At 35.4% G+C, this 57,671-nt stretch carries 49 protein-coding genes, 3 tRNA genes and 2 pseudogenes (2 of these 54 running past the window's edge); 27 read left to right on the top strand and 27 right to left on the bottom strand.

All coding sequences use genetic code 11. The features are described 5' to 3' along the window. Positions 1 to 462, bottom strand: the 5' portion of a protein-coding gene (gene lexA, locus HNQ69_RS00780; RefSeq protein ID WP_183228211.1) for a transcriptional repressor LexA. The gene continues 252 nt to the left of window position 1, outside the view; the window shows 462 of its 714 coding nt (coding positions 1-462); its start codon is at positions 460 to 462; its stop codon lies beyond the left edge, outside the window. Positions 463 to 1,555: 1,093 nt separating this feature from the next. Between lexA and HNQ69_RS00775 the strand changes: the two genes are divergently transcribed. The 8 genes from HNQ69_RS00775 to HNQ69_RS00740 all read left to right on the top strand — a co-directional run bounded on the left by HNQ69_RS00775 (position 1,556) and on the right by HNQ69_RS00740 (position 9,392). Next, positions 1,556 to 1,631: transfer RNA gene (locus HNQ69_RS00775), tRNA-Lys, on the top strand. Positions 1,632 to 2,079: 448 nt separating this feature from the next. Further along, entirely contained in the window at positions 2,080 to 2,955 is an 876-nt protein-coding gene (locus tag HNQ69_RS00770; RefSeq protein WP_183228210.1) for a septal ring lytic transglycosylase RlpA family protein, read from the top strand. Between the two features lie 337 nt (positions 2,956 to 3,292). Further along, the gene (locus HNQ69_RS00765) at positions 3,293 to 4,456 is read left to right on the top strand and encodes a D-alanyl-D-alanine carboxypeptidase family protein (protein ID WP_183228209.1); all 1,164 of its coding nucleotides are present in this window, start codon (positions 3,293 to 3,295) and stop codon (positions 4,454 to 4,456) included. Positions 4,457 to 4,491: 35 nt separating this feature from the next. Then, on the top strand, positions 4,492 to 5,136 hold the full coding sequence (gene tmk, locus HNQ69_RS00760; RefSeq protein ID WP_183228208.1) for a dTMP kinase: 645 nt from the start codon (positions 4,492 to 4,494) through the stop codon (positions 5,134 to 5,136). Further along, positions 5,133 to 6,179 (top strand): DNA polymerase III subunit delta', encoded by a 1,047-nt coding sequence (locus HNQ69_RS00755; protein ID WP_183228207.1) that lies wholly within the window; start codon positions 5,133 to 5,135, stop codon positions 6,177 to 6,179. The genes tmk and HNQ69_RS00755 overlap by 4 nt, the downstream gene beginning before the upstream one ends. A 61-nt stretch (positions 6,180 to 6,240) precedes the next feature. Continuing rightward, positions 6,241 to 7,800 carry a methionine--tRNA ligase gene (metG, locus tag HNQ69_RS00750; protein ID WP_183228206.1) on the top strand — a complete coding sequence of 520 codons (1,560 nt, stop codon included), beginning with the start codon at positions 6,241 to 6,243 and terminating at the stop codon, positions 7,798 to 7,800. Continuing rightward, complete coding sequence (locus tag HNQ69_RS00745; RefSeq protein WP_183228205.1) at positions 7,790 to 8,563, top strand: TatD family hydrolase; 774 nt, start codon at positions 7,790 to 7,792, stop codon at positions 8,561 to 8,563. The genes metG and HNQ69_RS00745 overlap by 11 nt, the downstream gene beginning before the upstream one ends. Before the next feature lie 10 nt (positions 8,564 to 8,573). Continuing rightward, a complete protein-coding gene (locus tag HNQ69_RS00740) occupies positions 8,574 to 9,392 on the top strand; it encodes an MBL fold metallo-hydrolase (protein WP_183228204.1) in 819 nt (272 codons plus the stop codon). Positions 9,393 to 10,125: 733 nt separating this feature from the next. On the opposite strand, the gene HNQ69_RS00735 is transcribed toward HNQ69_RS00740, so the two are convergent. From HNQ69_RS00735 to pcsA, 3 genes are read right to left on the bottom strand one after another with little or no spacing between them, the layout of a single operon-like run. Next, complete coding sequence (locus HNQ69_RS00735; protein WP_183228203.1) at positions 10,126 to 10,539, bottom strand: DUF6163 family protein; 414 nt, start codon at positions 10,537 to 10,539, stop codon at positions 10,126 to 10,128. Beyond that, a complete protein-coding gene (locus tag HNQ69_RS00730) occupies positions 10,536 to 11,582 on the bottom strand; it encodes an enoyl-CoA hydratase/isomerase family protein (RefSeq protein WP_183228202.1) in 1,047 nt (348 codons plus the stop codon). Before HNQ69_RS00730 ends, HNQ69_RS00735 begins: the two co-directional genes overlap by 4 nt. A gap of 34 nt (positions 11,583 to 11,616) precedes the next feature. Continuing rightward, positions 11,617 to 12,417: a phosphatidylcholine synthase gene (gene pcsA, locus HNQ69_RS00725; RefSeq protein ID WP_183228201.1), complete on the bottom strand. Its 801-nt coding sequence runs from the start codon at positions 12,415 to 12,417 to the stop codon at positions 11,617 to 11,619. 150 nt (positions 12,418 to 12,567) lie between these two features. On the opposite strand from pcsA, the gene HNQ69_RS00720 reads away from it, so the two are divergent. From HNQ69_RS00720 to HNQ69_RS00690, 8 genes and pseudogenes are all read left to right on the top strand, one after another. Beyond that, positions 12,568 to 13,794 (top strand): UbiH/UbiF family hydroxylase, encoded by a 1,227-nt coding sequence (locus HNQ69_RS00720; RefSeq protein WP_183228200.1) that lies wholly within the window; start codon positions 12,568 to 12,570, stop codon positions 13,792 to 13,794. A 626-nt stretch (positions 13,795 to 14,420) separates the two neighbouring features. Further along, positions 14,421 to 14,765, top strand: a complete 345-nt coding sequence (locus HNQ69_RS07705; RefSeq protein WP_246348448.1) for a hypothetical protein — start codon at positions 14,421 to 14,423, stop codon at positions 14,763 to 14,765. After that, entirely contained in the window at positions 14,743 to 15,063 is a 321-nt protein-coding gene (locus tag HNQ69_RS00715; protein ID WP_183228199.1) for a hypothetical protein, read from the top strand. Before HNQ69_RS07705 ends, HNQ69_RS00715 begins: the two co-directional genes overlap by 23 nt. A gap of 399 nt (positions 15,064 to 15,462) precedes the next feature. Then, entirely contained in the window at positions 15,463 to 16,005 is a 543-nt protein-coding gene (gene sodC, locus HNQ69_RS00710; protein ID WP_183228198.1) for a superoxide dismutase family protein, read from the top strand. Positions 16,006 to 17,062: 1,057 nt separating this feature from the next. Then, positions 17,063 to 17,230 (top strand): 50S ribosomal protein L33, encoded by a 168-nt coding sequence (rpmG, locus tag HNQ69_RS00705; protein ID WP_004864083.1) that lies wholly within the window; start codon positions 17,063 to 17,065, stop codon positions 17,228 to 17,230. A 353-nt stretch (positions 17,231 to 17,583) separates the two neighbouring features. Beyond that, positions 17,584 to 18,144, top strand: coding sequence for a thermonuclease family protein (locus HNQ69_RS00700; protein WP_183228197.1), 561 nt, complete (start codon positions 17,584 to 17,586; stop codon positions 18,142 to 18,144). 30 nt (positions 18,145 to 18,174) lie between these two features. Then, the gene (locus HNQ69_RS00695; RefSeq protein WP_183228196.1) at positions 18,175 to 18,810 is read left to right on the top strand and encodes a uracil-DNA glycosylase family protein; all 636 of its coding nucleotides are present in this window, start codon (positions 18,175 to 18,177) and stop codon (positions 18,808 to 18,810) included. Between the two features lie 20 nt (positions 18,811 to 18,830). Beyond that, positions 18,831 to 19,325: pseudogene (locus HNQ69_RS00690) on the top strand (Lrp/AsnC family transcriptional regulator). A gap of 52 nt (positions 19,326 to 19,377) precedes the next feature. On the opposite strand, the gene cobT reads toward HNQ69_RS00690, so the two are convergent. The 3 genes from cobT to glpD all read right to left on the bottom strand — a co-directional run bounded on the left by cobT (position 19,378) and on the right by glpD (position 24,331). Next, positions 19,378 to 20,367 carry a nicotinate-nucleotide--dimethylbenzimidazole phosphoribosyltransferase gene (cobT, locus tag HNQ69_RS00685; RefSeq protein WP_183228195.1) on the bottom strand — a complete coding sequence of 330 codons (990 nt, stop codon included), beginning with the start codon at positions 20,365 to 20,367 and terminating at the stop codon, positions 19,378 to 19,380. 1,006 nt (positions 20,368 to 21,373) lie between these two features. Then, entirely contained in the window at positions 21,374 to 22,354 is a 981-nt protein-coding gene (gene dusA, locus HNQ69_RS00680; protein ID WP_183228194.1) for a tRNA dihydrouridine(20/20a) synthase DusA, read from the bottom strand. A 444-nt stretch (positions 22,355 to 22,798) separates the two neighbouring features. Beyond that, complete coding sequence (gene glpD / locus HNQ69_RS00675; RefSeq protein ID WP_183228193.1) at positions 22,799 to 24,331, bottom strand: glycerol-3-phosphate dehydrogenase; 1,533 nt, start codon at positions 24,329 to 24,331, stop codon at positions 22,799 to 22,801. Between the two features lie 353 nt (positions 24,332 to 24,684). Between glpD and HNQ69_RS00670 the strand changes: the two genes are divergently transcribed. From HNQ69_RS00670 to HNQ69_RS00655, 4 genes are all read left to right on the top strand, one after another. After that, on the top strand, positions 24,685 to 25,557 hold the full coding sequence (locus HNQ69_RS00670; protein ID WP_183228192.1) for a DsbA family protein: 873 nt from the start codon (positions 24,685 to 24,687) through the stop codon (positions 25,555 to 25,557). Positions 25,558 to 25,794: 237 nt separating this feature from the next. Next, complete coding sequence (gene accB, locus HNQ69_RS00665; protein ID WP_183228191.1) at positions 25,795 to 26,280, top strand: acetyl-CoA carboxylase biotin carboxyl carrier protein; 486 nt, start codon at positions 25,795 to 25,797, stop codon at positions 26,278 to 26,280. Between the two features lie 14 nt (positions 26,281 to 26,294). Beyond that, a complete protein-coding gene (gene accC / locus HNQ69_RS00660; RefSeq protein ID WP_183228190.1) occupies positions 26,295 to 27,653 on the top strand; it encodes an acetyl-CoA carboxylase biotin carboxylase subunit in 1,359 nt (452 codons plus the stop codon). A gap of 196 nt (positions 27,654 to 27,849) precedes the next feature. Then, positions 27,850 to 27,925 (top strand) — tRNA-Thr (locus tag HNQ69_RS00655). Between the two features lie 101 nt (positions 27,926 to 28,026). Here HNQ69_RS00655 and HNQ69_RS07700 read toward each other — a convergent pair. From HNQ69_RS07700 to folE, 5 genes and pseudogenes are all read right to left on the bottom strand, one after another. Further along, positions 28,027 to 28,399 (bottom strand): annotated as a pseudogene (locus HNQ69_RS07700) (XRE family transcriptional regulator). A gap of 835 nt (positions 28,400 to 29,234) precedes the next feature. Next, entirely contained in the window at positions 29,235 to 29,729 is a 495-nt protein-coding gene (locus HNQ69_RS00650; protein ID WP_183228409.1) for a hypothetical protein, read from the bottom strand. 139 nt (positions 29,730 to 29,868) lie between these two features. Further along, complete coding sequence (locus HNQ69_RS00645; protein WP_183228189.1) at positions 29,869 to 31,053, bottom strand: alpha/beta fold hydrolase; 1,185 nt, start codon at positions 31,051 to 31,053, stop codon at positions 29,869 to 29,871. 395 nt (positions 31,054 to 31,448) lie between these two features. Further along, positions 31,449 to 31,533 (bottom strand) — tRNA-Leu (locus tag HNQ69_RS00640). A gap of 134 nt (positions 31,534 to 31,667) precedes the next feature. Next, a complete protein-coding gene (gene folE / locus HNQ69_RS00635; protein WP_183228188.1) occupies positions 31,668 to 32,291 on the bottom strand; it encodes a GTP cyclohydrolase I FolE in 624 nt (207 codons plus the stop codon). A 123-nt stretch (positions 32,292 to 32,414) separates the two neighbouring features. Here folE and HNQ69_RS00630 point away from each other — a divergent pair, with 123 nt between their 5' ends. From HNQ69_RS00630 to thrS, 3 genes are all read left to right on the top strand, one after another. Continuing rightward, positions 32,415 to 32,843, top strand: a complete 429-nt coding sequence (locus HNQ69_RS00630) for an iron-sulfur cluster assembly scaffold protein (RefSeq protein WP_183228187.1) — start codon at positions 32,415 to 32,417, stop codon at positions 32,841 to 32,843. Then, positions 32,844 to 33,197 (top strand): membrane protein insertion efficiency factor YidD, encoded by a 354-nt coding sequence (yidD, locus tag HNQ69_RS00625; protein WP_183228186.1) that lies wholly within the window; start codon positions 32,844 to 32,846, stop codon positions 33,195 to 33,197. A 119-nt stretch (positions 33,198 to 33,316) separates the two neighbouring features. Beyond that, positions 33,317 to 35,293, top strand: coding sequence for a threonine--tRNA ligase (gene thrS / locus HNQ69_RS00620; protein ID WP_183228185.1), 1,977 nt, complete (start codon positions 33,317 to 33,319; stop codon positions 35,291 to 35,293). Between the two features lie 49 nt (positions 35,294 to 35,342). Here the strand turns inward: thrS and HNQ69_RS00615 are convergent, their stop codons facing one another. The 5 genes from HNQ69_RS00615 to HNQ69_RS00595 form a co-directional block, all read right to left on the bottom strand. Further along, positions 35,343 to 35,846 carry a MerR family transcriptional regulator gene (locus HNQ69_RS00615; protein ID WP_183228184.1) on the bottom strand — a complete coding sequence of 168 codons (504 nt, stop codon included), beginning with the start codon at positions 35,844 to 35,846 and terminating at the stop codon, positions 35,343 to 35,345. Positions 35,847 to 36,046: 200 nt separating this feature from the next. Further along, entirely contained in the window at positions 36,047 to 36,370 is a 324-nt protein-coding gene (locus HNQ69_RS00610) for an integration host factor subunit alpha (protein WP_183228183.1), read from the bottom strand. Positions 36,371 to 36,448: 78 nt separating this feature from the next. Then, a complete protein-coding gene (locus HNQ69_RS00605) occupies positions 36,449 to 37,423 on the bottom strand; it encodes a beta-ketoacyl-ACP synthase III (protein WP_183228182.1) in 975 nt (324 codons plus the stop codon). A 36-nt stretch (positions 37,424 to 37,459) separates the two neighbouring features. Beyond that, a complete protein-coding gene (gene plsX, locus HNQ69_RS00600; RefSeq protein WP_183228181.1) occupies positions 37,460 to 38,542 on the bottom strand; it encodes a phosphate acyltransferase PlsX in 1,083 nt (360 codons plus the stop codon). A 142-nt stretch (positions 38,543 to 38,684) separates the two neighbouring features. Continuing rightward, positions 38,685 to 39,248 carry a YceD family protein gene (locus HNQ69_RS00595; RefSeq protein ID WP_183228180.1) on the bottom strand — a complete coding sequence of 188 codons (564 nt, stop codon included), beginning with the start codon at positions 39,246 to 39,248 and terminating at the stop codon, positions 38,685 to 38,687. A 223-nt stretch (positions 39,249 to 39,471) separates the two neighbouring features. Here HNQ69_RS00595 and HNQ69_RS00590 point away from each other — a divergent pair, with 223 nt between their 5' ends. Next, complete coding sequence (locus HNQ69_RS00590; protein WP_183228408.1) at positions 39,472 to 39,951, top strand: outer membrane protein assembly factor BamE; 480 nt, start codon at positions 39,472 to 39,474, stop codon at positions 39,949 to 39,951. 67 nt (positions 39,952 to 40,018) lie between these two features. On the opposite strand, the gene nusB is transcribed toward HNQ69_RS00590, so the two are convergent. The 6 genes from nusB to glyA all read right to left on the bottom strand — a co-directional run bounded on the left by nusB (position 40,019) and on the right by glyA (position 44,558). After that, on the bottom strand, positions 40,019 to 40,489 hold the full coding sequence (gene nusB, locus HNQ69_RS00585; protein ID WP_183228179.1) for a transcription antitermination factor NusB: 471 nt from the start codon (positions 40,487 to 40,489) through the stop codon (positions 40,019 to 40,021). A 2-nt stretch (positions 40,490 to 40,491) separates the two neighbouring features. After that, positions 40,492 to 40,950 (bottom strand): 6,7-dimethyl-8-ribityllumazine synthase, encoded by a 459-nt coding sequence (locus HNQ69_RS00580; protein WP_183228178.1) that lies wholly within the window; start codon positions 40,948 to 40,950, stop codon positions 40,492 to 40,494. A gap of 80 nt (positions 40,951 to 41,030) precedes the next feature. Further along, a complete protein-coding gene (locus tag HNQ69_RS00575; protein WP_183228177.1) occupies positions 41,031 to 41,648 on the bottom strand; it encodes a riboflavin synthase in 618 nt (205 codons plus the stop codon). Beyond that, a complete protein-coding gene (ribD, locus tag HNQ69_RS00570) occupies positions 41,630 to 42,757 on the bottom strand; it encodes a bifunctional diaminohydroxyphosphoribosylaminopyrimidine deaminase/5-amino-6-(5-phosphoribosylamino)uracil reductase RibD (protein WP_183228176.1) in 1,128 nt (375 codons plus the stop codon). Before ribD ends, HNQ69_RS00575 begins: the two co-directional genes overlap by 19 nt. Beyond that, complete coding sequence (gene nrdR, locus HNQ69_RS00565; RefSeq protein ID WP_183228175.1) at positions 42,750 to 43,232, bottom strand: transcriptional regulator NrdR; 483 nt, start codon at positions 43,230 to 43,232, stop codon at positions 42,750 to 42,752. Before nrdR ends, ribD begins: the two co-directional genes overlap by 8 nt. Before the next feature lie 12 nt (positions 43,233 to 43,244). Then, a complete protein-coding gene (gene glyA / locus HNQ69_RS00560; protein ID WP_183228174.1) occupies positions 43,245 to 44,558 on the bottom strand; it encodes a serine hydroxymethyltransferase in 1,314 nt (437 codons plus the stop codon). A 287-nt stretch (positions 44,559 to 44,845) separates the two neighbouring features. On the opposite strand from glyA, the gene argC reads away from it, so the two are divergent. Then, positions 44,846 to 45,778, top strand: coding sequence for an N-acetyl-gamma-glutamyl-phosphate reductase (gene argC / locus HNQ69_RS00555; RefSeq protein WP_183228173.1), 933 nt, complete (start codon positions 44,846 to 44,848; stop codon positions 45,776 to 45,778). Between the two features lie 19 nt (positions 45,779 to 45,797). On the opposite strand, the gene HNQ69_RS00550 is transcribed toward argC, so the two are convergent. From HNQ69_RS00550 to hfq, 4 genes are all read right to left on the bottom strand, one after another. Continuing rightward, positions 45,798 to 46,889 carry a COX15/CtaA family protein gene (locus HNQ69_RS00550; protein ID WP_183228172.1) on the bottom strand — a complete coding sequence of 364 codons (1,092 nt, stop codon included), beginning with the start codon at positions 46,887 to 46,889 and terminating at the stop codon, positions 45,798 to 45,800. A 127-nt stretch (positions 46,890 to 47,016) separates the two neighbouring features. Next, entirely contained in the window at positions 47,017 to 48,780 is a 1,764-nt protein-coding gene (locus tag HNQ69_RS00545) for a hypothetical protein (protein ID WP_183228171.1), read from the bottom strand. A 142-nt stretch (positions 48,781 to 48,922) separates the two neighbouring features. Beyond that, positions 48,923 to 50,263 carry a GTPase HflX gene (gene hflX, locus HNQ69_RS00540; protein WP_183228170.1) on the bottom strand — a complete coding sequence of 447 codons (1,341 nt, stop codon included), beginning with the start codon at positions 50,261 to 50,263 and terminating at the stop codon, positions 48,923 to 48,925. 54 nt (positions 50,264 to 50,317) lie between these two features. Then, entirely contained in the window at positions 50,318 to 50,557 is a 240-nt protein-coding gene (gene hfq / locus HNQ69_RS00535) for an RNA chaperone Hfq (protein ID WP_011179303.1), read from the bottom strand. 785 nt (positions 50,558 to 51,342) lie between these two features. Between hfq and HNQ69_RS00530 the strand changes: the two genes are divergently transcribed. Further along, positions 51,343 to 55,905, top strand: a complete 4,563-nt coding sequence (locus tag HNQ69_RS00530) for a hypothetical protein (protein WP_183228169.1) — start codon at positions 51,343 to 51,345, stop codon at positions 55,903 to 55,905. Positions 55,906 to 56,806: 901 nt separating this feature from the next. After that, positions 56,807 to 57,671, top strand: partial view of an NADP-dependent malic enzyme gene (locus HNQ69_RS00525; protein ID WP_183228168.1) — the 5' portion only. The gene runs 1,460 nt beyond the window's last position; the window shows 865 of its 2,325 coding nt (coding positions 1-865); its start codon is at positions 56,807 to 56,809; its stop codon lies beyond the right edge, outside the window.

Raw genomic sequence — 57,671 nt, 5'->3', positions numbered from 1 at the left:
TACTTCTAAAGCATAATGCTCACCTGAGTTAACCATATCTTGCGGCAAAGAAAGCGTATTTGTTTGTTGCAATAGAGCGGAGATAGGTACACCCGTAGCGATGCGCCCCATAATGGGAATCGTGATATTTTTTTCCTCTTCCGCTTCACAGTTATCAAATTCACCAAAGCTTTTTGATATTTTTCTTTTATTTTTCTCTATCATACTAGGAGAAATTTTACGTGCTAAAGAAAGATTGAATGTTATTTTATCGGGAAGTCGAATTACCTCTACTGCACGGGCACGATTTGGCAAACGACGTATATAACCTCGTTGTTCTAAGGCTATTATGAGCTTATGAATACCGGACTTTGAAGAAAGCTCTAGTGCAATTTTCATTTCATCAAAGGAGGGGGGAACACCAGTTTCTCTCGTATGATTATGAATGAACAAGAGCAGCTCATATTGTTTACATGTTAGCATTTAGTGTTCCAATCAAAAGAATCAAAAACGAGGTAAATAGAAAATAAAATATAGCTATCTGTAAATATTCTATAGTTTTTTCGATATAAATTAAAATAATTTTCTTTATTTTTTATTTTAGGAGCAATTATAATTTAAAAATATTATTTGTTTATTCATATGAATGAAACAATATATTTTAATATATAATTTAAATTTATAATATATTAAGATATGTTATATACTTTATATAAATATTAAAGCATATAATTAATAAATTATTTTAAATATAATTTAATAAAAATAAATTTAATTATCTTAGTCTGAATTTTTCTGCATTCCTTTGAAAAGTATTATCTATCTTTTCTAAAAAGATATTAGGATAGATTGTGATTTTTACTATAAGTACCTCAATTGAACAGTATTCTATTAATTTAGGAAAGATTGTAGCTCAATTATGCATTTAAAATCATTCACGTATTATTTTTACGTTTTTATTTTCAATAAAATTTTTATAGCTAAAATATTGAAAAAAATCTTTTTATTTATTACATTAGTGTCATTTTTAAATTATCCTAGAATTCTTATTCTAGTCTGTTTTATTATCTGTATGCTAGTAGAAAATTTTTGGGGCATTGTGAATCACAGACGTTATGCCCATTAGAAAGTAGCGACGAAAACGTTTAAAGCTATAATTATAATAAAGGGACAGTCACGTTATATTTGATAATATTTTAATTTGTATATTATTAAATAAATATACTTTTTCTTGCTATATTTTTTAAACTCAACAACAACATGTACCGTTATTTTTATTTGTTTTTATTGTTTATTAAACCCTATTTCTGATCTTTATATATGTCTTCTGCTTCCTCGATAATTTTGAAACATTCACTATTTCATATTCTAGAAACTATAATTCATTTTTATGTATCCCTTTTATTCAAGCTTAAAAAGGAAAAAAGTTTTATATACAGTGACGAAAACAAGAAAAAAAACAGAAAAATATTGATAAGTAGAATAAATAATAACATTTTTTTTCAAAAGGTGTTGACCAAATGAAAAGTCAACCGTATGTTCCATTCACTTTCTGCAAGCGAGATAGCTTGTTTGAGAGCGCGTAGCTCAGCTGGTAGAGCAACTGACTTTTAATCAGTAGGTCCAGGGTTCGAATCCCTGCGCGCTCACCATCCCTAAATGAAATCAATCGGTAAAAGTTCAGGAATTTTTATTTCTTAAAGTGGTATTTCAAAATTCCACTAAAATCATGCTAATTATTGGGCTTCTCTATTAATTGACGATTTCTTTCTGCATTAATCAGAGTGTTTTGCTGTTCCTTATGCAGCATAAACCTATTTATTCACAATTTATATTATGAGATTATATTTTTATTAAGTTATTGATTTATTTAGATTTTATGCATTACAATGCCTATATCATAGTGCATTTTTCCTGCCACAGCCAATAAAATATTAATAATATATTAATTTTTTGGTAAAGAGTGAGATTTGAGGGTACCATAAGCGCGCGAGGGAAATCATTTGAAAATGTGAACTTCTCTTATGCACGCAGAGAGTGCGGCATGTTTTTTCTGGTAACTTAATTAAAATAGCGGTAAATATTTAGGTGAGCTGAAAAATGCTTTTAAACAGCAAAAAAAAATTTCTTTCCATTCTTAACTCAACATTTCAATTTGTTTCTGTAGTAGCTGTTTCTCAGCTGTTGGTATCTTGTTGTTCAACAAAAACATCACATTTTACGTTAAGGAACTCCTGTCATAATGAAAAAACTGACATAAAGACTAGTGTTATTCCTCAAAAGAAATCAAGTGGGAAAAAGCAATCAAAAGAAAAGAGCCGTGGGCGTGCCATTGTTGGTAAACCTTACCAAATAAAAGGAAAATGGTATTATCCTCAAAATGATCCAACCTATAAACGTGTTGGAGAAGCATCATGGTATGGCTCAGATTTTCATGGGCGTTTAACCGCAAACGGTGAAGTCTATGACATGCAGCTCCTTACTGCTGCTCATCCTACAATGCCTTTACCTAGTTATGCTCGTGTTACTAATCTGAAAAATGGATCTTCTATTATTGTTAGAGTGAATGATCGTGGTCCTTTTATGAAAGATAGAATCATTGATTTATCAAAACAGGCTGCTGAAATACTTGGTTATGTAAATGCGGGCGTGGCAAATGTTAAAGTAGAATATATTTCTGAAGCACCCGTTGGCTATTATGATGGTGCTTATCTCATGGCTTCTTATACGCCGGGGGACCATACTCCATCTTCATTAACATTGGCAGAGCTTCCAAAACAAAGAGAAGACGATTTAGGGAGATTTAGTAAAGTCAGTGAAAGACATTCCGTTAAAATTTCTGTTGAACAAAAGGAGCTTGATAAAACTGTTTTAATAAAATTACCGGAAATTGGTCCGATTCTGATTAATAAGCCGATATTATTTAATCAAATAGCTTTTATAAATAAGCTAAGCGAAAAGATAAGAGTCAATTAATTAGAAATGTTTTGAAAAAGAAAGTGTTCTCTTCTTAATCCTATGTATTTTTAAGACTACAAAGTGATTTATTGTAAGATTTTTAAACGTAAGAGATTATGTTGCATAAAGTGACACTTTAAAAACAACTGCTCCTGAGTTTTGCGCACATTTAAAGCGAATCCTAAGTAAGAAATCAAAAGGTAGAGTGTAGCATATCGATTTATGCTGAGGGCACTAAACAAAAATAGAACTGTTTTTTGAGTTTGTGATGATTCTTGCTCTTTAGAAATAAACAAATCTTTTCTTATATAAGAGGATTCTTTATGCTGATTCTTTAAACGTGGGAGAATCGGCTATGCGTACAGTATTAAGGGTTTTATTTACCTTATTTTGGATGTTAACATTAGACGGAAGAGGGAGGGCACAAGATTTTCAAACTTCTGCATCGCAATTACTTTTAGTAGATAATGATACAGATACAATACTTTTTGAAAAACAAAGTAATCTTACTTTTTTTCCTGCTTCATTAGCAAAATTGATGACGGCTGAAGTTATATTTCATCAATTAAAACAAGGATTGTTAAATAGTACAGAGAAATTTAAAGTAAGTGAAAATGCTTGGCGCAAAGGTGGAGCGCCTTCTGGTACAACCACTATGTTTGCAAAAGTAAAGTCAGAAATTAGTGTTTTTGATCTTTTACGCGGTTTAATTATTGTCAATGGAAATGATGCTGCTATTGTCCTTGCTGAAGGTGTTTCGGGAAGTGAGGCTGATTTTGCAAAACTGATGAATCAGCGGGCTAAAACACTTGGATTGTCCCATAGCCATTTTGTTAATGCTACAGGGCTTCCTGAAGAGGGGCAGTTTGTAACATTGCACGATATGATCATATTAGCACGCCATATCGCCCATGAATATCACGATTATTATGCGCTTTATCGTGAACCTCACTTTACTTGGAATAATATTTTTCAACGTAATAAAAATCCTCTTATCTCTAAGGATTTTGCTATAGAAGGATTTGTTTCCGGTTATAGTGAAGCAGAAGGTTTTTCAATGGTTGTTGCCATTTATAAAAACCATCGACGTCTTTTCTTGGCAATAAATGGTTTACAGGGTGGTAAAGAGTATACGAAAGAAGTAGAACGCATTCTTCAATGGGGTATGACAGCTTTTGATCTTAAAACGATTTTTACAAAAGGAGAAACTGTTGGCTATGCTTCTGTTTATGGTGGGATGCAAAATTCTGTTCCACTTATTGTGAAAAAAACGATAAATTTTATGCTTTCAAATGAAAAAAAAATGAATGTTAAAGCAAAAATTAAATATCATGGTCCGTTGAAAGCTCCTATTATTTTAGGGCAACAAGTTGGTGTTATTCAAATTTTAGAAGATAAAAAGGTTCTTCTCGAAAAGCCAGTTTTTGCTGGAAATAATGTCCCGGAAGGAAGCTTTTTTGCAAAAGCAAAAAATGCATTCTATGAAATAACAATTGGATGGTTACGGAAATATTTATAGTACGTACTCAATAAAAGCAAAGCTAAGGTTCATACGTGTCGGGTTATTTTATTACATTTGAAGGAGGGGAGGGAGCAGGAAAAACAACGCAAATTTCTTTGCTTGCTCAGTATCTCTCTAGCAAAAGCTATGATATCGTTACAACACGAGAGCCAGGAGGAACAGCAGGTGCAGAAGCAATCCGCCATGTTTTATTATCAGGTCAGGTACAACAGTATGGTCCTTTAGTTGAAGCACTTTTATTTACAGCAGCGCGCGCCGACCACGTTAGCGAAGTTATTATGCCTGCGCTGCAAAAAGGCAAAGTCGTTTTATGCGATCGCTTCATTGATTCTACACGCGTTTATCAAGGACTCAATGATAGGATCAGTTCCTCTATTCTTTCCATTTTAGAATGTATTGCCCTCAATGGGATAATGCCTCATTTAACGTTTTTGTTAGATATTCCCGCGGCATATGGTATGGAGCGTGCAAAGGTGCGAAGAAAGCAAGCAGAAATGATTGATTATTTTGAAAAAGATAATTTGGATATTCAAGAACAAAGACGTCAAACTTTCTTGCAATTAGCAAAACAAGAGCCCCATAGATTTCGCGTGATTGATGCCACAAGTTCAGTTGAAGTTATTGCACAGAAAATAAAAAATATTTGTCATCAAGTGTTTTTGGATCAACGTCTATGAGCGATGTAAATATTTTGCGTCAATATGACGATATCGACTCAGTTTTATCACCTTCGCAAAATAACATGATATTTGGTCATGAGGCTGCGCGTCATTTTTTTACGCAAATGCGTAAGGAGGAGCGTTTACATCATGCGTTATTATTTGAAGGAGAACATGGAATTGGAAAAGCCACATTGGCTTTTCACCTTGCTTGGAATGTGTTAAGCTCTCACAAGAACGATTTTCTACAACCAAAGCATAATTCCATTACATGGCACAAAATTTCACAAGGCTGTCATCCTGGTCTTTTGCACATTTCACGTCGCTTTGATTTAAAAACACAAAAGTTCAAAACAGGTATACTCATTGATGACATCCGTGATGTTATGCATTTTTTAAACCAAACATCACAAGATAATGGATGGCGTATTATTATCGTTGATCCTGCAGAGGATATGAATAGAAGTGCAGCGAATGCAATTCTCAAAATGCTTGAGGAACCTCCTGCAAAGACTTTATTAATTCTTATCACGCACTCTCCAGGAAAATTACTCCCAACAATTCGTTCACGGTGCCAACAGATTTCTTTGCGGCCATTGCGTGATGAGGAAATGAAAAAAGCTCTTACCCATATTTTTTCCAATCAGGATTTACCTGATGAAGAAACTGTTCAAATGATTATTCAAAGGTCCAAAGGAAGTCCTCGAAAAGCGGCTTTGCTTATTTGTCATAGCGGTTTTGAAATTATTAAAACCCTTAATACTCTTTTGGAACAACCTTTTTGTAATCCAGCTGTTGTGCACACTCTTGCACAAACACTTTCTTCAGATATCCAGTTTCAACAATTTTGTGATGAAATTCTTGATAAAATTCAAAAAAGATCTATCATGCTTGTTGAAAGGGGAGCGTTAGCTCTTTCAAAAAGATGCGCTCAAGCGTGGCAGGAGATTCATCAAGCAATAGGGGAAACACAGTCATTTAATCTCGATCAAAAGCAGTTTATTGTTAATCTGCTGTTTAGAGTTCATAAGATCATTCGTGAGACTGAGCTTTTTCCGTGACAATGTAATTAACAGACGTTATGTCAGTGTATCTTTTATTGCGTTTTATAACGAGTCTGACATGCATAACACATATTACATAACAACTCCAATTTTTTATCCTAACGGCACTCCACATATTGGGCATGCCTATAGTGCGATTGCAAGCGATGTTTTGGCCCGTTTTCAAAGATTAGATGGGAAAAATGTTTTTTTTCTTTCTGGTACGGATGAGCACGGTTTAAAGATGCAACAAACAGCAGAAGTCTTAGGTATGACGCCAAAAAAACTCGCAGACCATAATAGTGCTGGGTTTCAAAAAATGCTTGTAGTTTTAAATTGTTCTAACGATGATTTTATCCGTACAACAGAAGAGCGTCATTATCAAGCTTGTCAAAAAATTTGGAACATGATGGAAGCAAATGACGATATATATCTTAGCCGTTACGCTGGTTGGTATTCTGTTCGTCAAGAAGCTTATTATGAAGAAAAGGATACTGAAGTTGGAGAAGACAATATTCGTCGCGAAAAGGAGTTAGGTTCTCCAGTTGAATGGAACGAAGAAGAAAGTTATTTCTTTAGACTTTCCCGTTATGAAAAAGCTCTTCTTGAACATTATGAAAAATACCCTGATTTTATTGCTCCAATTGAGAGACGGAACGAAGTTATAAGTTTTGTTAAATCGGGTTTAAAAGACATTTCTATTTCACGGGCAAGTTTTAATTGGGGAGTGCCTGTTCCAAATAATCCAAGGCACGTGATGTATGTCTGGGTTGATGCACTTACAAATTACCTTTCAGCAATTGGCTTTTTCGATGAAAATTCGAAAAGACGTGATTTTTGGCCAGCAAGTACGCATATTATTGGTAAAGATATTCTTCGTTTTCATGCAGTCTATTGGCCAGCTTTTTTAATGTCTGCTGGAATTGAATTACCTAAGCATATTTTTGCTCATGGTTTTTTACTTAACCGCGGTGCAAAAATGTCAAAGTCCATTGGAAACGTCGTTGATCCTTTTGAAATGGTTAATCACTACGGTCTTGATCAGGTTCGTTATTTTCTTCTTCGTGAAATACCATTTGGACAAGATGGCAGTTATAGCCATGATAGTTTTGTAAATCGCATTAATGCGGATCTTGCTAATGATCTTGGTAATTTAGCACAGCGCTCTTTATCTATGATTGCCAAAAATTGCGATGCAAAAGTCCCTTTACCAGTTGCATTTTTAGTTCAAGACGAACAGCTATTAAAACAATCTCTTCAAACGCTTGAAATTGTACGCCAAGCCATGTCTTCTTATGGCATGCATTTAGCACTTTCAGCTATTTTTTCAGTCATTGCAGATGCTAATCGTTATTTTGCCAACGAACAACCTTGGAGTTTACGGAAAAATAATCCAGAAAGATTTTCTACGGTTCTTTACATAACTGTAGAAATTTTACGGCGAATAGGAATTATGTTGTTGCCTTTTATGCCACAATCAGCAGGCAAGCTTCTTGATAGTCTTGCAATTGCTGAAGACAATCGATTATTGCATCATATCAGCCATTCAAAAATTCAAGAAGGTCTTGATCTTCCACCACCAGAACCAATCTTTCCCCGTTATATACTTAAGAAAGACGAGACTCATCATGTTGATTGATACACATTGCCACCTTGATTTTGAAGATTTTTCACAAGATTTAGGTGGTGTTATTCAGAGGGCTTTAGATGCTGATGTTAAACGTATGATAACAATTTCAACACATGTTCACAAGTTAGATAAGCTTTTAGCAATTGCGCAAACCTATGATCAAGTATTTTGCTCCGTTGGGACACATCCCAATAATGCCCGTGAAGAACAAAATATCACAGCTGAAGAACTTATTAATCTCTCGAAGCATCCTAAAATTGTTGCGTTTGGGGAATCTGGTCTTGATTATCATTATGATTATTCTACACCAGAAGAGCAAAAGAAAGTTTTTCAAGAACATATTATCGCTTCGCAAGAAACACAGCTTCCTCTTGTCATCCATTCACGCAATGCGGATTCCGATCTGGAGAAAATATTACGCGAACAGATAAAAGAAAAAGCTTTTCCATTTATACTTCATTGTTATTCATCTGGGGAAAAACTTGCTCGTACTAGCATTGAACTTGGTGGTTATATCTCTTTTTCGGGTATTCTTACTTTTAAAAATGCGCTTGAACTCCGTGAAATAGCAAAAATTGTGCCCCATCAGCATTTATTGGTTGAAACAGATGCACCATTTTTAGCACCTGTTCCTTATCGAGGCAAAACGAATGAGCCATTTTTTGTACGTTATACCGCAGCTATTTTGGCTGAAACAATTGGTTTAAGTATAGAAGAGATAGCTCATATAACAACACAAAATGCTTTTCGGTTATTTAACAAAATGAAATAAGGTAAAAGGCATGTTTGATCGGTACCGATTTACAATATTAGGCTGTGGTTCCTCTCCAGGAGTTCCGCGTCCTAATGGTGATTGGGGAGCTTGTGATCCAAATAACCCAAAAAATAAACGCTACAGAAGTTCTTTATTAGTTGAACGCATTCATACATCAGGAAAAAAAACAACTGTCGTTATTGATACTGGTCCAGATTTTAGATCACAAATGATTGATGCGCGCGTGAATCATCTTGATGCTGCACTTTATACACATTCTCACGCAGATCATATTCACGGTATTGATGATTTACGCAGTTATGCACTTGCACAAAAATGTTTAATAGATATTTATGCAGATACGTTCACATTAAAGCATTTGAAAAATGCTTTTGGATATTGTTTTGAAACACCAAAAGGCTCACCTTATTCGCCCATTTTAAAAGCGCATCTTATCAATGAAGATAGTCAATTTATAATTCAGGGGCAGGGCGGAGCAATAACCATTAATGCGCATTTACAATATCATGGTAATATTCATTCTTTAGGTTTTCGTATTGGTAACGTTGCTTATTGTACAGATGTTAGTAAATTTCCTGAAAAAACGTTACCGAAATTAACGAATTTAGATGTTTTAATTATTGAGGCTCTACAATTTAAATCTCATCCAAGCCATTTTTCTGTTGATCAAGCATTAAAATGGATAAAATATTTACAGCCAAAACAAGCCATACTCACACATATGGACAGATCACTTGATTACAATGAGGTTGTAAATTATGTTCCAGTGCACGTTAAACCTGCATATCAAGGGCTTATTTTTGAAACAGATGTATCAATCTCGTAACAGAGAGGTATTTACTGTTATGAGTAAAATAATCGATAGAAAAATTAAAAAATAATATATATCTAAAAAAATAATCAACATAATCATCCATTTTATAGAATAGCAGTAAATATTTTAATAAAATTATATCTTAGCTAACTATAAGATAATTTAATATCATTCATAATAAAAAATATTATGAAATTATTTTAATTTTATAGAAAAACATAATATATAAAAAATAAAATTTAAATAATAATATTGTAAAATAATTATTTATGTATTTTTTATTAATTATAATATAATACGCTTTATTATGATAAATTACTTTATTTAAAAAAATATTGAAAAATTTTATATTATTATAAATTAATACAGTCATTTTATTATAGATTATATTATATGCTTTTTAATTTAATTAATATTGATTAAAATTAAAATTTTGATGATATATAAAGCAATTTATCAAATTTTTGCCATAATTTTGTTTTAAAAGAGAAATATGCGTCATAAATATGATTAACGTGTATAAAGTAGGATTTTTTTTAGAATTATTGAGCTTTTATTTTTTCTAGATCATATTATCGCATAATATATATTATGGAACTAAAATAAAGGGACTTATATCATGATGGTAGCAGCAATGTGGGGTACGTTATCAACATTAATATGGTTGTTTTCAATGCCTATAAAAAGTAATTGGGATTTTTGGTGGGTGCCATTTATGTAAACAAAAAATCAAGAAATGATGTCTCTATCTAAGTAAACTAGGTGGAGACATTAGCATCATGATAATTTGTAGTGTTATAAAAACTAAAAATAGGATTCCATGAAATAACGGTACAAGCGGTTGGTAAATGAAATCAGCATAATAAATTGTCATTGCGAATGCCTCGATAAATGCTGCAAGGCACCACAGAATAACTCCCCACAGTGAATACATCCAAAGTCCAGTTAAAGCGATCGGATAAACAATAGCCAATGTGGCTGATACAAATTGCCAATGCCATGGCATAAGATCAAAACGCCATAAGACGCTTGGAAATATGCCGACAAGACGTATCCAATAAAAAATACTTAAACCTAAGCAAATGAGTGCCAAAAATCGTAAATAATAATTATAAATTAAATTGATTTTCGAAATCTGTTTTTGAGGACTAGTGTTCAAAATAATAATTCTTTTTCAACAGGTTGGAAGTAATAATTTACCATTTCATCGGTTACATTTGAAAGTTTATTCGGCTGCCATTTAGGTGTTTTGTCCTTATCAATTAACATTGCACGTACCCCTTCACGGAAATCATGTGAATTAATCATATGATGTGCAATGCGGTTTTCAATTTTTATACAATCTTCGAAAGTTTGAGATAAATTTTGTTTCATTTGTTTCCAGATAACTTTTAGACTTGTCGGAGAACGTGCCTGCAAAATACCATAACACTCTTTGGCAAATAAAATGCCTTCATTGCTTTTTTTATGAAGTCCTTCAATACATTCTTCCAGCGTGTGTGTACCAAAGCAAGTGCTGATAAGACAGCGTATTTCATGCTTTGTTTCATAATCTTTTGTGATTGCTCGTTCATCTAAAGCTAATTTAGGATTTCCTTGTTCGATAATAGCTTTTCTAATGTATTTTAATTCAATTTCAGGAACAGCATGTGTTGCTAACCTTAAATTTAAGCAATCTCCCCATTTTATGTGTGCACCAGTCAATGCAAGATAAATTCCGAAGTGATCGGGAAGAAATGGTAAGAAAAAACTTGCACCAACATCTGGAAAAAAACCAATAGCGCTTTCTGGCATAGCAAAGAGTGTATTTTCTGTAACAATTCGATGTGAACCGTATATAGAAATACCTACCCCTCCTCCCATACAAATACCGTTCAAGAACGAAATATAAGGTTTTGGGAAACGTCTAATAGAAGCATTTAAACGATATTCATCGCTGAAATATTGATAAGAAGAGTCCTTTTTTCCCATATGGTAGATTTCCACAACATCTCCACCAGCACAGAAAGCACGTCCCTCCCCTTCAACTAAGACGCAAGAAATATCATCATCTTTTTCCCATATATTCAAAGCTTTTTTAAAAGCGGAAACCATTCGTTGATTAAGAGCATTTAATGCGGAAGGGCGTGTAAGCTTTATAATGCCAGCACGTCTTTCTTTTATAAAAGAAATGTCATCTCCTGCCCCAAAATCAATTTGCATCTTATAGCTTTCCTAAAGTATTTGTTTTGTCTTATTATTTTTTTGCTCCCAATTGAGGAAATAGTTGCATAATAGCACCAATACAATAGATATAAATGCCTGTTACTGAAATTCCTATCTTAACCCAAGAGGGAGCGCTCAGTTGGTAAAAAAAAGCGGCAACACCAAAGAAGCACCATAAAAGAAAAATTGGGAAATTGAGCCACCGTAAACGGATAACTCTTACTGGATGAATAAAATAAATTGGTAAAAAAGATATGATTGCCGATAAAACAATAATGATAAAAGAGAGCCATTCTCCTGGTCTTACTACAAAAAGCATGAAAACCATCATATTCCAAACTACAGGAAACCCTTTAAAAAAATTTTCTTTGGTTTTCATTCCAGTATCTGCATAGTAGATAGCTGATGAAATGACAATAATAGCACTCAATAAAAATGATAATCCTACCCCCATCAAACCACTTTGGTAAAGTGCAAAAGCCGGAATTAAGACGTAGGTTACGTAGTCAATGATATTATCCAAGAGTTCCCCAGACCATGTGGGCAGTACGTATTTAACATCAAGTTTGCGCGCAATTGGCCCGTCAATTCCATCAACAAGAAGTGCAAGCCCAAGCCAGCAAAACATAGCAGTCCACTCTTTTTGAGACGCCGATATAAGAGAAAGAAATGCTAAAAACGAACCAGAAGCTGTTAATAAGTGGACAGAAAAGGCCTTTGCTTGTGGCATTGTTACTTTTTTATGGCGCAATAGATCAGCATTCGTTTTGATTTTTTTTGTTAGCTTGCGTTTCAAAGTTTTCTTATCCTCGTTTCTAAAGTGTTTATCCATCTACAAGTACGCCATTCATATCCATGATATGATTCATCGTAAAAAAAAATCATAAAAAGGTTACTTTTTTATATCGCATTATTTTTAAATAATATAATAGAAAAACTTCTTATAATAACAAAGAGATATTTTATAAAGGCTCAAGTAGTTGTGACGTTTAAAACAAAACAGCATAAAGATATTGCTATTATTGGTGCAGGTCCAGTTGGTATGTTAGCAGCGCTTAGTCTTGCACATAAGAGTTACTCTGTCTTTCTTATTGGTCCACATGCTCATACAGATGAATTACGAACAACTGCTCTTATGATGCCAGCAATACGTACGCTTCAAAAACTCAACATTTGGAACATTCTCAAATGTCATGCAGCAGCTTTATCTTTTATTAGAATCATAGATATTACCTCTAGGATTGTGCGTGCTCCTACTGTGAATTTTTGTTCTGCTGAAATTGGTGAAGAGGCTTTTGGTTATAACATACCGAATGTAGACTTGAACAATGCTTTAATCGAATCCGTTACACAGACGCCCAATATTGTAAGACTTGTTTCTTCAGCAAAATCTTTTCATTATCAAGAAAACCATGTATGTATTACTCTTGTAGATGATCGAGTTATTCAAACTTCGCTTGTTGTTGCTGCTGATGGACGCCACTCTCTAACACGAGCAGCAGCGGGCATTGGTGTAAAACAGTGGAATTATCCACAAAAAGCACTTGTTCTCAATTTTTCTCATGATTTTTCTCATAAAAATACCTCAACTGAATTTCATACAGAACAGGGTCCTTTTACACAAGTTCCTCTACCAGGGAAAAGATCTAGTCTTGTATGGGTTGTTAGCCCTTCTCGCGCTGAAAAATTATTGAATATGGAAGCAAAAACAATTGCAAAAGTAATCGAAGATCAGATGCAATCAATGCTTGGAACATTAACATTAGAAACACCAATTCAAGTATGGCCACTTTCAGGACTTATTGCTCATCATTTTGCTGCCAATAGAACGATTTTAGTGGGGGAAGCAGCTCATGTGTTTCCTCCTATTGGAGCACAGGGATTGAATTTAGGATTCCGTGATGTTCAAGCTTTAATTGATATTCTACCAGGGAAAATATCCGATTTTAATTCTCAAATGATTGTCGCACATTATAATCGATGTCGCCAACCTGATATATGGATCCGGAGTGGAGCTGTTCATACGCTCAACTCTGTTTTACTTTCCAATATGCTGCCTGTCCATATCATGCGAAGCGTTGGGCTTGGATTATTACGTAATTGCTCGCCATTACGTAATTTATTTATGCGAAAAGGAATGTACCCCGATTACGGGTTTAAAGAAATTATGCAAATATTTCCAACCAAAACGCCTAAAAAATACCATTAATATAATAAAAAAGGCTGCTTGCAAGAAGATAAAATAATGAGCAACAATAAAAACAAGTACGCATCATGATATCTTATGATCAATGTTGATTAAAGCATTGTTTAACTCTACATAAAGCCAAATAAATAGAGATTTGTGCAAAGAGTGCCATTGTTATACAGCAGGTCTAATTTTCATCATTTTATTACACATTTAAGCTTTAACATTGTTTTAGTTTTAACACAATTTTGGCTTTTTTACAAAAATATATTAAGAAACACACATTTCCTTGAATTGGAATAATGATAATATTTATATAAAAAGGAGCTTATTACATAAAAAGCTCTTTTTAGAAGCACTGCTTATGAAAATTTTTTAAAATCTGGAATATAAGATGTCAAGGATACATTGCCTATAAGAGCCATACCAATTTTGACAAAATAAAACACTAGAACAGTGTGTCAAGAAATGATGACTGCGTCAATTTTTCTTATATAAGAAAACAGAGAAAAAAAACGATTTTAGTGAATCAATATAAATTTTTAAAAATTTGTTTCATTAAGTATAATACTAAAAATAAAATAGTCTTTGGAACCTGTGAACAATACAAAGGTTAATAGAGTATTGTTTCAACAGATGGTGACAAGATGAGACTAAGTAAGATTTTGAAATCAAGCGTTTTTTTTATGATACTTATGTGTCTCTCATCTGTCGTCACGTCTTCAATGGGTAATTTTTTTTATGCTCCCTATTGTCAAGCTTCTGTATATAGCTTCACCAAAGATATTAGTAAACCAGGCCAAAACTCATTTACTGCTTCGCAAATTAGAAAGTGTTTCATGCAAAACGGTTTCACGAATATTAAACGATTGCGTTTAGATGATAAAGGTATTTGGCGTGCGTTAGTAGAATTTAAAAAGTGTCATTTTTTCATATCAGTTGACTATTCTGGAACTGTTAGCATTCAAAATGAAAGAAAAAAGTGTGATTGATTTTAAAACTTATAGCAATGTTGCTTCTAATAGAAGTGAAAGAACTTTTTTAAAAAAAATCTGTCATTTTATTAAGGAGCCCACTCTTATTGGAATTTTAAATGGTGGTGTATCAGGAGCAATCGCAGCAATTCTTGCAACTTATGGTTATATTGCTCTACCAGGATTTGGCCCGATTATCGCAATGGGTATAAGTATAGCATTTTCTACTGGAACGATAATTGGTGCGATGATCGGATCAATAATGGGTATTTTGGTCGGTATATTTTGTGTTTTTATGAGAGATTTATATACATGACTCTAGTTAATCTCTCTTATAAATTTTATAATAAAGAAGAACTTGTATCGTTTAACTTTTCTCATGAAAAAGATAATCAATATATTCTGATTTTATAAAATTCCATGTACTCTTATGGATGAAGCACTGACTAAACTATCACAAAGTTTCTTCTTTAATATACTTCAAAAAAATCTGCTTTTTAGAAGTATTCCTTGAAAAGAGAGAGCCGAAACATAACTACATAAATATCACTCAAATAAAATCTGTCTTATTTTAAGAGAGAAGAGAACGTTTAGATACGCTGAGAGGGATATAAAGAGAGGCTTTTAGGAGTCTCTATAGAGTTGTTTCTATTAATAATACTCTCTCGGGAGAGTATTATTTACTAAATTTTAGGAAAAATATAAAAGGTGCTGTATGAATAAAATTTTCTTCCCCTTCTTGACTTCATTAATATTTTTAACTTGTGATGCTGCTGCATTAGCAAAATCTATGCAAGTAAAGGTTTATGAGCTAAAAAAGAACGGTGCAAACAAACCCATTGGCATAATTAAAATTGAAGAAAATACATATGGTTTGATTTTCGTGCCAAATTTGTCGAATTTACCAGAAGGCCTGCACGGTTTTCATGTGCATGAAAATCCTTCATGCGATATGAAAGATGGTGTAATTGGCGGTGCTGCAGGTGGGCACTATGATCCACACCATACCAATAAACATCTTGGACCTTATAATACTCATGGTCACTTGGGTGATTTACCTGCACTTTATGTTGATGATAAAGGAAAATCAACAATGAGCGTTCTTGCTCCGCGAATTAAAAAACTTTCAGAGATTAAAGGGCGCTCGTTAATAATTCACTTGGGAGGAGATAATCACTCAGATCAGCCATTATCGCTTGGCGGAGGTGGTGCGCGTTTAGCATGTGGTATTATTGGGAAGCCTATCAAAAGCTATTAAACTCTCTTGATATTTTTTTGTAAAAGATAAAGAGTCTCTTTTTTATTTTTCAGAATTCGTAATCAAAAGTTTTTTCTGATAACGACTACATCTAACATTGTGCAATTATAAAAGTGTTAAGTTTAAGCTGATAATCAATCAATACATTCTCTAATGTCCGCATCATAAGGCAAATAAAAGTAGAAAAGCGGCCATTAGAGATGAAGTTTTACAAAAAATAAATAGAGTATAATGGGCTCAACCTCTTTTACTGATAACAATAGTTGTCATGGATTGTCAGATCAATTTTTACATACATAGAACTGGTTCCTTGAATATCATTGCCTTCAATAATAGTTTTTATCGAGTGCATATTCTGAAAGCATGGCACATGTTATTCACGACGAATGATCTTCTGTTTCTATAAACCTTTTTGAAACAGTGAAGGTGCAAAAAAGTCACAATCATGGAATTCGCGAGTGCCTTGCCAGTTTATGCTTTTAGAAACACCATTTTGATCAGTCTCTTTCTTAATGATTGCTTGTTTCAAACGAAAATAATCTAAGGAGTAGCCAATTTCACCAAATTTAATCATAGTCTATTGACAGTCATTTTAGGGAAAAACACACACTTGATAATATTTTTCTCTTAATCCTTATTTATCAGCATTATAAGCGATTATGTTAAAGGACCTAAGTATTTACGAGCTCTGGTGTTTGCTCTCTTTCTTCTTGGTAGCGTATCTTCTGGCCTTTCTACAGTATGATACTTACACACTTATGCATATGCCTTAAAAGGCATATGCATAAGTTGCTTTTTTCTATGAAATCGATAATATGTTCATTGGGCTAACCATTGTTATGCAGGTCATAGATATCTTTAAACCATCTATTTTTTCAGCAGTAATAGTTGTTTTTTGGGCTTATATGTTATTTCAATATTTATGCAAATCATGAAAAATCAATCAACTCTTGACTTTTGTTAAAACATCCGTACTTTTGCCGAAAAATCTGATACATCGAAAATAAATTTTGATAGCAAGATGATATCGTTTTCAGTATAAATAGGATTTCTAATTATGGCTAAAGCAGCAACCATTAAGATCAAGCTTTTATCAACTGCAGATACTGGTTTTTTTTACGTAACAAAGAAAAACAGCCGTACGATGACAGACAAAATGAGCAAACGTAAATATGATCCAGTTGTAAAAAAACACGTTGAATTTAAAGAAACAAAAATTAAATAATGGAGTCGATTATTTAATTAATAGATTTTGCAACCGAAAGTACATACAGTTTTATCACTCTTCAAGTTTTTTGTGAGGAGTGTTTTTGTTTATTTTAAGTTTATAAAAATAGTGTATCCTTGATTTGTGTGCTTTGTACAGCCTTAGATGAGGTTAATTTATCTTTTGATTGCCTTTCTGCATCGTGTATCATAAATCCTATCAATATATTAATCTGATTTGTTTTGATATGTAGCTGAAATATAAGATTGCAATTAAATATAATAGCAGTTTCCTCATCATAGTGAGGTCAATTTTTTGCGAAGAGTATAAGAGCTTATCACTAAATTAAGCATATTATAGTAGCATTTTTTATGAAAAAAAAATCTTGTTCTAATATAAGTAGCTTTAACCTGAAGGTTATTGGTTTTAGTATTTTTATCGCTGCTGCTATTCTTATCGCTATAATAGTTTATTTTAATCAGACTCAAACATATCCTAAAAAGACAGCGGCTACTTCCAAAGTATCAATTAAAGGAAATGCATTTGTTATTGATGGCGATTCAATCATGATTTCTTCTATCACAATCCGGCTTTTAGGGATTGACGCTCCTGAGCTTCACCAATTTTGTGGTAAAAAGGATTCACGTTATCCATGTGGACTTGAGGCCAAAAAACATTTAAAACAACTCATAGCAAATCATCCTGTTACATGTCACTTGTATAAAAACGACCAATACCACCGCATCCTTGCAACATGTAAAACAAAAAAAGTCAGCAATATTAATGCAACGCTTGTACGCAATGGTTGGGCTGTCAGTTACTATGATTATCCTGAAGAAGAGAAAGAAGCCAGAAAGAAAAAAAAAGGAATATGGCAATCCTATTTCCAACGACCGAGAGAATGGCGAAGAGCACATTCTCAAACAGAATAAGAAAAATATCCTTTAATCTCCTATTTGCTAATGAAGAAACTACCCTGTAGCCCAATTATCGAACTTGAAAAGAAAATTTATTCCTGTCGTATTTGTATCCAACAACCACTTTATTTTCCTCCTCTTGCTCATGAACCAAAACCCGTCGTTTATTTATCCGATACGGCTTCGATTGCAATTGCAGGTCAAGCACCAGGATTACGTGTTCATGAAACTTCTATTCCTTTTAATGATCGTTCTGGAGAAAGATTGCGTTATTGGTTAAATGTCACAAAAGAAGAATTTTATAATAGATCCCTCTTTGCTATTGTTCCTATGGGATTTTGTTTTCCAGGGTATGACGAAAATAAATCTGATTTGCCACCAAGACGTGAATGTCGTGAAATATGGCATGAGAAAGTATTTCAAGCGATGCCACAAATAAAGCTTGTTCTTGCTGTTGGAAGTTATGCTCAAAAATGGCATATTACCGATTTAAAATATAAAACCGTTTCAGAAACCGTCAGCGATTGGAGAAATATTCTTTCAATACGTCAACCTCGAGGCTATAACGTTATGCCTTTGCCTCATCCATCGTGGCGAAATACTTCTTGGCTACAAAAAAATCCATGGTTTAGCGATGAGCTTATTGTGTATCTGCGTAATTTAGTACGTAAATTTTTATAAATTGAATATTGAGAAAAAACATGGATCGTCTTGATCGAAAAATTTTATATATTTTGCAAGAAATATGTGACACTCTCCGTCGCTGATATTGCTAAAAAAGTTGGACTTTCAACCACACCTTGCTGATGCAGAATTCAAAAACTTGAAGAAGATGGTGTTATTCAACGTCGTGTTGCGGTTCTTTCCCCAGAAAAAGTAAATGCACATGTCACTGTTTTTATTTCTATTCGTACGAATACACACAACCATGAATGTGGTTTAAACGTTTTTCAAATATTGTACGAAAATTCTCTGAAGTTATTGAATTTTATCGAATGAGTGGAGATATTGATTATTTATTGCGTATTGTCGTTCCCAATATTGAAGCTTACGATCTTTTTTATAAGAAATTAATTGCTAAAATTAATATCCACGACGTCTCCTCTTCTTTCGCAATCGAACAGATAAAATACACAACAGGACTTCCACTTAATTATATAAAGTTGCACGAAAAATCGGGTGAACAAAACTCTTAAAGGATTCTTTCAATCTTTTAATAGGCTATCACCTTTAGGTGATAAAAGCTTATTATTCGAAAATCGCCATTTGTGTGTGTGTTAAAATCGCAGCTTTGACAATACCAGCTGCTATAGCTGCTCCTGTCCCTTCACCAAGACGTATTCCCAGATCTAAAAGCGGTTCTTTCTCAATTTTTTCTAAAAGTTTACGATGTACCGATTCAGAAAAAACATGTCCAATAAGAGTATGATCAAGAGCTCTTGGATGCATCTTATAAAGTACCGCTGCTGCTGCTGTTGCTACAAAACCATCTAAAATAACCGGAATTTTTTCCATTCTCGCCGCTAAAATGGCACCAACCATAGCAGCAATTTCACGTCCTCCTAGACGACGCATGATTTCAAACGGATCATCAAAATGGTCCTTATGTAACGAAACCGCTGCCTTAATCGCTGCTATTTTACGCTGATAGAATTCCCCTTCAGATCCCACACCCCTTCCTGTCCATTCTTCAACTTTTCCACCAAACAATGCCAAACATAAAGCTGAAGCTATCGTTGTGTTGCCGATTCCCATTTCACCTATACACAAGAGATCTGTTCCACCAGCGATAGATTCCATTCCAAATGCCATCGTAGCAGCTGCACTACGCTCATCCATTGCCGCATCTTTGGTAATATTCATTGTGGGATATTCCAGTGCCAAATCAAATATTTTCAATCCAAGATCATAAGCTATACAAATTTGATTAATTGCAGCACAACCAGAAGCAAAATTTTGTACCATCTTTTGCGTCATCGATTGGGGAAAAGGTGTAATATTTTCATCTGTGATACCATGATTTCCAGAAAAAATGGCAACCAATGGCCGCTTTATGACAGGTTTTTCTACACCTCTCCACCCTGCATACCAAATTGCGATATCTCCCAATTTTCCTAATGCTCCTTGAGCTTTTGTTAATTTTATTTGCCGTTTTTTTGCCAAAGCTACAGAAAATTCATCAGCAACAGGTAAGTTCGTGAATAAAGCACGAAAATCATCAAATGGACTAACGGTCATAAAGATACCTTTTCAAATCTACAATATGTCATTAGAATCTGGTCATATACACAGGATATGAATAATTTGTTGGTTTTTTAAAAGCTGCATTTTAAAAAGATCAAAATATTTTTAGAAAAATTATTCATGCACTCTAATTATTTATAGCAAATGGCTATTTTAAGTTTTTATATATTATCATCAAAGTATTATAATATTTTATTATATTAATTTATTAGCATCTTTCTATATTAGGTAGTATTGACCAAAATACTATAGAGTACAAATCTCTTCTTCATGATAAAGGCGACAATTTTTTAAAGTTCAAAAGTGTAGAAAAAGAGTAAGCTGTGAAGGAAATTTATTATTGTCATTGCAACCTGAATGAGAATTCCGAACAGAGTGTAAGTAAGATTTTCTCATTTTAAGCTCTCTTATTCTTATAATGAATCTTCTTATAATGAATCAATAAGACGGTTAAGAAAGAAGTAAATATCTTTCTCATGAACCGTCGTCTATAAATGTAAGAATAGCCACAAACATTGGGGGATGGAAAATAGAACGATGGAGTCAGATTATACCATCATAAGTATAAATGATAGTGTTACACAATCGGTATTATATTATACCCTTCGATGCTACTGTAAATTTTGAGTAACAAGAAACATCTTTTTTTAAAAATAATGAATGTCCTGAAATAGCGTGCTATTTTTATAAGGGGTATACTCCCTTAAAAAACGCGATAAACAAAAACATGAACCCTATAACTTATCACCATAATAAAAAGATATTGCTGTAGATACTTTTAAAAGTTGTAAAACCGAATTCAAAGATGACGGAAAAGATAAAAGCTGGTTTTCTACCTTTCCACTTTTATGTTTTCCAAATTAGGTTATATGCTCATTTCAGAAAGAAATAAAATATATATGCGCACTATTTTTGCCCTAATGTGGTTTGCTGAAAGTCTTATGCAGAAATGAAATTTGGGAAAATCTCTTCAACATACATTAATCTGTAAAGCTTGTTGTTAAGTGAGAGCAGAAAAAGCTTCTTTCAAAACACGGACACTTGCATCTGTTTTTATTGCATCATTTGATAATATTTGTCTCCATCGACGTGCCCCACCCCGACTATGAAACAAACCAATCATGTGACGTGTTATATGAGCAAGACGCCCTCCTGATGCGATATGTTGAGCAGCATAATCACACATCGCTTCAATAAGATTACTATCGCTAAAATCACTCTGTTGCTCACCATATATTTCAGAATCAATATGCTTTAACAAAGCTGGATCATGATAAACCTGCCGACCAACCATAGCAGCATTACATAAAATCAAATGCTTTTTTATCTCATAAATAGATTTAATTCCACCATTTAATCCAATGAATTTATGAGGATATTTCTGTTTTAATTTATAAACCCTTTCATAATTAAGTGGAGGAATATCACGATTTTCTTTCGGGCTTAATCCTTGTAACCATGCTTTGCGTGCATGTACCCAAAGTGCATCACACCCAGCATTCCAAACTTGATCAGCTAAAAGATCTAAAGCTAATTCTTCATCCTGCTCGTCCACACCAACACGACATTTAACAGTTACAGGTACGCTAACGACTTGTTTCATCGCTTCTACAGCTTGTGCTACAATGTTGGGATGGAGCATCAAACAAGCACCGAAGACCCCGGCCTGAACACGACTTGATGGACAACCAACATTGAGATTTATTTCGTCATAACCAAAATCTTCAGCGATTCGCGCAGCCTCTGCCAATTTTTGGGGATCACTCCCCCCTAATTGCAATGCAATTGGATGCTCTTGATGATTCAAAGCTAACAGTTGTTCACGAACACCATAGATTACAGCATCGGCTACAATCATTTCGGTATAAAGTAGTGCCTTTTTTGTTAAAAGACGATAAAAAAACCTACAATGCCGATCTGTCCAGCCCAACATCGGTGCCACCGCAAATTTTACCGGTGATGGAAGACTATAAAATATCATAAGAGCATCACTTTCAGATCACCATGAAGCATATTCATACATACTAAAATCTCCACTTTTTTCTACTTCACAGAAAGTTTTATTCTCTTTACTATCACTGAAAGATATAAGAGACACATACTCTCGAGTTATCTTTTTCAAAAGACCTAAAGTTCTGTCAAAACTAATAAAGGAAAAACACTATAATACTGTTTATAACGGAACAACTTGCGGATATATAATCACGCAATTGGTTCTGTAAAAGATCAAATTGTAACATAAAAGTTTGTTTGAATCGTTTTTCTTACTGTTCTTCAAAGCTTATTTCTAAATTATTCAGCACAGTATTTAAGATATTTTTATTCCAATAAACAAATAAATGAAAGGGTTACACGATTCGTATTACTATGGCTGCTTTCCCTTCGGCATTTCTTCATTTGGCACGAATAGATTTTCTATAAAGTGCTACTGTAAAGCTGGTTTATCATGATTTTTTTTGATGCCTTTTTGGTTTTGCATATAAGTAGAAAGAGCATTAACCTCTTGCTTATCAAACAAAAGTCCAAGCTTTGAACGGCGCCATAACACATCTTCATATGTTTTAGCCCATTCTTTTTCCATTAACCATTTTACTTCTACTTCATAAAGTCCATGTCCAAAATCCTTTCCTCTATCTGCTTTACCATTTGCAAATATTATCAGTGCCTCGGAACCATAAGACCGTGCAAGCCTACGGGATGTAAAAACATCTAAATCTGGCATCAAAAGAGCGATCTTATTTTCAATTTTATTGAGCTTATTATATGCAAAGTCACCGCCAGGAAGTGCTGAGTTTTTTGTCCACGGCGCTCCCCTTACACCAAGGGCTTTTTCAACAAATTTCATCGCATCTTCTGCTAATTTGCGATAAGTTGTAATCTTACCACCATAAAGATTAAGAATCCGTGGCACACTTTCAATGCCCATTTCTTTCAGAACATAATCACGCGTAATTTCCTGTGCTTTTAAAGCTCCGTCATCATAAAGCGGGCGAACACCAGAGTAAGTCCAGACAATATTTTCCCGTAAGACCGGTTCTATAAAATACTCATTCGCTGCTTTGCAAATATAATCAATCTCTGCATCAGTAATACGAGCCTCAGCAGGATCACCCTGATAATCACAATCTGTTGTTCCTAGCAACGTAAACTCTTCTTGATACGGAATAGAAAATATAATACGTCCATCAGCATTTTGAAAAATATATGCGCGATCGTGGGTATAAAGCTTAGGAACCAGAATATGAGATCCCTTAACAAGTCGTACAGATGGAGGTTCTTTACAGTCTAATACGTTTTCCAGAATACGATTAATCCAAGGACCCGTCATATTTGCTACATAAGAAGCCGTGACGAAATATTCTTTATCACTTAATTTGTCTCGAAGAATCATAAGCCATTTCTTATCTTCTCTCTTTAAAGACAGAACTTCTGTCCTTACTTTTATATCAGCTCCCCGCTTTTCTGCATCACGAGCATTAGCAATTACCAAACGGACATCATCTACTATTGCATCAGAATATTCAAAACCTCTCTGATATTCATCTTTAAGTATAGAACAAAATTCTTTTGAAAAATTAACCGTTTTACTGCGCCACAATTTTTGATTCCAGTTCCCCAAATAATCATAAATGAAAAGTCCAAAACGCAACATCCAAGCAGGACGCAACGCTTTATGATAAGGAAGAAGAAAGCGCAAAGGACGTACAATATGTGGAGCCATACGCCAAATGATCTCGCGTTCTTTTAATGCTTCACGAACAAGCCTGAACTCATAGTGTTCAAGATAACGAAGACCACCATGAATAAGCTTTGTTGATGCATTTGATGTCCCCGAGGCAAGATCATTCATCTCCGCCAATCCTACTTTAAATCCGCGTCCAGCAGCATCTCTTGCTAGTCCACATCCGTTTATCCCTCCACCAATGATAAACAGGTCATAATGTATTGTGGTTTTCATAATATTACTTTTCATATTGTATTGAGTTTGTTTCACTGTACATAATAAAGCAACAGCAAGTTAATAAAAATGCTTTCAATTGGATATCAACGTTCTTTATATTTCACAATAAATATGCCTCAAAGGGCCTTTGATATCAGCATAAATAAAAAGAAGGCTTTATAAAACAAAGAAAAAATTTAACTATAAAAAACATAATCACTGCAAAATATCCATCATATAAAATTTTTGTAGAAAAAATGAATTTTTTCTACAATCAACTGAGATATGCTACTGTAAATGCTTTATTGCAAATGAGAAAAAGTTTTCATATAGTCTTACCAACATTACAGTGAAAATATGAATGCATATAAATGACCCATAAGTTTCAATATTCAAAAATAACGTTCATTGCAAAATTTTTAGCAACAATTATGTTGGGTGCTTTAATTTTTTCATCTTCTTTATCAAACGCAACATCAAATGAGAATACAAGAAATTCTTTAAGCTTAGAAAACCTTAAGACACAACTTCTGGAAGATCCTGCTTTTTTATCTAAGCTTAAAGAAAGGATCACACCACGGATCGATGATCACAATATTCAAAAAATTGTAAGAGATTATTTACTTACTCATCCAGAAATTATGATTGAAATGCAGCTTACCCTTCAAGAAAAGTTCGAAAAACAAATTGAACAAAAAGCCCAAAAACAAGCTTCAATCATTAATGCATTAAAAAAAGAAATTTTTCACTCTTCTCATGATGCTGTTTTGGGGAATCCAAATGGTAAAAAAGTCCTTGTTAATTTTTTTGATTACAATTGTGGATATTGTAAGGTGTCCTATTCATATATAGAAAATTTAATAAAAGAATTCCCAGACCTCCGGGTTATTATTAAAGATTTACCAATTTTAGGACATGATTCTGTGGCAGCGCATACTATTGCCACTGCTTTTCGAAAACAATTTCCAGAGAAATATCCTCGATTTCATAAAGCGCTTTTAAGTAATAAGAGTCGCGCTAATGAGGCTAAAGCTATAAAAATAGCAGTTTCATTGGGAGCAGATGAAAATAATCTGCGCAATGCAATAAAAAATGCTAGCCTCAAAAACTCCTTTAAAAAAAATATTCAAATTGCCTCTGAACTTGATATTACAGGCACACCTTCTTATATCATTGGTGATAAAGTGTTCATCGGAGTCGTAGACCAAGATATTTTAAAAAAAGCATTAAACAATATGCAATAAATATTTTTTTATGAAGAATAAGCGTAAATTAATTGATTTTATGCTTTCTCTTTTTTTATAAGCGGCTTATAAGTGCAATCTCGCGTAGTAGATATTAGTTTTAAATTGCAAAGTGTAATTCTCAAAAGTAAATAAGTTTTAATAGAATCCTCAAAAAAGATCATCCCGAGTCTAGAGATATTCAGTCAGAAGAATTAAATGATGACGATCTTTATTGATCAAGGAGTTAGAAATAAAATGGCAAGCAAAAAAATAGACGCGGAAAAGCTTACCGCAATTAATACAAAAATTATCCGCGACCTTGCTGAAATTTTGAATGATACCAATTTAACAAATATTGAACTTGAACAAGGTGGACTTCGTATTTGTGTATCACGTCAAAACACCTCAGTCACTCCCGAACAAACAATTTATGCACCTGTTTCTACTCCTACTGTTCTTCCTCCCTCAGCTCCAACAACTGAAGCTCCAGCACAGGAAGATAAATCAAAAAATACCATAACCTCTCCAATGGTTGGTACCGCATATCTTGCACCTTCACCAGGTGCAGAATCTTTTGTAGAAGTAGGAAAAAATGTTTCTGAAGGACAAACGTTGCTTATCATTGAAGCGATGAAAACGATGAATCAAATCCCATCGCCACGCTCAGGCACAGTAACTGCCATTCTTGTTCAAGATAGCCAGCCTGTTGAGTTTGGTGAACCACTTATTGTTGTTGAATAAAGCGAGGGGCAACTATGATTCGAAAAATCCTCATTGCTAATCGGGGAGAAATTGCTCTTCGCGTTCTACGAGCCTGCAAAGAGCTTGGGATAAAAACTGTAGCTGTCCACTCAACTGCTGACACTGATGCAATGCATGTTCGGCTTTCTGACGAAAGTGTCTGTATTGGCCCTCCTCCGGTACGTGATTCTTATTTGAGTGTTCAGCAAATTATTGCTGCATGCGAAATTACTGGAGCTGATGCTGTTCATCCAGGCTATGGCTTTCTTTCTGAAAATGCAAAGTTTGCAGATGTCCTAGAAGCGCATGATATTACATTCATAGGGCCAACGGCTGCACATATTCGAATTATGGGCGATAAAATCGAAGCAAAGAAAACCGCTAAAAAACTTGGAATTCCTGTAGTTCCTGGTTCAGATGGAGCTATCACTGAAGAAACAGAGGCTTTACGCAGTGCTCGTGAAATTGGTTACCCAGTTATCATTAAAGCTTCTGCTGGTGGTGGTGGACGCGGTATGAGAGTTGTTCATTCTGAGCAAGAACTTTCTATAGCTCTCAAAACCACCCGTTCAGAAGCAGGAGCAGCTTTTGGTGATGATTCAGTTTATATTGAAAAATATCTAGAAAAGCCCCGCCATATTGAAATTCAAGTTATTGGTGATGGAACAGGAAATGCTGTTCATCTAGGAGAACGTGATTGTTCACTTCAACGGCGTCATCAAAAAGTATGGGAAGAGGCGACGTCGCCTGCACTTAATGAAACTGAACGGAAAAAAATTGGTGATATTGTCGCAAATGCCTGTGCCCAACTTGGATATCGTGGAGCGGGTACCATCGAGTTTCTTTATGAAAATGGCGAATTTTATTTTATTGAGATGAATACGCGTTTACAAGTCGAACATCCTGTAACTGAAGCGATTACAGGGATAGATTTAGTTCATGAACAAATTCATATCGCATCAGGCTGCAAACTTTCAGTTACGCAAAATGATGTTTGCTTCTCTGGCCATGCCATTGAATGCCGTATTAATGCTGAAGATCCTCTTAACTTTACGCCATCACCAGGAACCATCACACATTTTCATACACCTGGAGGTTTAGGAATCCGTGTTGATTCAGCTGCTTATTCAGGCTATCGTATCCCTCCTTATTATGATAGCATGATTGGTAAGCTGATTGTTCATGGACGTAACCGTTTAGAGTGCATGATGCGTTTACAGCGTGCTTTAGATGAGTTTGTGATTGATGGAATAAAAACTACATTGCCTCTCTTTCGTAATCTTATTAACAATCAAGATGTTGCAGACGGTAATTATAATATTCACTGGCTAGAAAAATATCTTTCTAACCAATCAAGTTCTTCAAATTCTTGAATTGATAATAAAATAATGGCTATCTTAACCTTTTCTATGAAGAATTGTAGCACATCCAACGTTATTATAACGATGATAAGGCAATAAAGAAACTGATTATTTTCTAATTTGTAATATAAGTTTTTAAAAATATAGCTCAAACTCATAATTTTCTATTTTCCTTTTTACAAGTTTGTGCTACCTCCTACATGGTTATGCCCTTATAGCTCAGTTGGTAGAGCACCTGATTTGTAATCAGGGGGTCGGGAGTTCGAGTCTCTCTGGGGGCACCATCTAACTTTATAGTGCTATTAAGTTGTTGATTCTTCACATCTTTTTTAAGATGAGGGATGCGTAAATTAAAGTGAGGGAATAGGATATTTTAAATATACCTCTACAAAGCCCATTCTTTGCAAATTGCTTCTAGTAATATTTTGAAGCCTTCTAAGTCCTCTCGTGGCATACCGTTTAAGATTCTTATAAATCTGCTAACAACTTCATGCAGCAATGAGTCAGGAGGCTTGATTATGAAACTCTTGCGGCAATCATAAGCTTCCCTTCTTAAGAGAAAAGCTGTCTCTTGATCTAAAAGAGTTCAATGATCTTATCTTCCATGCCTACTGGAACAGGTTTTGTGCCTCTCTCTACAGAAGAGAGAAACGCTATCGACAAACCTAATTTCTCAGCCATATCGACACAAGGCGTTCAGAGTAATCAATGCGAAGTTTGCGTAAGGTTTTATAAAGAGTGTAAGCATTTAAAGAAATCCCACTAGAAGAATAATCATTTCATTACGGTTCTGATAGATTTTAAAATGCGCTTCTCAATTATTACGAATTAGTACTTCTTTTCGCGGTGTTTTTTGCAGCCATATCTTACACCCAATCGGTTCTCACCTCTAAAAAATCGAAATTATTAAAAATCCCTTACATTCTGTCACAATCATTCAGAAAAAGCAGCACAAACTTACCTTTTATGTCCTTGAGGATAGCAACTATTTTTACAAAGTCATTCTCAAACAAAATTAACGAAGTTATAATACTTTTTATTAATGAAATATGGAGAATCTAAATAAAATAAACTTTCTTGAATATCAAAAAAGATCAATAACACGCTCCCATCAAAGTTTAATATAGTATTATATCAAAAAAAGCTTTTGAATAATACCTCATCCTTATCAAAAGCTTGTCAGGATGAGATACCGTAGAGGTATTTTCCTTTTAATCTCTTAAGGTGGCATGTAGCATTTAATTTGATGTCCCCAATAACTTATTTATTTTTAAAAAATGCAGGATACGTAACTAAAGCTCGAAAAACAAGCATATTTTCAATATGCCCTTCACAGAGTATATCCTTTTTTGCCAGTTTTTTCTAAAAATTCTTTCAGTTATTCCAAACCCTGTTTGAAAAATACTTGAAAGTTTCAACGCACGAGCAAAAAGTTTCACGACGAAAAGAAATCAGAAGGTTATTGTGAAATAATTTACAACAAACAACAGCTTCTTTTCTTGAAAGCATGACACTATTTGATTACACTTTTTCTATAAAATTGAAAATATTTTTACCAAAGCGTTTTGATCAAAAAATCTTTTCTTATGAGCTTTAATATTCTTTTTCAAAAAGATGTGGACTTTCAACAATAAGCTTTTCCCGTGCTTTTTGTAACTGTTTAATGACTTCATCAATTTTTGATGAAGAATAAAAAGACTCTTGTCTATCCAATAAATATTGCTTCTCCCTTCTCTCATAAAAACACTGAATCTGAGATTGAAGCATTCTAATTTCTTGAAAAAAAAGACGTCCAGTTTCCTTAAAACCATTATTGAGTGAAAAAAGTTGATCGGAAATTGATAGAAGAATTTGCTTTAAAAAGCGCTCATTTTCTTGGCGTTTACGATACTCTAAAATAAGAGCATAACTTATCTCATCCAGTTGTTTTTTTGTGGAATCAATTTGATGCAATAAATTTGGTTTCTCCCCCATATGATCTTCTCTCACCTTCAAAAGCATAGTATGAATATGTAATAACTGAACTGCGGAATGAGATAAATAATCAACTAATATAGGGATATTGGAATAGCGCTTTCCTGCAACCATCATGAACTCACCTAATGACTGGTTTTTACATTCATCCCGCTATTCATTCTTTATTTTACAAAGCCATTCTAAAGAAAGTGCTAAAAAATGCTATTTGCAATTCATTTATATTTGATGAAAAGCCCCTACTCTTTTCACACTAATGTCGAGCGAGTGGAGATAACAAACGTACAGGTGTATAAAGAATAAGATGTGTTGTTTTCTCCAATACACTGCTGCTATCAGCAAGGAGCGCTTGACTGGGTGATAATTCTGTACCCTGCATAATTGTCGAAGCCAAAGAACCTTCTCGAGAAAGCGCCATCAATGTCGGAGAAGACGCAAAAACACTGTGCGCACCACCATCCACATCAGAAAAGTCGAGGACAGCTATTCCATTTCTATGCAGCATTTCAATATCTGTACCATCTCCCACACGATGATGTCCACCGGTAAGACGCCCTGAAACAGCGAGCGCTTTATCCGCACGAGATACCAAAATAGCTGTTGGTTGAGGCAATCTTTTAATATCATTAAGTTGATGCTCAAACACATCAACATCAATGTCTGGTGCTGCCATTAAAAAACTTGTAATACGGCGAATAGGTTTATATTTTCCCTGTAATGCTAAAGTTCTAAATGCCTCCATTATAACGAAATTGCCCATAGAATGTGCAATAACAGAAATACGATCGGCATTAGTTTCACTTATGACTGTCAAAAGCTCTATCAGTCCATCACGCGCAAAATGGGCGCTATCACGATCATAAATGTAAAGAGGTATTGATCCAGCAGAGGGCCACGAATAATGCACAGCAACAACATTTAAAGAATAATCGTAGGTAAACTGAGCTGTACGGAATGTGCCATCTGCAAAATTATTATTATAACCGTGAATAAAAAGAAAAATTTCTCTTTTTCCTTTTGGCTTTTTTGCTAAAGCGGCATTTAATTGCTGTTTAAACTGCTCCTTATTATCGTATTTTTGCAACGCCACTGCTGCAAAATACTTATCGTGAGTAGGTTTATACGCGTTTATTTCAACAAGGCCTTTCACATGTTTCTGAGGGATTCCTATATCAATGCGATTATAGTGAACTGTATTAGATCGTTCTGATCCATAAGGCTGAGAATAGTTATTTTGCATCATACGACTTGTTGCAACATACACAGGAATAATAGCTTTCGGCAGAATGAGCTTACCTTCAACTTCCCTTTGCACTGTAATCATAGATGCTGTTGCATTTACCCCATGCCAAAGAACCGCACGCGAGGTGCTACATGCTGTTAATAAAGAAATATAAATAAAAAACGCTAAATGCTTTAAAAATATTGTACTTCTCACTAGAATACCCCCAAATCCTATTAAAAGATTTGACATTCCCAATTATAGACAAGAACTAAAACTTCCGATGATTTGAAATAAAATCATCACTGGAATGCATTAACAAATAACACACAAAAAAAAATTCTGCTATAGTGAATTGAAATGGGGCGGTTTTGACTAAGTTATAAATTAGCTCCATCAGATTAAGACGGATAATCTATCACGCGTTCTTGTTTTTCTAATCACCTCTAAAACCACCTTTTGAATTGCGCTTTTGACATATTCATCTGGTATCAAAACCATATATAAAAAGACAATAAAGAATAAAGAAAGTAAAAAGCAATGAAAACAATATGTTATAAATAAAAAGAAATAAAAAACGCTATCAGGTGATACCCTAGATAATCTAGAGGTGGTGCGGTCGAGAAGAGTCGAACTTCCACGGGTTACCCCACAGCGACCTCAACGCTGCGCGTCTACCAATTCCGCCACGACCGCACGTCATAAAGAAAAACACTTTGATTTTCTGGCTTTAACAAATCACAAAGGAAGGTACAAGCTTATTTTTGCTTTCCTGTTATTTATTTTACTTTCATGAATTATAGTTCAATATAAATCATTAAAGATAGGTATTATGATGTTTTTTGAACCATACTCATAAAGTGAGCCTGTGCACTTTGATTTTTTTCATAATATCCGTGAAAACTTGTTGTAATCGTTGTAGTCCCCTGTTTTTGGATTCCTCTCATCGCCATGCACATATGTTCAGCCTCAATTAATACAGCAACACCATGAGGTTCCAGATGTGTTTTTAAAGCATTAGCTATTTGAGCTGTCATAGCCTCTTGTGTCTGTAAACGATGAGAGAAAATGTCTACAACACGTGCAACTTTTGAAAGACCAACAACCCTTTTATCAGGAAGATACACGATATGCGCTTTTCCAACAATTGGAATGATATGATGTTCACAATGTGAATAAAAAGGGATATTTTTTATTATTATTGATTCATTGTATCCTGAAACCTCTTCAAAAACTGTGCCTAAGACCTCTTCAACCGATTTGCTATAACCAGAAAAAAGCTCGCGATATGCCTTAGCTACACGCTTGGGAGTATCTACAAGTCCTTCTCTATTTGGATTTTCTCCCACCCATAAAAGCAATGTGCGAATCGCTGATTCCACTTCTTCAAAACTGGGACTTCCTTTCCCAGATAAAAATGGGTCTTTCGCACCTCCCTTAACAACATTACACATTTAAAAACTCCAAGTTTACCCTTGATAAAGCATTTGCTACATATCTATTTTATTTTGTATAATCTCTATATAAGAGAATTAAAAGCTGAAACAATCTAACTCTTGAAATTTCAAACCTAGCCCATGATTGACAAGATCTATAGCGATAAAATACTTGAATATGCCGCGCATATAAGTAGAATTGGGCGTCTTCAAAATCCTGATGCAACATCAAAAAAATGTGCACGCCTTTGTGGCTCAACGATCACTGTAGATTTAAGAGTGGAAAATAGCATCGTTACAGATTTCGCCCAGGAAGTGCATGCATGTGTACTAGGACAAGCTTCTGCTTCACTTTTAGCATCTCATATCATCGGACAAACAACACAGAATCTAAAAATGCTACGTGAAATTATTTATCATATGCTAACGAAAGACGGCCCCCCTCCTCCAGTTCCCTTTGAAGCATTTTCTTGCTTACAGCCTATTAAAGATTACAAGATACGTCATACATCAACAATGCTTCCCTTTGATGCCATTGTAGATTGTATTGAACAAATTGAAAAAAAATAAATGTTCAAATCAAAGCCTCAACAAAAAAAGAAACAAACTCGAAATTACATGGGCCCTTGGAAAAAAACACCTGGACGATTACTTGGCATTTTCTTGATACGTTTCTATCAAATAACACTTTCCAGTTTCATAGGAAATCAGTGTCGTCACGTACCAACCTGTTCAGAATATATTTATGAAGCAATCGCACGCCATGGGTTATGGGCTGGTGCATGGATGGGGGTTTTTCGTATTATACGTTGTGGTCCATTTGGAACATACGGATTCGATCCAGTCCCTAACTCTCTTGGAGATTTTTATTGTTTTTATAAACCTTGGCGTTACTGGAAAGTTTCTAAAAAACACAACAAATAGTTCTTTTCTTTTTTCATGCATATTGATAGAAAAATCAGTCTATAGGCTTTAATTAATGATTACTAAATTTTCGAAAACCATCCGCAATCGTTGGCGGAATTGGATTAAAGGAGTGTTTTATGTCTTGTGTTGTTTCTCTTTCTTTTCCTGATGGTTCAAAACGTGATTATCCCACCGAAATGACTGGTTTAGAATTGGCAGCGTCCATTTCTAAATCACTTGCAAAAAAAGCTGTCGCCTATAGCCTTAATGGAAGCCCTCGAGATCTATCAGATCCATTAAGAGAATCTGGTCAAATAGAAATTATTACCCGAGAAGATCCGCGTGCTCTTGAGCTTATACGTCATGATTGTGCACATGTTCTAGCCGAAGCAGTACAGGAACTCTTTCCTGAAACGCAGGTTACAATTGGCCCCGTTATTGAAAATGGTTTTTATTATGATTTCGCACGTCAACAACCTTTTACATTGGATGATCTTACCACTATTGAAAAAAAAATGCGTGAAATTATTCAACGCAATAAACCTTTTAGAAAAGAGATTTGGTCTCGTGAAAAAGCCAGAGAGATTTTTTCTAAAAAAGGAGAGCTTTATAAGGTTGAGCTTATCGATAGCATTCCGGAAAACCAAGACTTAAAAATCTATTATCAAGGTGATTGGTTTGATCTTTGCCGCGGTCCACATATGCAATCTACTGGACAAATTGGAAATGCCTTCAAATTGATGAAAGTCGCAGGAGCTTATTGGCGTGGTGATGCCACCAATCCGATGCTCACGAGAATTTATGGCACAGCATTTGCGAACGAAAATGACTTAAAAGCCTATTTACACATGTTAGAAGAAGCTGAAAAGCGTGATCATCGCCGCTTGGGACGTGAAATGGACTTATTTCATTTTCAAGAAGAGGGACCTGGGATGATTTTCTGGCATAAAAAAGGTTGGAAAATGTTTCAAAATTTGATCAGCTATATGCGTAGACGCCTTGATTATCATCAATATGCCGAAGTGAATGCACCACAAGTTCTCGATAGATCACTTTGGGAAGTATCTGGCCATTGGGGATGGTATAAGGAGAATATGTTCAAAGTAATTCCAGCAGCTGAGGATTGGGATCATGAAAATATTTACGCTCTTAAACCAATGAATTGTCCTGGTCATGTGCAGATTTTTAAACATGGGTTAAAATCTTACCGTGATTTGCCTATTAGACTTGCGGAATTTGGTCTTGTCCATCGTTATGAACCCTCAGGCTCTTTACACGGTCTTATGCGTGTGCGTAGCTTTACACAAGATGATGCACATATTTTTTGTACAGATGAACAATTAGCCGATGAATGCCTTAGTATTAATGACTTAATCTTATCAACTTATGCTGATTTCGGCTTTAAAGAAATCAGCCTTAAGCTTTCAACACGCCCAGAAAAACGTGTTGGGTCTGATGCATTATGGGATCATGCGGAAAGTATTATGAAATCCGTCCTTAAAACTATTGAAAAAAAATTTGCAGGACAAATCAAAACAAGTATCCTTCCAGGCGAAGGTGCATTTTATGGCCCAAAATTTGAATATACATTGAAGGATGCTATCGGACGTGAATGGCAGTGTGGAACAACACAAATAGACTTTAATCTCCCTGAACGTTTTCAGGCATTCTATATTGATAAAGATTCAGAAAAACATCAACCAGTCATGATTCATCGCGCAATTTTTGGATCAATGGAGCGTTTTCTTGGTATATTAATCGAAAATTTTGCTGGACATATGCCACTTTGGCTTGCGCCTCAACAAGTCATTGTAGCAACAATTACATCCGAAGCAAATGAATATGCAAAAAAAATAACAGCAAGGCTTAAAGCTGTTGGGCTTTCCGCAACATCAGATCTTCGTAATGAAAAGATTAACTATAAAATACGAGAACATTCTTTACAAAAGATTCCTGTCATTTTGGTATGCGGAAAACGGGAATCTGAGACAAATAGTGTGAACATGCGCCGCTTAGGAAGCACAAATCAAATCTTTTTATCTATAGAAGAAGCAATTAAGCAACTTACAGATGAAGCAACACCACCAGATTTGCATCGTTTAATGAATGCTTAAAGGTGTGCTAAAAGATAAAAGGAAAATAGTAAAGCAAAAGGAATCGTCTTTATCGCACTCTATCAAGTATGCGTTTACATTCAATGAGTTCAAACAGTATTTCTTGCAATAGTGCTTTATCGCTCTTGTCTTTGTAAACATTAACAGAACCAACGAATGATTCTTCCTCGCTTCTCATGAAGCTCAAAAGCCCAAAAGAAGGCTTTTTAGATTTACTACCTGTACTTTCAGGATTCTGTCCTGCATGTTTTTTTTCTATTATGACATTCATGGCATCAAGATTACCATTACCAAATACAGTAACAAAAGCAACACCATTCTCTTTTAAAAGGCGCTGCACGCCTTTTATTGTATAACCCTGATCATACAGTAACTGCTTAATACCCTTGAGCAAATCAACATCGCCTGGGCGATAATAGCGCCTTCCTCCGCCACGCTTCATTGGTTTAATCTGCCTAAAACGTGTTTCCCAAAATCTTAATACATGCTGAGGAAGCTCCAATAACTCGGCTACTTCGCTAATTGTGCGAAAAGCATCGGAGCTCTTATCCATTTTACAACACCTTATCTAAAAACTATACGAATAACCCCAAAACGATTCATTAATAAGAATCAACTTCTCAAAAAGATTGGTCAAAAATAGGACCATACTTGACTGCACTTAGACTAAAAAACTTTTTTCTTCAAACAGAATACAGGATTTCCATCATATACATTTTTTAAACAAATACCAAATATTATAGTAGCATTTATTTATGTGATATTATCTTCTTGCCTTGCACGATGCGAATCTAAAATTCTTTGTTTCAGTATATTTGCAGCTTTAAATGTCACCACACGTCGCGGCGGGATAGGTGCTTCAACCCCAGTTTTTGGATTGCGTCCAACGCGTTCATTTTTATTGCGAACTTGAAAAGTTGCAAAAGAAGAGAGTTTAACTGCTTCACCTCTCACCAGTGAATTGCAAATTTCATCCAAGACCAATTCAACCAAAGCTGCTGATTCAGTGTGTGACAAGCCCACCCTTTTACAAACTACGCTCGCTAAATCTGCACGCGTTACTGTCTTACTTGTCATTATAACCACCTATTCAAATATTAAAAAATTATAGAATGACTTATACGTTTTATTCAAATATCGTCAAGCAACTATAATTTACCAACGAATAAGAACTGCTCCCCATGTAAAACCACCTCCCATAGCTTCTAGCATGATGAGATCTCCTTTTTTAATTCTTCCATCGTCGATAGCCGTTGTTAAAGCCAATGGCACAGATGCTGCAGATGTATTACCATGTTGATCCACGGTAATCACAACTTTATCTATGGCAATTCCCAATTTTTTAGCGGATGCTTCAATGATACGCTTATTGGCCTGATGAGGGACAAACCAATCTAATTGTGAAGAATCAATACCAGCAGCTGCAAAACAGTCATCAACCACATCTGTTATCATACTAACTGCATATTTAAAAACTTCTCGTCCTTCCATGCGTAAATGGCCTGTAGTTTGCGTTGTTGAAGGACCACCATCAACATAGAGCTTATCCATGTAGGCACCGTTAGAGCGTAATTTAGTAGAGAGTATGCCACGATCAAAAGCAGGATTATCCTTGCTTTCCTGTGCTTCCAGAATAACAGCACCCGCACCATCACCAAATAACACACATGTCGTGCGATCTTTCCAATCTAAAATTCGAGAAAATGTATCAGACCCTATAACTAAAACTCTTTTGGCCATCCCGCAGCGTAAATAGGCATCTGCTGTTGTTAAAGCAAAAATAAAACCAGAGCAAACAGCTTGCATATCAAAAGCAAATCCCTTGGTCATTCCCAAAGCATGCTGAATTTCAACAGCAGAAGCAGGAAAAGTACGATTTGGGGTTGAGGTAGCTAAAATAATACAATCAATGTCTTTTATTGTTAAACCAGCCCTTATAAGTGCTTTTTGTGCAGCTTCAACACCTAAAGAAACGGTTGTTTCATTTTCATTGGCAATATAACGTTGGCGTATTCCTGTACGCTGAACAATCCATGAATTTGATGTTTCAACAAATTTCGCAATGTCATCATTTGATAAGCTTTTTTTGGGCAAGGCGCTCCCTACACTACGCATAATGGATCGAATCATTCGTTCCTACCCTTTTCTTCATACTTTCTACTTATATTACAAAAGCTTATCATAGTTTTCCCCATTTATTATCGTTTCATTTTCCTGATCAAAAAGCATTTCTTTATTCTCATGAAACCACCGTAAATCAGCAGTTATTTTTTTCAACAATCCATTATTAACCATCTCATATCCAACACGGATAGCGGAAGCAAAACCTTTAGCATTAGCACTACCATGACTTTTTATGACAACACCGTTTAAACCTAATAGCACTCCACCATTCACCCTATCGGGATCCATTTTGTGCTTCAGTGTACGAAAAGCGTCCCGCGATAAAAAATAGCCAAGAGATGTTAAAAAAGAGCTGTGCATAGCGGAATTTAAGATCTCTGCTATCTGCCGCGCAGTTCCCTCTGCAGTTTTGAGGGCAATATTACCAGAAAACCCTTCAGTTACAACAACATCTACTGTTCCCTTTCCAATGTCATTGCCTTCAACAAATCCCTTATATTCTAAACCTTCTAACTGCACTTCACGCAATATCATTCCAGCCTTTTTAATTTCATGAAGACCCTTAACTTCTTCAACGCCCACATTTAAAAGCCCAACACTTGGCTTTTCAGTGTGATATAAAGCACGAAACATCCCTGCCCCCATAACCGCCAAATCAACCAACTGACTAGCAGATGCACCAATCGTTGCTCCAATATCCAAAACGATACTCTCATTGCGAAGCGTTGGCCAAATACCTGCGATCCCAGGACGCTCAGCCTCTGCCATCATTTTTAAACAAAAATAAGACATTGCCATGAGTGCTCCAGTATTACCGGCAGAAATACAAGCATCAGCTTCGCCATTTTTCACCGCTTCAATTGCGTACCACATCGATGATTTACTGCGCCCATTGCGAAGTGCTTGGCTTGGTTTTTCATCCATACGGGTATAACTTTCTGTAGGACAGAAGCGTGAAACAGAACGCAAACAAGGGTATTTTTTTAGAACCGGCTCAACAACTTCCTCCACCCCATACAGCAAAAAATAAACATCTGACAAAGATTTTTGTACGATTGCTGCTCCTGCAATAGTCGCTTCTGGACCATAATCACCGCCCATTACATCCACAGAAATTCTAATCACGCTTGCATATCCCACATCTTTTCATTACCCATTTTAAATGCATCATCTTGTTACTGAACAATTACAAAGCATATTGTGCAAAAACAGCTCCGGAGAAAATACCGTTTTTATGATGCTATACAATAAATATTTTTTTATACTTTTATAATTGCTTCCAATTTTTCAAAACAGAAAATGGTGATAACTTTTGCTCAGCTTCTTCTGAACTTTTAACCACACGCATATTTACTCCCTCTTTACGCGGATAATGGTCAATTGATAGCTCAAAAAATTCTTCCATGACTGCACCGATATCAATTTTATCGCCGTTAAACACTTCTGGTGTATCAATCCCCTCTGCATCTAAAAACAACTCACCTGTATCCTCTAATATATTTGGCTTCACCAAACTTGAGCCTTCAGGAACAAAAATAACCTCAATATTTTCATGGAGAATATTGTCTAACGGCTCTAATGTGACAACACATAACTGTATTATACGTGCCTGTAATAAACCTTTTATGCGTACTCCACTCTTTTTCCACGGGAAAATATGAAATTTTCCCTCACAAGATTTTACTTCAACTAAATCATGATTCTTAGCTAAATGTGCACACTCTCGCTGATTTGGACAAATATGAACCCTTATACCTTTAGGAGGTAATGAACGTACTGAGATTGGGTAAGCCAAAGCAAATGTCATTTGAGAAACATTTTGAACATTCATTGGCAACTCCCGAATATGAAAAGATGCAATGTACTACACTTTTATCTAGCTAAAGTACATTTCATTCATTTTTTTCTTTGCTAAAGAAATCCTCTATGGCATAATTTACTTTATAACAAGGGAACTCGATGTAAGCTATGTCAGATTAAGCTAAAATAATAAAAAATTTGAGGTTACCTTCTTCTCATACATCTAAATATAAAGGGAGATATCATTGTTTCACATGCCACACATAGTGACCTTAATAAAACGTAAATTGTTAATTGGTCTGTCAATAACAAGCATGATAGCAATTACCGGTTGTAGTATTCTTGATTCTTCAGGTTCAAGTCAAGTATATCAGGAAGGTTACATCCTTGATAAAAATGCTCTTAATTCTATTTCTGTTGGGTCAAGCCAAAAACAAGTTCTTTTAAGTTTAGGAACTCCTTCGCTAAAAACAAAATATGATAACGAAGTCTTCTATTATATCTCACAAACCCGTTACCGTAGGATGCAATTTATGAAGACTAAAATTATTGACCGTAAAGTTCTAGCTATTTACTTCAATAAGAACGGTCAGGTTACTAAAATAGCTAATTATGGTCTACAAAATGGTCAAATATTTGATTTCATCGAGAAAACAACACCAACTGCTACAAAAGAACAGCCTTTTTTGATGCAGATTATTAAAGGAGCTGCGAATTTACCGACGCATCATTAGTTTATAAAAACCTGCTTACAATTCTGATAACATTCAGCCTGATACCATCGGAATTGTAGCAGTATTATTAGAGACGAATTTTTTTTGCCATACAGTCAAGAACTGCATTGACCAGTTTTGGTTCATCACCTTCAAAAAATGCCTTTGCTATATCCACATATTCATTCATAATAACAGCAACAGGAACATCTCGACGATTTACCAATTCCCATAGACCTGCACGCAAAATTGCGCGGAGTATAGAATCAAGACGTGAAAGTGACCACTCTGCAGAAAGTTGTTGATGAAGCATAGGATCAAGCTGTTTTTGGTCTTTTACCACGCCAGTAATAATAGATAAAAACCATTGAAAATCAGCATCAAGGTACTGGTCTCCATCAATATCTTTTCCTAAACGATAAGCCTCATATTCAGCTGCCGTTTCCATCACACCAGAACCGACTATATCCATTTGATAAAGTGCTTGAACCGCAGCGAGTCTTGCTGCTCCACGTTTATTGGCTGAACGCGGAGAATGTCTTCCTTTTATATCAGCCATCTTTAATGATTATCTCCTAATCTCTTTTTTAGAGCAATCATACATAAAGCAGCTTCAGCGGCAAAACCGCCCTTATTTTTTTCATCCTGTTTTGCACGTGCCCATGCTTGTTTTTCATCTTCAACAGTCAAAATACCATTTCCAATAGCCAAGTGCTTATGAATAGTTAAATCCATCAATGCACGACAAGAATCATTGGCAACAATTTCAAAATGATATGTTTCACCCCGAATAACGCAACCAAGTGCTACATAACCATCATAAGGTACCTTACTCTTTTTTTCAGCAAAAACTATCGCACCTGGTATTTCTAATGCTCCTGGAACTGTGACAATATCATAGCTTGCTTCAGCTTTTTGCAGAGCGTTCACGGCACCTGTAAGAAGCGCATCAGAAATCCCATCATAAAAACGTGCTTCAACAATCAACACATGCGGCTTTTTACATATCTCTTTTATCATAATGGGATCCCACAAAAATTTAACCAGAGAAGTTAGGGTTATAGAGCACAAAATCCTAAAAACTATAATAAATTTTCAGCTTATTCATCTTTCATTTTAAAGCCAGAAAATTTTGCAGCATAACGGGCAAGCTGGTCGATTTCTAAATTGACCTGATTACCCACTTTAGCTTTTCCCCAAGTCGTCACTTCAAGGGTATGGCGAATAATAAGAACGTCAAAAATACAATCTTCGATACAATTAACAGTCAAAGATGTCCCATTAAGCGCAATTGAACCTTTATTTACAATAAAGGGTACAAACCGTTTAGGAGCTCGTAGAAAAAAACGAACTGCATCCCCTTCCTTTTTTTTATCAATGATTTCAGCCAAACCATCAATATGACCAGAAACCAAATGTCCCCCCATTTCATCACCCAATCGAAGTGAGCGCTCTAAATTAATATAAGTCCCTTTTGTCCATTGTGCAAGATTCGTCAAACGCAATGCTTCTTCCCACGCTTCCACAGCAAACCAATTGGTATTTTCTTGTCGTACTCCCCGCCCAACAATTGTCAGACAAATTCCTGAACACGCAATTGATGCACCAATTTTTAGACTCTCCATAGCATAGCGTGTAGAAATATTTAAACGCACACCTTGTTGTAAAGATTGAATATCTTCAACACAACCAATATCCGTTATGATTCCTGTGAACATAGTGTCTTACGTCTCCATTTATAAAAACGGTCATTTCCAAACATTCTTGTCTCAACTTTATGAAATTGCGCAAGATAATTCTCAAAATGCGGAGCTTCAATACGGTCTTTTCCTAAAATAACGGGTGCATAAAAACATATTAAATGATCTACGCAACCAGCATTTAAAAACTTTTCGCCAGTTTTTACACCTCCTTCAAGTAAAACACTGTTGATTCCACATTGATAAAGCAGCTGCAAAATAGTAAGAGGCTGCATGTAACCATTGCTCACTTCTACTGAATACACAGACACACCAAGCTGTTCCAATGCACTTTTTTTATTTTTCTTTGAAAGATTCGCATCACAAATAACCCATGTAGGAATTTTTTTTGCCGTTTGAACAACCTTTGCTTCAAAGGGAATGCATAAATCTGTATCCAAAATAATACGTATAGGCGAACGCATTTCCATCCCTGGCAAACGGCAATTTAGTTGTGGGTCATCCGCGAGTATAGTGCCAATACCAACGAGAATGGCATTATTTTGAGCACGTAGAATATGAGTATGCGTGTGAGAAATCATTCCACTAATTTTTATTCCGCCCTGCCCTTTTTTTCCCACACCATTATCAGCAGAAACAGCCATTTTTAAAGTGACTGCACAACGTTGTAATTTCCTTATGCACCAATGCGTCCACAACGCTTCAAAAGCTTCTTCAGCCAGAACACCTTCAATAACCTCAATACCAGCTGCACGCAAAAGAGCAATACCACAACCATTAACCCGCTTGTCTAAATCAGTAAGAGCAATAACAACCCGCGAAATACCTGAATCAATGAGAGCATTGACACACGGCAAAGTCTTTCCATAATGCGAACAAGGCTCTAAAGTAACATAAGCAGTAGCACCACAGGCCAAGGGACCAGCCATATGGAGAGCTTGTACCTCAGCATGAGGCCGCCCATGAATAGCCGTTACACCATAGCCAACAATGGATGCAGTTGCACTGCCATAGTTTTGCACAATTAACGTACCAACCGAAGGATTTTCACCTGTAAGACCGACATGACGCTCCGCTAAACGGATAGCTGCAGCCATAAACCGCTCATCTTGCATTTTCTTATTCATCAAAACAAGATTCTGTACCCGTTATACTCTTTGATAATTCGTCTATAACACCATGAAAATCCCTTGCATTACGAAAGTTTCTATAGACGGAAGCAAACCGAATATAGGCAATATCATCAATACTTTTCAATGCTTCCATCACAAGATGCCCAATTTTTTCTGAAGAAACCTCTGGTTCCCCCGAATTCTCGAGTTGACGTACAATGCCAGAAATAGCTCGTTCAATATAGTCTGGATCAATATTGCGCTTACGCACAGCTATATCAACTGATCGCATTAACTTATCACGATCAAATAGCTCACATCGACCATTTTTTTTAGAAACTAAGAGCTCACGCAACTGAACACGTTCAAAAGTTGTAAAACGGCCACCACAAACGGAACACACACGCCTACGACGAATGACCGCCCCCTCCTCTGCGGGACGCGAGTCCTTCACCTGTGTATCCTCGTATTGGCAGTAAGGACAGCGCATCTCTTTTTATCCTTAACAGGCGCTAAGATAAGAGTAAAGAGGAAATCTATTCGTTATATCTTCCACCTTTTTCTTAACAGTCATTTCAACGACACTGTTTTCCTCATCGCTTTTTGCCACTTGAAGGCCTTCCAGAACTTCCGAAATCAGCTCCCCCACTTGAATAAACTCCTTTTCCGCAAAACCACGTGTCGTCGCAGCAGGTGATCCTAAACGAATTCCTGATGTTATAGATGGTATTTCAGGATCAAAAGGAATACCATTTTTATTACAGGTAATATTTGCACGCCCCAAAGCCAATTCTGCACGTTTTCCTGTCACATTTTTAGAACGCAAATCAACCAACAATAAATGATTATCTGTACCACCAGAGACAAGAGTAAAACCATTATTCTGTAAGGTTTTTGCTAAGGTTTTTGCATTGGCAACAACATGAGCACTGTAATTCTTGAAAGAAGGCTGCAAAGCCTCCGCAAATGCAACAGCCTTAGCGGCAATCACATGCATTAAAGGCCCTCCCTGAAGACCGGGAAAAATCGCTGAATTAATTTTTTTGGCTAAAGCTTCATCATTTGTTAATATCAAACCACCTCGAGGACCGCGCAACGATTTATGTGTCGTCGTCGTTACAATGTGTGCATGTGGAACAGGTGAAGGGTGAGCGCCACCAGCAACCAAACCTGCAATATGAGACATATCAGCGAGGAAATAAGCACCGATCTCATCTGCGATTTCACGGAACCGTTTCCAATCCCATAGTCGAGAATAAGACGAACCACCTGCTATAATAAGCTTAGGTTTACGTTCTTTTGCAAGGCGTTCAACTTCCTCCATATCAATAATCTGATCTTCTTGGCGCACCCCATAGGAAACAACATCAAACCATTTTCCAGACATATTGACAGATGAACCGTGCGTAAGATGCCCACCAGAATTTAAATCCAATCCCATAAATGTATCACCAGGCTTGAGTAAGGCTAAAAACACAGCTTGATTCATTTGACTACCAGAATGAGGCTGAACATTCGCAAAAGCAGCACCAAAAAGCTTTTTTGCTCGTTCAATTGCTAAATCTTCAACGACGTCAACAAACTGACATCCCCCATAATAGCGCTTTCCTGGATAACCCTCAGCATATTTATTGGTTAAAATCGACCCCTGTGTTTCAAGAACTGCTCTTGAAACAATATTTTCTGAAGCAATCAACTCAATTTCATGTTGTTGACGCCCAAACTCTTTGTTAATTGCCTCAAAAATCGCAACATCAACGGTTTGTAAATTATCATTAAAAAAGCGCTTCTGTGTATCATTTTCTTGCTGAGTCATAAAACACCGTTCCTAACATTAAAAATAAAGTCATTCGACGATAACACAGCAAACCGCGCAAACCAAATATTTTAGAGCACTCTCTACTTAAAAATGGTGCAAAATGGATATTAAATTTGCCCTCACGCATTCTTATTTTTCGTACTTTTTACAAAAATGGTATTTTTTATGAAATAAAAAAGCAATCTATAACCTTAAGAAACTTCATAATTTAAGTTAGTAATAGTTCAAAATAATTTATAATGTGACAAGCTAAATAGGGCAAAAAATAATTCAAGGCAAATAGGATGGCAACGAAAGTTTTTATTGATGGGGAACATGGAACAACTGGATTACAGATACAAAAACGATTAGCTGAGCGTTCAGATTTTCAATTACTCTCTCTTCCTCATATAGATCGACATAATATTGATATTCGGCGAGACTGTCTTAATCAAACTGACATTGCTATTTTATGTCTTCCAGATGATACAGCACGCGAAACAGTTAACTGGCTTAAAAATAATAAAAAAATTAGAATTATTGATAGCTCAACAGCCCACCGTATTGCTCCAAACTGGGTCTATGGCTTCCCTGAAATGACTGCAGGGCAAAAAAAACGTATTCAAACAGCACGCTACGTAACCAATCCTGGATGTTATCCTACCGGAGCAATTAGTTTGATTCGACCCCTGCGTGAAGCAGATCTATTAGACACTTATTATCCGATCTCAATTAATGCAGTATCCGGTTATACTGGAGGTGGGAAGCAATTGATTTCACAAATGGAAAACCAATCTCGAAAAAATGGTGTTTGGAAAAATTATTTTATCTATGCTCTCAACCTTGAACACAAACATGTGCCAGAAATTAAAATCTATGGACAAATCAACACACCTATTTTTGTACCAAGTGTTGGTCATTTTCCGCAAGGAATGATTATAAATATTCCACTCCATCGCCGTTTATTTACAAAATCAGCGAACTGTTCTGATCTGCGCGAAATTCTCGAGAACCATTACAAAGAACAAAACATCATATCAGTTGCATCACAAGAAGAAACAGATTCTCTCACGAGACTCAATCCAGAATGTCTAGCATATAAAGATGGAATGAAACTCTTCGTATTTGGCAATGACCGTGAAGGAATTTTCAATTTGTGTGCTATATTAGATAATTTGGGGAAAGGCGCATCAGCAGCAGCTGTTCAAAACCTTGATTTAATGCTTTCAGGAAGCTAAATTCTCTGAATTCAAGCCTTTATTCAACAGCATGATATGCTCCTTTTGTTGCTCGCCAATGTGCAACCGAAAAACACAATATCGCTAAAGCAACACTCTGATGCATAAGCCCCAAACTTATAGGAACTTCATATAACAAAGTGAGAATACCTAAGAGTGCCTGAATAATTATCATAACACATATAAAAAAGGCACGACGAGAATGCGTTGAGTATGGAACATTCTTTTGTAAATACAAAGCATGAATAACTGCTGCAATAAACAAAAAATAAGCAAAAAAACGGTGGACAAACTGGACCGTCAAAGGATTTTCGAAAAAATTAAGCCAAATAGGATTATGCTGCAACAATCCATAAGGAATAATTTGACCATCCATAAGTGGCCACGTATTATAGACTTTTCCAGCATGGAGTCCTGCAACCAGAGCACCCAAATAAATCTCAATCAAAATGAACACAACAAGCCAACCTGCAAAATATTGAACCCTTTGATTTGCTGGTTTTTCTGAATATTCTGTAAGCCCTCGAGATAAATAAGTAACAAAAACAATAACAAAACATGCTGTTATAAGATGAAATGCTAAACGATATTGGCTCACGCTTGTCAAATTACTTTGACCAATACCTGAAGCCACCATCCACCAACCAATCACCCCTTGAAATGCGATAAGAATTGGTACAACGATAAGCTGAAGCAAAATATTTTTTTTAATACTTTTTGTCACCCAAAACCAAATGAGGCCTAATAAAGCTAAAAGACCAACAAGACGACCTAAAATGCGATGCGCCCATTCCCACCAGAAAATCGTCTTAAACGCGCTTAATGTCATATCACGATTAAGCAGTTTATATTGCGCTATCTGTTGATACTTTAAAAACTCTTCTTGCCATTGCTCCGCACCAATCGGTGGAATAACACCATGAATTGGCTTCCATTCAGTTATGGACAACCCTGATCCAGTCAAGCGAGTAGCCCCCCCCACTAAAACAATAGCCAAACAAAGCAATAAAATAGAATAAAGCCACACTCGAATTTGTTTTAGATTTTTTTTCTGTAATGGCGTCAAAACGCTATCATCTAATTTCTTTACGGCTAACTCTGACTGCCCCACGTCTTTCTCCAACCAAAACTTATTTCAAAATTTAAACGTTATAAATCTTAGCTATTTTTAATATTTACTATAACTTTATCACAAAGCAAGGGTCATACTATAAGATGCGATGAGTATTCTACGATATTTATGATGCAATCACACGGTAAACAGTTTTCGGAAACCTACTCACCATTTGCATCATCCAATTTTGTTCTTTAAGAGCAGTACTACAAATATAATAATCTGTTAACCCTGCAAATTGGGCAAACCCATATTTAGGTTCACTCGCCATTTCTAAAATGATAAAATCGTAATCTTTTTGAAATTCTTGTAATATATGAGGGATATTATTTGAAAAATCTTGTGCGGCAAAAGCACTCGTTAAGCCCTGGGGAAGAATATCGACCCCCGTATCATAATCACGATAAATAACATCCTGCAACTGAGCATCCCCCGTTAAAATATCGCTTAAACCTCGATGTGGGCCAATAACTTTCTCTATTTGCTGACCAGAAATATCTACCAAGAGAATTGTTTTGTGCTCTTTTACAAGATGAAGAGAAAGTTTTGCTGCGGTCCGTGCAGACTCTGGTCCAATTATTGAAATAACTGTTGAAGTCCGGCACTTTAAAAAATTAGATAATCCCTCGATTGTAATAAAAGACTCAAGATTCTTTTTCTGAGATTCTAAAGTACTCTCACCATTTTTAAAACAGTCTCCTTCCGTTTTATTTTCTTTTCTAGCAGAGCATTGATGAAATAACAACATTCCTCCTAATAGGATGAGTAAACTTGTAAAGACACTAAAAATAATATTTTTTCCATAAAGGGTCATAAAAGAAACCTCTGCCAACGTTGTTGGCTTAACCAGATGAATCTTTATATTTTCTAAGAGAGACGTTCCCTTACTTATCTCTTCGTTTTGTATCTCTACCACTGCCCTTATTTTATTTTCTAGCTCATTAAACATTTCATTCAAAGATTGAGCCTGATCTTTTACGAAAAGACCAATTCTTTTTTTGAGCTGTTCTTCAAACTCTATTGCAATAACCTCATCTGAATGAACCTGATGGACGATCTGCAAAATTTTATTTTTTAATTGACGAGAGACCACCTCTAATTCAGCGGTCATTGCATTAATTTGAGGATGTTTCCACCCCAACTGTGCAACCATATGTGCTCTTTGCGTTTCCAAAAGGTTACGTTTAGATTCTAGCGCAGCAATCGCTGAATTGCTTGCAATAAACGATAGAGATAGTAAAGACTGTCCATTTTTACGCATCGCGTTAATTGTAGAGTTCAAACTCGTTAAATGAATACGTTTCAACGTTGCTTCCGTTAATTGCACAGAAAGATCATTAAGCTCTATTTGTTTTACATTGTGGTAAATAAAAGAATCAACAGATGAACGAAACTCCTGCACTATATCGAATATCTTAGCCTTATCATAAGGTTGATGCCTTTTCTGTTCCGTTAACAGTAATTTTTGTTTCTGTTTTACAATTGTTTTTGAAAAAGCCGAAAACCAGGTCTCTAATCCATGTTGAGCAGCTTCAAGTGTTTCTGCTTCAAAAATGAGATCAATGGAATTCCCATTGCGTGATAAACGAAGACTCTCACGAAAATTTCTTTTTTGGGAATCATCTAAAGAAAAAAACTGCAAGTTTGAATCGTTTAACAATATGGGCCGCGACATTAGAAAAGCAACAACATCATTTTGTTTATCAATTGGCAAAGGCTTTCCTACAGAATCAGATAAAGAAAACGTTAAGGTTGCCTGATAAACTCGTGGATGAATAAAGTAATATAAGAAAATCAAAAATGCACACAGCACTGCTAATAGCAAAACAACAAAAAAGTTTTGCTGTACTTTGCATATTAATAGTTTTCTATCGCAGTTAAGACTCATCTTTATTTATTTTTAAAAAAAGTACTTCATATTTATTGTTTAAGAGAAAGTAGTAACTATCCTCTTAACTTAAATTCATATTATTTCGAGGTAAGGAAAACGTAAAATTTAAGAAAAATATTTAGCAATATTTCAAAAAAAATTAATTCATATTTTGTTTGATATGATCTAGTCGTTTTTTTGCTTCAGAGGTAAGTACTGCTCGAATGGTAACAGAACCATCATCATGTCCTTCCTGCATTATTTCACCAGAGTTTTCATAAAACCAATCAATAAGTGACATTTCATAAGGCCTTAAGAGGCACTCAACGTTTTGCATTTTTCCAAAAATTCGCTTTTCAATTGCTGTTAATAATTGATCTAACCCATTGCTTATGAGTGCTGACACCATTATCGCAGGATTTAACCGTGTTTTTGCACTTGTTTGCAAGACATTTAATGCCTGCTCATCCAATAGATCAATCTTATTCCAAACTTCCATGATATGCTCTGTGTCATCAACATTAATACCAAGACTTGAAAGCACTTCTAAAACATCTTGGGCATGCGCACGATGATCAAGATCTGACATATCTCGCACATGAAGAATAAGGTCAGCTTCAACAACCTCTTCAAGAGTTGCTCTAAAAGCTGCAATCAAATGAGTTGGTAAGTTAGAGATAAAACCGACAGTATCAGATAAAAGAATAGTTTTTCCATGGGGAAGAATAACTTTGCGTAAAGTTGGATCAAGCGTTGCAAACAACATGTCTTTTGCTAATACATCCGCACCGCTTAAACGGTTAAAAAGAGTTGATTTTCCTGTATTGGTATATCCTACCAGAGCAACCACAGGATGGGATGTTTTCTTTCTTTTAGCTCTATGAAGAGCACGTGTTTTAATAACCGTTTCCAATTCGCGACGAATACGAATAATTTTCTCTTGCAAAAGACGTTTATCCGCTTCAATCTGCGTTTCACCAGGACCACCTAAAAAACCACGGCCACCACGTTGCCTTTCCAAATGTGTCCAACTACGCACAAGTCTGCTTTTTTGATAAGATAAATGGGCCAGTTTAACTTGCAAAACCCCTTCTTTTGTTCGCGCGCGATCTCCAAAAATTTCAAGAATCAAAGCCGTTCTATCAATAACCTTGCAATTCCATAATTTTTCTAAATTACGCTGCTGTATTGGTGTTAAGAAATAATCTATAACCGCAAGTTCAATAAAATGTTCACTTATATAATGAGCAAGTGCATTCACTTTGCCCTTTCCAAACAAAGTTGCAGGGCGAGGTGCAGCAATATTAATCGTTTCATAATGGACAACGTTCAGCCTTATAGCACGTGCGAGCCCTAACACCTCTTTAACTCGAGAAGATATTGAACCTCCAAAAGCACTTTCACTTTTATTTTCTTGACAAATCGGTACAAAAACAACAGTACGCACCTGTTTTACAGCCTCTGAAGAAAATCCCCCAACTCTCTCATTTTCATTTATCATGGCAATCTAAGCGCTTTATAAAATGGGATAAGAGGTCTAGAGTGAGTGACTTGTTTATTCAGAACTTTCACCTTCAAACATCTGCACAGGTTGCCCAGGCATAATTGTAGAAATAGCATGCTTATAAACCAATTGCGCATGTCCATCACGACGCAAAAGAACACAAAAATTATCAAATGAAGTTACGATACCCGTTAGCTTAACGCCATTTACAAGAAAAATTGTAAGAGAAATTTTTTGCTTGCGTACCGTATTTAAAAATACATCTTGCAGGTGTTGTGATCGTTCTGCCATTATTCTTACACCTTCATATAGAATTGCATAAAATACTCGTGCACGCATATCGACTGAAAAATATTCAATTGTCAACGTAGGAACTTTAAAATTTAGCAAAAGATAACTTAAATATCGAGAAAAAAATACTCTTTAAAAATAATGAACATCACAACCTATGAAAACCAATTACCCAATACGCAATTTTATGCACATTCACTTTATGAGTTACTGTAAAGATAGCTTTATTTTGCATCCCAAGACATTATGATGCGTACCATATTTTCATATTATATCCACTTAAAGGGAGTGTAATGGTTATTTTTCTTGTTTAGAATCGATAAAATGAGCTCCGTAGAACATAATTCATCCTTAACAAAAACTTGTTTCAATTTTCCTTGCAATCGCCCCACTCATAATTCCTCTCAAACGTGATTCTCGCTCTCCCCTCAAGAGCACTATGATCACGTCTACATAAATGCATTTGCAGACCCCAAATTTCTTTAAAACACTGCGCGCATAACAGTCATTAAATAACGCTTAACTCAAATACAACAAGCTCCAAACTCTACCAATAAGTGAGAATTGTAAACAGTATTATTATTTTTATTATAATCAAATAATATATTGTTTTTATTATATTTTATATCATTTTTGAACAAGTTAAAGGAACCGCGTTAACTTTATCTTGATAAGTTTTTAAAATTTTGCCCTGAACATATTCCTTTCTAAATAATTAACGGTTAGTATAGGTATATCTGGAGGAGGACGTATCCCTTTTCCGTCTGTAAGAGTACGAGGCGAGTATGGCACGCAGAACCAAGTTACAAACATTTGAAATTGAAGTTGAAGAAGCCCTCTCAAAAGCTATGAACTTTGATTTTGATGACACAGCGATTGAAACGATATCATCCAATAATTCTGAAAATGTTATTAATGTAGATGAGTTAATTCAAAAGATTGCAATGGCAGAAGAAGAAGCTTTCGCTGAAAATGGTACTTCAACTCTTGTCTCAGATATTCATGATAACGCTGTTATTGATGAATCCGTTGTTGAACAGCTTTTTTCTCAAAAATCTAGATCTGAACTTTCAGGTGGAACTGTTAATAATACCTTGTTATCTAAGGAACTTCTTCCTGCAAATGATGATATAACAACGCCTTCAAATTTTACGTTATTAAAGCAACGTTCTACCTCTCGAATCTATTGGTATACAACAGCTCTCAATGCTTTATGGGCAACAGGAGGTGCTTTTGTTGCTCATAAGCTCGCGCCTACTGACCTCAATTCCTTGTCGAATATCACCAGCTTTGTTACATCCCCAACAGGGCTAGCTGTAACAGCTGGAACAGTAATCCCTATCCTTATATCTTGGGGATTTGCCCAATTAACAAAACGTTCAAATGAGTTGCATAATATTGCTCTTCTTATGACAAATGCTGCACAACGTCTTAGTGAACCACAACATATATCTGAAAAACAAGCTATCGCTATAGGACAGACCATTCGTGAAGAAGTAGCGGCAATGAATGAGGGGATAGAGCGCACCCTTGGACGTGCTGTTGAACTTGAAGCTATCATACAAGGGGAAGTTCATAATCTAGAACAAGCCTATGCTGAAAATGAATCGCGTATACATACGTTAATCAAAGAGTTGAATAATGAACGCATAGCCATCTTGAATCATGCTGACCGGGTACAGTCAACAATTAAAGGAACACAAGAACAACTGAGTGATGAATTTGGCTTGGTTACCTCTAAAATTGTAACCAATGTTGAAAAGCTCACACAAACTCTTTCTCAAACTCTACAAAAACAAGGGGAAGATCTTGTTGAAAAACTTTCCTATGCAGGCGATGGCATAACAAATCAGCTCGTTAAAAAATTTAATGAAACCACAGCGCAAATTCAGAAAAAAAACACAGAGTTTTTCCACGAATTAGGGAAGAATTTTGATGGTTTCTCCAAGCGTTTTGATAATAATGAAAAACAAATAGAGAAAACCTTTAATGAAACAGCTACTAAAGCTGAAATGCATATTGCTAAAATTGCAACACATATACACGAAACAACAAATCAAGTTCTGCACAATGTTGATGAAAAGTTTAAAGCACTGGATCAAACCATTATTGATCTTAACAACCAGTCTCTACAGAATTTCGATGAAAAAATTATGCAGCTCGACGAGCAAGCATACAGGCTTTCTTCTAAATTTGATAATGTAACTTCAGAAGCGATTGAAACTTTTGAAAACCGTTTAGCGAGTGTTGATCTTTCTCTTAAACAACGCAGCGATTCTATAATTGAATCCTTCATTGCTCGCAGTCAAGCCCTAGAAAACAGTACCGAAAAGCTTGGTGATTTCCTAGAAGATCATATCTTGCGGATTACTACAAATCTCCAAGAAAGGACAACTGATATTACCGAGGCGTTTACAAATGGACATAAAACTATTCTTTCTGCAATCGACAAAAGTAAAGAACGGCTAAGGCAGGAGGTTCAACGTGTCGATAGTGCTATTGTTGATATAATACAAGAGCGTTCACAAGATTTTAAATTACAACTTTCTGATCAAAGAGCTCTGATGGCAGACATGTTCGATAACGAAAAGAACAAATTTGCAGATACATTAAAGAATCATATTGATACTTTTTCTCAAAATACTTCAAATATTGAAAGAGTTTTGATTGATAATATCCAAACTGTTGATCGGACTGCTGAAAATCATGTTGCTAATATAGTTCAATACACAGAGAAACTACAAGAAGTTATTACACAAAGCTGCAATACAACGAAAGATGCATTAGAAGCGCAAGCTAGAAATATTGATATACGTGCTGATGCTTTGCGTGACTCTTTAGCTATTAATAGTTTTTCTCTTAACGAGGTTCTTGCAGATCAAGCGCGCACACTCGAACAACGGATGGAAATAATCCATAATCTTATCACCAAAAGTGATATACATGTTGATGCCGCGCTAAAGCAGCAAATAGACTTAGTTGAGAGCGCAATTGTTGCCAATAACAAGAACATTACTGAAACTGTGCAAGGCCATATAAAAAATCTCGAAAGCCATGCCGAAATTCTCAAGAATACCCTTTCACAATCGAACAGCAGATTTTTTGACACTCTTGAAACACGCATAGAATCGTTCGACACGAATCTGGAAGTTTGTGCACACAAGATTTTTGAACGTGCAACCACCCTAGAGGAAACATTATCCGAAAAACTTGGCCAGGTATGTGAAACCATCGAGATGCAAACATCTGCTTTTGAGGAACATTCTGACACATTAAAAACATCTATCATGCTTAATAATGAACAAAGTCAGATGACTCAACAAGCTCTTGAAACAAGCATTGATAAAATGCGTATTACATTAGAAGATTCTGTTAACATAGTGACAGAAAGCTTGCGTAATAAAGTTGTAGAAGCCTCCGATATTCTTTCTTCTACGGGTGAAGAGATACTCTTATCTATTACAAATGTTGCTGAGAAAGCAGAAAATATTTTTTCAGAGTCTGGCAATCGCATTGTATCAAATGTTAAACAAGCAGTTTATGATACCAGTGAAAAAGTTCTGTCTGTTCTCTCTGAACAAACAGCTTATACTGTTGAATCTTTCACAACGGCCAGTTACAATGCACAAGCATTGTTAAATGAAACAATTCATACTTCAACGACAGCAATTGAAGAAGTCCTTAACGAACGCTACAATGTTCTTAATCACTCCATGCAGAATCTTAAAGATAATTTAGAATATCAGCTTTCTAATGTCAGCAGCCGTTTAGAAGAAGCGAAAAGTCAAACAGCGATTCAAATTTCAGAACATGTTGGAAAAATCACAGAGCTCACCAACCATTTAAATCAAGCTGCACAAAATACAACGGAATCAATTGGTCATTTAACACAACATATCAGTGAACAACTCTCCCTCTCAACACAAGATGCAGAACAAAAGATTTATGCACATAATGAATCTTTAGTAAATAGCTTGACACAAACCAACTCTGAAACACTTCAAACAGTAACTGCTATAAAGGAAAACCTTGTCAATAGCATTTCATCTATTATTGCACAATTGAATCAATCAATTTATAACTTCCACGAAAATAGTAATATTTTATTATCAGCAGTTCAAAACATTGATGGTCAATTTAGCGAGACTGCAAATAGTTTTTTCCGCAACACAAACCAACTAGCAGAGCATTTTTCAGCCTCGAATCAAGCGCTCAATAACAATATTGAGGTTCTGCAAGGACTATCAAAAAACACATTTGAGCAGATTAGTCATATAACAGATAGTTTTGGTAAACACGCTAAAACACTTTCTGAAGCTATTCACGTTCTTGAACAGTCTGAAAATTCATTCAGTGCAACACTTGATGAGAAACATAGCATGCTCTCCACATTAAGCGATGCTCTTGTTTCAAAATCTCATGAAATCAATCAACTGATTGAACATTATGAAAATGCTCTCAACTTAGCTCTTGAACGCACTGATAAAAATGCGCGTAATTCTACACATTTTCTCCAAGAATCACTTAATAAGCTTATTAATGAAGCCTCAGCTCGTTTTTCAGGAGCAGCAGAGAATATACGTCGCTCAGCTGATGAAGTTCGTTTGGAGCTTTCAAAAATTAATAACGATATTGATGAGAATGTCCAAAAACTGCCAGAAAAAACAAAAGAAACAACGCAAACAATTCGTACGGCTCTAAATGAACAAATTACGGCATTAAAGGACTTGATAAGCATTATGCAAAAAAGTGATCAAAAAAATGCAAAGGAGCCGCTAATACCAGCAGTTTCTAAAGCATTTATACTTACTAGGAATGACAGTACTTCCCCTGAAGTTATCAAGAAGATAGTGCCACCTAAACCTGTTTTGCATCAAGACCAAAGCAAAAAAAGGCAAAATAAATGGGTATCGAATCTCCTAGAAAGAGCTTCGCGTGAAGAAACCTTGTATGATGGGATACCTGATGATGCTGTTTTTGCACCAGTACAGACAAAACCGCGTCCTGCGAATGGGTCTCTTAATTCATTAGCAGCAGGCATAGTACAAGCCATGAACCACAATGCTGTCGTTGAGTTGTGGGATCATTATAGGCGTGAACAAAAAAACATCGTGCCAGAACGCCTGTATACTTTAAATGGAAAAACGATGTTTGAAATGATTAAGAAAAAATATATGAACGATATTGATTTTAAACGTTCCGTTAATCAATATATTGCAGACTTTGAAAAACTACTCCGTAATATATCACGCAGTGCTGGTTCTTCCAATTCAGTTCAGAAATATCTGATATCGGATACTGGGAAGGTTTACACTATGCTTGCTCATGCAAGTGGCCGTATACAATAGACAATAATAAAAGTGGAAAAAGATGTTTTTTCCACTTTTTCCTTTTCCAGTTTTATTAACCGCTCATCATAATGTAACTACCGATTATAAATGTCGTGTTGTGCATAAAACAGTAGATGGATGATTGGCATTCGATTTTTTTTTAAATATTCTAAGCAAGCCCCTTATTTTAAATAGCATAATCAATCGCTAAATAACCACGACTCTCATAGAATAAGTATAATTCTCCTCCAACTTCCCTTGTCAGCGCCCTTCACCACCACTTTACTTCTCATATACAGGCTATGAAAAAACAAATTTTATGTATAAACTGCTCGAATGTATTTTTCTAACTAAACTTTTATTTATTGAAATAGATATATTTATCTACATACGTATATGGCTCATTTTATCAGTATCAAATTCCGTTTTGTTCGCACATTTACAGCATCGCGCATAACTTCAGCCGTAAAGAAGTTTCTTTTACCTTTATTTAACAGGGAACAGTTTAAGATTTACAAATAGAGTCTATAAATCTGGACTCACTTATAAAATTGTAATTAAAGCATATCCTTATGATGATCGGATTAAATGAATAAACAACTCTCTTCGGTTGTTTCCTTTCTCATCAGCATTGAAAAAAAAACAACTGCTTGGTAATGTATCGTTAGAAGTATTCTATTTTTAAAACTGACTAGCTTCTGCAAATTTTTGTTAAGGAGAAAAGACTAATTGTGCTAATATCGACGAAAAGATTTATTAGTGCAAATAAAATGAAATATTGAACTGGTTAAACGATCCAGAAAAATTTGCTCGTACTCATGCATTTTTGTATTCAGAGAAATTAGGATCTATCAGTGAAGAAAACTTTATCGTAGATGGAACACCCATATAAACTTACACCAACCTGGATATCATAAGAATGTCTACAAAACGAAACAGTAATTTCAGTTCACAAAAAACTGAAATTGATAGTGCCGCACTTTTTTATCATCAACACCCCAAACCCGGAAAACTAGAAATACAAGCAACAACACCGCTTGATAATCAACGTGATCTAGCTCTTGCTTATTCTCCAGGTGTCGCCGCACCATGCCTTGCAATTCATAAAAATCCAAATCTTGCTGCTCAATATACTTCCCGTTCTAATTTAGTCGCCGTTATATCAAATGGAACTGCTGTTCTTGGATTGGGAAATATTGGTCCACTCGCCTCAAAACCGGTTATGGAGGGAAAAGCCGTTTTATTTAAAAAATTTGCGAATATTGATGTTTTTGATATTGAAATTGATGCACCTAATATTGAACAAATGGTAGAAGTTGTATCTGCCTTAGAGCCTACATTTGGTGGCATTAATCTTGAAGATATCAAAGCTCCTGAATGTTTCGAAATCGAAGAAAAACTTCGCTCTCAAATGAATATTCCAGTTTTTCATGATGACCAACATGGAACAGCCATTATTGTTTCTGCGGCCGTATTAAATGCATTAAGTCTTGCAGAAAAAAAAATTGAAAATGCAAAAATAGTGGTCTCAGGTGCAGGCGCTGCAGCTCTAGCTTGTCTTAATCTTTTGGTTCGCCTTGGAGCAAAAGTTAAAAATATTTGGCTTAGCGATTTAGAAGGGGTTGTTTATGAAGGTCGTAAGACACTTATGGATCGTTGGAAAGCCACCTATTCACAAAAAACTAATGCACGAACTTTATCTGAGATTATTGATAATGCGGACATTTTTCTAGGTGTTTCAGCGGGTGGTGTTTTAAAATCCGAATATCTCAAAAAAATGGCTC

This window comes from Bartonella callosciuri, assembly GCF_014203215.1.
Classification (GTDB): Bacteria; Pseudomonadota; Alphaproteobacteria; order Rhizobiales; family Rhizobiaceae; genus Bartonella; species Bartonella callosciuri.
The sequence above is the reverse complement of the archived record's forward strand: the minus strand, read 5'-3'. Positions and strand labels throughout refer to the sequence as shown.

Excerpts from the sequence above, each read along its gene's own strand:
- HNQ69_RS00770 (WP_183228210.1), top strand. The coding sequence starts at position 2,080 with ATGCTTTTAAACAGCAAAAAAAAATTTCTTTCCATTCTTAACTCAACA.
- HNQ69_RS00595 (WP_183228180.1), bottom strand. The coding sequence starts at position 39,248 with ATGAATGTTCAAAATGTTTCTCAAATGACATTTGCTTTGGCTTACCCA.
- HNQ69_RS00610 (WP_183228183.1), bottom strand. The coding sequence starts at position 36,370 with ATGACAAGTAAGACAGTAACGCGTGCAGATTTAGCGAGCGTAGTTTGT.
- nrdR (WP_183228175.1), bottom strand. The coding sequence starts at position 43,232 with ATGCGCTGTCCTTACTGCCAATACGAGGATACACAGGTGAAGGACTCG.
- thrS (WP_183228185.1), top strand. The coding sequence starts at position 33,317 with ATGTCTTGTGTTGTTTCTCTTTCTTTTCCTGATGGTTCAAAACGTGAT.
- hflX (WP_183228170.1), bottom strand. The coding sequence starts at position 50,263 with ATGATAAATGAAAATGAGAGAGTTGGGGGATTTTCTTCAGAGGCTGTA.
- nusB (WP_183228179.1), bottom strand. The coding sequence starts at position 40,489 with ATGGCTGATATAAAAGGAAGACATTCTCCGCGTTCAGCCAATAAACGT.
- HNQ69_RS00545 (WP_183228171.1), bottom strand. The coding sequence starts at position 48,780 with ATGAGTCTTAACTGCGATAGAAAACTATTAATATGCAAAGTACAGCAA.
- glpD (WP_183228193.1), bottom strand. The coding sequence starts at position 24,331 with ATGAAAACCACAATACATTATGACCTGTTTATCATTGGTGGAGGGATA.
- HNQ69_RS00765 (WP_183228209.1), top strand. The coding sequence starts at position 3,293 with ATGCGTACAGTATTAAGGGTTTTATTTACCTTATTTTGGATGTTAACA.
- hfq (WP_011179303.1), bottom strand. The coding sequence starts at position 50,557 with ATGGCAGAACGATCACAACACCTGCAAGATGTATTTTTAAATACGGTA.
- HNQ69_RS00590 (WP_183228408.1), top strand. The coding sequence starts at position 39,472 with ATGCCACACATAGTGACCTTAATAAAACGTAAATTGTTAATTGGTCTG.
- folE (WP_183228188.1), bottom strand. The coding sequence starts at position 32,291 with ATGTGTAATGTTGTTAAGGGAGGTGCGAAAGACCCATTTTTATCTGGG.
- ribD (WP_183228176.1), bottom strand. The coding sequence starts at position 42,757 with ATGAATAAGAAAATGCAAGATGAGCGGTTTATGGCTGCAGCTATCCGT.
- HNQ69_RS00650 (WP_183228409.1), bottom strand. The coding sequence starts at position 29,729 with ATGGTTGCAGGAAAGCGCTATTCCAATATCCCTATATTAGTTGATTAT.
- HNQ69_RS00695 (WP_183228196.1), top strand. The coding sequence starts at position 18,175 with ATGAAGAAACTACCCTGTAGCCCAATTATCGAACTTGAAAAGAAAATT.
- HNQ69_RS00755 (WP_183228207.1), top strand. The coding sequence starts at position 5,133 with ATGAGCGATGTAAATATTTTGCGTCAATATGACGATATCGACTCAGTT.
- rpmG (WP_004864083.1), top strand. The coding sequence starts at position 17,063 with ATGGCTAAAGCAGCAACCATTAAGATCAAGCTTTTATCAACTGCAGAT.
- dusA (WP_183228194.1), bottom strand. The coding sequence starts at position 22,354 with ATGATATTTTATAGTCTTCCATCACCGGTAAAATTTGCGGTGGCACCG.
- HNQ69_RS00580 (WP_183228178.1), bottom strand. The coding sequence starts at position 40,950 with ATGATAAAAGAGATATGTAAAAAGCCGCATGTGTTGATTGTTGAAGCA.
- HNQ69_RS00630 (WP_183228187.1), top strand. The coding sequence starts at position 32,415 with ATGATTGACAAGATCTATAGCGATAAAATACTTGAATATGCCGCGCAT.
- HNQ69_RS00700 (WP_183228197.1), top strand. The coding sequence starts at position 17,584 with ATGAAAAAAAAATCTTGTTCTAATATAAGTAGCTTTAACCTGAAGGTT.
- metG (WP_183228206.1), top strand. The coding sequence starts at position 6,241 with ATGCATAACACATATTACATAACAACTCCAATTTTTTATCCTAACGGC.
- HNQ69_RS00605 (WP_183228182.1), bottom strand. The coding sequence starts at position 37,423 with ATGATTCGATCCATTATGCGTAGTGTAGGGAGCGCCTTGCCCAAAAAA.
- yidD (WP_183228186.1), top strand. The coding sequence starts at position 32,844 with ATGTTCAAATCAAAGCCTCAACAAAAAAAGAAACAAACTCGAAATTAC.
- accC (WP_183228190.1), top strand. The coding sequence starts at position 26,295 with ATGATTCGAAAAATCCTCATTGCTAATCGGGGAGAAATTGCTCTTCGC.
- HNQ69_RS07705 (WP_246348448.1), top strand. The coding sequence starts at position 14,421 with ATGAGACTAAGTAAGATTTTGAAATCAAGCGTTTTTTTTATGATACTT.
- HNQ69_RS00740 (WP_183228204.1), top strand. The coding sequence starts at position 8,574 with ATGTTTGATCGGTACCGATTTACAATATTAGGCTGTGGTTCCTCTCCA.
- glyA (WP_183228174.1), bottom strand. The coding sequence starts at position 44,558 with ATGACTCAGCAAGAAAATGATACACAGAAGCGCTTTTTTAATGATAAT.
- HNQ69_RS00715 (WP_183228199.1), top strand. The coding sequence starts at position 14,743 with ATGAAAGAAAAAAGTGTGATTGATTTTAAAACTTATAGCAATGTTGCT.
- HNQ69_RS00670 (WP_183228192.1), top strand. The coding sequence starts at position 24,685 with ATGACCCATAAGTTTCAATATTCAAAAATAACGTTCATTGCAAAATTT.
- sodC (WP_183228198.1), top strand. The coding sequence starts at position 15,463 with ATGAATAAAATTTTCTTCCCCTTCTTGACTTCATTAATATTTTTAACT.
- HNQ69_RS00730 (WP_183228202.1), bottom strand. The coding sequence starts at position 11,582 with ATGCAAATTGATTTTGGGGCAGGAGATGACATTTCTTTTATAAAAGAA.
- HNQ69_RS00575 (WP_183228177.1), bottom strand. The coding sequence starts at position 41,648 with ATGTTCACAGGAATCATAACGGATATTGGTTGTGTTGAAGATATTCAA.
- HNQ69_RS00615 (WP_183228184.1), bottom strand. The coding sequence starts at position 35,846 with ATGGATAAGAGCTCCGATGCTTTTCGCACAATTAGCGAAGTAGCCGAG.
- argC (WP_183228173.1), top strand. The coding sequence starts at position 44,846 with ATGGCAACGAAAGTTTTTATTGATGGGGAACATGGAACAACTGGATTA.
- pcsA (WP_183228201.1), bottom strand. The coding sequence starts at position 12,417 with ATGGATAAACACTTTAGAAACGAGGATAAGAAAACTTTGAAACGCAAG.
- HNQ69_RS00530 (WP_183228169.1), top strand. The coding sequence starts at position 51,343 with ATGGCACGCAGAACCAAGTTACAAACATTTGAAATTGAAGTTGAAGAA.
- accB (WP_183228191.1), top strand. The coding sequence starts at position 25,795 with ATGGCAAGCAAAAAAATAGACGCGGAAAAGCTTACCGCAATTAATACA.
- cobT (WP_183228195.1), bottom strand. The coding sequence starts at position 20,367 with ATGACCGTTAGTCCATTTGATGATTTTCGTGCTTTATTCACGAACTTA.
- HNQ69_RS00745 (WP_183228205.1), top strand. The coding sequence starts at position 7,790 with ATGTTGATTGATACACATTGCCACCTTGATTTTGAAGATTTTTCACAA.